Source organism: Microterricola viridarii, assembly GCF_900104895.1.
In the GTDB taxonomy this organism is placed as follows: Bacteria; Actinomycetota; Actinomycetes; order Actinomycetales; family Microbacteriaceae; genus Microterricola; species Microterricola viridarii.
On sequence record NZ_LT629742.1, the window covers coordinates 226,464 to 283,124 of the forward strand.

At 69.7% G+C, this 56,661-nt stretch carries 52 protein-coding genes and 3 tRNA genes (2 of these 55 running past the window's edge); 26 read left to right on the forward strand and 29 right to left on the reverse strand.

Translation table 11 applies throughout. The features are described from left to right. Together BLT62_RS01010 and BLT62_RS17570 are read left to right on the forward strand one after the other, a co-directional pair. Positions 1-272: the 3' portion of an FAD-binding oxidoreductase gene (locus BLT62_RS01010; RefSeq protein WP_083362386.1), read on the forward strand. Its footprint begins 1,189 nt before the window's first position; 272 of the gene's 1,461 nt are visible here — the last part of the coding sequence; its start codon lies off the left edge, out of view; the stop codon is at positions 270-272. Between the two features lie 232 nt (positions 273-504). Beyond that, positions 505-1,935: an FAD-binding oxidoreductase gene (locus tag BLT62_RS17570; protein ID WP_172829597.1), complete on the forward strand. Its 1,431-nt coding sequence runs from the start codon at positions 505-507 to the stop codon at positions 1,933-1,935. 601 nt (positions 1,936-2,536) lie between these two features. On the opposite strand, the gene BLT62_RS01020 is transcribed toward BLT62_RS17570, so the two are convergent. Next, the gene (locus tag BLT62_RS01020; RefSeq protein WP_083362387.1) at positions 2,537-4,282 is read right to left on the reverse strand and encodes an ABC transporter permease; all 1,746 of its coding nucleotides are present in this window, start codon (positions 4,280-4,282) and stop codon (positions 2,537-2,539) included. Next, positions 4,279-5,265 (reverse strand): ABC transporter ATP-binding protein, encoded by a 987-nt coding sequence (locus BLT62_RS01025; protein ID WP_172829598.1) that lies wholly within the window; start codon positions 5,263-5,265, stop codon positions 4,279-4,281. Before BLT62_RS01025 ends, BLT62_RS01020 begins: the two co-directional genes overlap by 4 nt. Positions 5,266-5,400: 135 nt before the next feature. Between BLT62_RS01025 and BLT62_RS01030 the strand changes: the two genes are divergently transcribed. Beyond that, on the forward strand, positions 5,401-6,687 hold the full coding sequence (locus BLT62_RS01030) for an MATE family efflux transporter (RefSeq protein ID WP_083362388.1): 1,287 nt from the start codon (positions 5,401-5,403) through the stop codon (positions 6,685-6,687). Positions 6,688-6,717: 30 nt separating this feature from the next. Here the strand turns inward: BLT62_RS01030 and BLT62_RS01035 are convergent, their stop codons facing one another. After that, positions 6,718-7,341: a superoxide dismutase gene (locus BLT62_RS01035; protein WP_083362389.1), complete on the reverse strand. Its 624-nt coding sequence runs from the start codon at positions 7,339-7,341 to the stop codon at positions 6,718-6,720. Between the two features lie 71 nt (positions 7,342-7,412). Beyond that, the gene (locus tag BLT62_RS01040) at positions 7,413-7,937 is read right to left on the reverse strand and encodes a flavin reductase family protein (RefSeq protein WP_331710509.1); all 525 of its coding nucleotides are present in this window, start codon (positions 7,935-7,937) and stop codon (positions 7,413-7,415) included. A gap of 79 nt (positions 7,938-8,016) precedes the next feature. Here BLT62_RS01040 and soxR point away from each other — a divergent pair, with 79 nt between their 5' ends. Both soxR and fdxA read left to right on the forward strand, forming a co-directional pair. Beyond that, positions 8,017-8,484: a redox-sensitive transcriptional activator SoxR gene (soxR, locus tag BLT62_RS01045; RefSeq protein ID WP_083362391.1), complete on the forward strand. Its 468-nt coding sequence runs from the start codon at positions 8,017-8,019 to the stop codon at positions 8,482-8,484. Between the two features lie 66 nt (positions 8,485-8,550). Beyond that, positions 8,551-8,877, forward strand: a complete 327-nt coding sequence (gene fdxA, locus BLT62_RS01050) for a ferredoxin (protein ID WP_083362392.1) — start codon at positions 8,551-8,553, stop codon at positions 8,875-8,877. A 456-nt stretch (positions 8,878-9,333) separates the two neighbouring features. Here the strand turns inward: fdxA and BLT62_RS01055 are convergent, their stop codons facing one another. Next, a complete protein-coding gene (locus BLT62_RS01055; protein ID WP_083362393.1) occupies positions 9,334-10,395 on the reverse strand; it encodes a LacI family DNA-binding transcriptional regulator in 1,062 nt (353 codons plus the stop codon). 91 nt (positions 10,396-10,486) lie between these two features. On the opposite strand from BLT62_RS01055, the gene BLT62_RS01060 reads away from it, so the two are divergent. From BLT62_RS01060 to BLT62_RS01100, 9 genes are all read left to right on the forward strand, one after another. After that, the gene (locus BLT62_RS01060) at positions 10,487-11,749 is read left to right on the forward strand and encodes an MFS transporter (RefSeq protein ID WP_083362394.1); all 1,263 of its coding nucleotides are present in this window, start codon (positions 10,487-10,489) and stop codon (positions 11,747-11,749) included. A 219-nt stretch (positions 11,750-11,968) separates the two neighbouring features. After that, on the forward strand, positions 11,969-13,321 hold the full coding sequence (locus tag BLT62_RS01065; RefSeq protein WP_172829599.1) for an MFS transporter: 1,353 nt from the start codon (positions 11,969-11,971) through the stop codon (positions 13,319-13,321). Positions 13,322-13,374: 53 nt separating this feature from the next. After that, positions 13,375-15,597 carry an arylsulfatase gene (locus BLT62_RS01070; RefSeq protein WP_083362396.1) on the forward strand — a complete coding sequence of 741 codons (2,223 nt, stop codon included), beginning with the start codon at positions 13,375-13,377 and terminating at the stop codon, positions 15,595-15,597. Further along, positions 15,594-16,571: a nucleoside hydrolase gene (locus tag BLT62_RS01075; protein ID WP_083362397.1), complete on the forward strand. Its 978-nt coding sequence runs from the start codon at positions 15,594-15,596 to the stop codon at positions 16,569-16,571. The genes BLT62_RS01070 and BLT62_RS01075 overlap by 4 nt, the downstream gene beginning before the upstream one ends. 46 nt (positions 16,572-16,617) lie before the next feature. Further along, entirely contained in the window at positions 16,618-17,694 is a 1,077-nt protein-coding gene (locus tag BLT62_RS01080) for a LacI family DNA-binding transcriptional regulator (protein WP_083362398.1), read from the forward strand. A 9-nt stretch (positions 17,695-17,703) separates the two neighbouring features. Continuing rightward, complete coding sequence (gene nucS, locus BLT62_RS01085; protein ID WP_083362399.1) at positions 17,704-18,399, forward strand: endonuclease NucS; 696 nt, start codon at positions 17,704-17,706, stop codon at positions 18,397-18,399. A gap of 49 nt (positions 18,400-18,448) precedes the next feature. After that, on the forward strand, positions 18,449-19,135 hold the full coding sequence (locus BLT62_RS01090) for an HAD hydrolase-like protein (protein WP_083362400.1): 687 nt from the start codon (positions 18,449-18,451) through the stop codon (positions 19,133-19,135). A 31-nt stretch (positions 19,136-19,166) separates the two neighbouring features. Next, positions 19,167-20,279: a DUF2804 domain-containing protein gene (locus tag BLT62_RS01095; RefSeq protein ID WP_083362401.1), complete on the forward strand. Its 1,113-nt coding sequence runs from the start codon at positions 19,167-19,169 to the stop codon at positions 20,277-20,279. A 42-nt stretch (positions 20,280-20,321) separates the two neighbouring features. Next, entirely contained in the window at positions 20,322-20,708 is a 387-nt protein-coding gene (locus BLT62_RS01100) for a DUF1304 domain-containing protein (protein ID WP_083362402.1), read from the forward strand. Positions 20,709-20,834: 126 nt separating this feature from the next. Here the strand turns inward: BLT62_RS01100 and BLT62_RS01105 are convergent, their stop codons facing one another. The 3 genes from BLT62_RS01105 to BLT62_RS01115 form a co-directional block, all read right to left on the reverse strand. Further along, entirely contained in the window at positions 20,835-21,632 is a 798-nt protein-coding gene (locus BLT62_RS01105; protein ID WP_083362403.1) for a DUF2510 domain-containing protein, read from the reverse strand. Further along, positions 21,629-22,528, reverse strand: coding sequence for a hypothetical protein (locus BLT62_RS01110; protein ID WP_083362404.1), 900 nt, complete (start codon positions 22,526-22,528; stop codon positions 21,629-21,631). Before BLT62_RS01110 ends, BLT62_RS01105 begins: the two co-directional genes overlap by 4 nt. 81 nt (positions 22,529-22,609) lie before the next feature. Beyond that, positions 22,610-23,227, reverse strand: coding sequence for an NAD(P)H-dependent oxidoreductase (locus BLT62_RS01115; protein ID WP_083362405.1), 618 nt, complete (start codon positions 23,225-23,227; stop codon positions 22,610-22,612). 116 nt (positions 23,228-23,343) lie between these two features. On the opposite strand from BLT62_RS01115, the gene BLT62_RS01120 reads away from it, so the two are divergent. Next, the gene (locus tag BLT62_RS01120) at positions 23,344-23,811 is read left to right on the forward strand and encodes a MarR family transcriptional regulator (protein WP_083362406.1); all 468 of its coding nucleotides are present in this window, start codon (positions 23,344-23,346) and stop codon (positions 23,809-23,811) included. Between the two features lie 50 nt (positions 23,812-23,861). Beyond that, on the forward strand, positions 23,862-24,593 hold the full coding sequence (locus BLT62_RS01125; RefSeq protein ID WP_083362407.1) for an esterase/lipase family protein: 732 nt from the start codon (positions 23,862-23,864) through the stop codon (positions 24,591-24,593). A gap of 84 nt (positions 24,594-24,677) precedes the next feature. Here the strand turns inward: BLT62_RS01125 and BLT62_RS01130 are convergent, their stop codons facing one another. Together BLT62_RS01130 and BLT62_RS01135 are read right to left on the reverse strand one after the other, a co-directional pair. After that, positions 24,678-24,977 carry a hypothetical protein gene (locus BLT62_RS01130; RefSeq protein ID WP_083362408.1) on the reverse strand — a complete coding sequence of 100 codons (300 nt, stop codon included), beginning with the start codon at positions 24,975-24,977 and terminating at the stop codon, positions 24,678-24,680. 130 nt (positions 24,978-25,107) lie between these two features. After that, a complete protein-coding gene (locus tag BLT62_RS01135) occupies positions 25,108-25,743 on the reverse strand; it encodes a TetR/AcrR family transcriptional regulator (protein WP_083365239.1) in 636 nt (211 codons plus the stop codon). A 257-nt stretch (positions 25,744-26,000) separates the two neighbouring features. Here BLT62_RS01135 and BLT62_RS01140 point away from each other — a divergent pair, with 257 nt between their 5' ends. Then, positions 26,001-28,190: an ABC transporter permease gene (locus tag BLT62_RS01140; protein WP_083362409.1), complete on the forward strand. Its 2,190-nt coding sequence runs from the start codon at positions 26,001-26,003 to the stop codon at positions 28,188-28,190. A gap of 98 nt (positions 28,191-28,288) precedes the next feature. On the opposite strand, the gene BLT62_RS01145 is transcribed toward BLT62_RS01140, so the two are convergent. Both BLT62_RS01145 and BLT62_RS01150 read right to left on the reverse strand, forming a co-directional pair. Then, complete coding sequence (locus BLT62_RS01145) at positions 28,289-29,470, reverse strand: cobalamin-independent methionine synthase II family protein (protein WP_083362410.1); 1,182 nt, start codon at positions 29,468-29,470, stop codon at positions 28,289-28,291. A gap of 304 nt (positions 29,471-29,774) precedes the next feature. Further along, positions 29,775-29,858 (reverse strand) — tRNA-Leu (locus tag BLT62_RS01150). Positions 29,859-30,096: 238 nt separating this feature from the next. Between BLT62_RS01150 and BLT62_RS01155 the strand changes: the two genes are divergently transcribed. The 7 genes from BLT62_RS01155 (at position 30,097) to pknB (ending at position 39,019) form a co-directional block, all read left to right on the forward strand. Next, complete coding sequence (locus BLT62_RS01155; protein WP_083362411.1) at positions 30,097-30,843, forward strand: FhaA domain-containing protein; 747 nt, start codon at positions 30,097-30,099, stop codon at positions 30,841-30,843. Beyond that, positions 30,833-31,432, forward strand: a complete 600-nt coding sequence (locus BLT62_RS01160; RefSeq protein WP_083362412.1) for an FHA domain-containing protein FhaB/FipA — start codon at positions 30,833-30,835, stop codon at positions 31,430-31,432. The genes BLT62_RS01155 and BLT62_RS01160 overlap by 11 nt, the downstream gene beginning before the upstream one ends. Positions 31,433-31,436: 4 nt before the next feature. Further along, complete coding sequence (locus BLT62_RS01165) at positions 31,437-32,672, forward strand: PP2C family protein-serine/threonine phosphatase (protein WP_083362413.1); 1,236 nt, start codon at positions 31,437-31,439, stop codon at positions 32,670-32,672. Beyond that, complete coding sequence (locus BLT62_RS01170; protein WP_083362414.1) at positions 32,650-34,041, forward strand: FtsW/RodA/SpoVE family cell cycle protein; 1,392 nt, start codon at positions 32,650-32,652, stop codon at positions 34,039-34,041. Before BLT62_RS01165 ends, BLT62_RS01170 begins: the two co-directional genes overlap by 23 nt. Next, positions 34,038-35,492 carry a peptidoglycan D,D-transpeptidase FtsI family protein gene (locus BLT62_RS01175; protein WP_083362415.1) on the forward strand — a complete coding sequence of 485 codons (1,455 nt, stop codon included), beginning with the start codon at positions 34,038-34,040 and terminating at the stop codon, positions 35,490-35,492. Before BLT62_RS01170 ends, BLT62_RS01175 begins: the two co-directional genes overlap by 4 nt. Then, positions 35,489-37,252, forward strand: a complete 1,764-nt coding sequence (locus BLT62_RS01180) for a serine/threonine protein kinase (RefSeq protein WP_083362416.1) — start codon at positions 35,489-35,491, stop codon at positions 37,250-37,252. Before BLT62_RS01175 ends, BLT62_RS01180 begins: the two co-directional genes overlap by 4 nt. A 69-nt stretch (positions 37,253-37,321) precedes the next feature. Continuing rightward, positions 37,322-39,019, forward strand: coding sequence for a Stk1 family PASTA domain-containing Ser/Thr kinase (gene pknB, locus BLT62_RS01185; protein WP_156786209.1), 1,698 nt, complete (start codon positions 37,322-37,324; stop codon positions 39,017-39,019). A 96-nt stretch (positions 39,020-39,115) separates the two neighbouring features. Here the strand turns inward: pknB and BLT62_RS01190 are convergent, their stop codons facing one another. Genes BLT62_RS01190 through BLT62_RS01195 form a run of 3 tightly spaced genes read right to left on the reverse strand, consistent with a single transcriptional unit; the run spans position 39,116 to position 40,725 of the window. Then, complete coding sequence (locus BLT62_RS01190; protein WP_083362418.1) at positions 39,116-39,754, reverse strand: anthranilate synthase component II; 639 nt, start codon at positions 39,752-39,754, stop codon at positions 39,116-39,118. Next, positions 39,751-39,909 carry a hypothetical protein gene (locus BLT62_RS17830; RefSeq protein ID WP_162842923.1) on the reverse strand — a complete coding sequence of 53 codons (159 nt, stop codon included), beginning with the start codon at positions 39,907-39,909 and terminating at the stop codon, positions 39,751-39,753. Before BLT62_RS17830 ends, BLT62_RS01190 begins: the two co-directional genes overlap by 4 nt. A gap of 3 nt (positions 39,910-39,912) precedes the next feature. Continuing rightward, positions 39,913-40,725 carry a class E sortase gene (locus tag BLT62_RS01195; RefSeq protein WP_083362419.1) on the reverse strand — a complete coding sequence of 271 codons (813 nt, stop codon included), beginning with the start codon at positions 40,723-40,725 and terminating at the stop codon, positions 39,913-39,915. 79 nt (positions 40,726-40,804) lie between these two features. Between BLT62_RS01195 and BLT62_RS01200 the strand changes: the two genes are divergently transcribed. Further along, a complete protein-coding gene (locus BLT62_RS01200) occupies positions 40,805-41,047 on the forward strand; it encodes a cell division protein CrgA (protein WP_083362420.1) in 243 nt (80 codons plus the stop codon). 246 nt (positions 41,048-41,293) lie between these two features. Here BLT62_RS01200 and BLT62_RS01205 read toward each other — a convergent pair whose 3' ends face one another. Next, complete coding sequence (locus tag BLT62_RS01205; protein WP_331710510.1) at positions 41,294-41,998, reverse strand: rhomboid family intramembrane serine protease; 705 nt, start codon at positions 41,996-41,998, stop codon at positions 41,294-41,296. A 153-nt stretch (positions 41,999-42,151) separates the two neighbouring features. Further along, positions 42,152-42,691: a peptidylprolyl isomerase gene (locus BLT62_RS01210; protein ID WP_083362422.1), complete on the reverse strand. Its 540-nt coding sequence runs from the start codon at positions 42,689-42,691 to the stop codon at positions 42,152-42,154. 147 nt (positions 42,692-42,838) lie between these two features. On the opposite strand from BLT62_RS01210, the gene BLT62_RS01215 reads away from it, so the two are divergent. Then, a complete protein-coding gene (locus tag BLT62_RS01215; RefSeq protein ID WP_083362423.1) occupies positions 42,839-43,363 on the forward strand; it encodes a hypothetical protein in 525 nt (174 codons plus the stop codon). A 91-nt stretch (positions 43,364-43,454) separates the two neighbouring features. On the opposite strand, the gene BLT62_RS01220 is transcribed toward BLT62_RS01215, so the two are convergent. The 12 genes from BLT62_RS01220 to dnaA form a co-directional block, all read right to left on the reverse strand. After that, positions 43,455-43,904 carry an NUDIX hydrolase gene (locus BLT62_RS01220; protein ID WP_083362424.1) on the reverse strand — a complete coding sequence of 150 codons (450 nt, stop codon included), beginning with the start codon at positions 43,902-43,904 and terminating at the stop codon, positions 43,455-43,457. A gap of 63 nt (positions 43,905-43,967) precedes the next feature. Beyond that, complete coding sequence (locus BLT62_RS18270; RefSeq protein ID WP_156786210.1) at positions 43,968-46,184, reverse strand: Ig-like domain-containing protein; 2,217 nt, start codon at positions 46,182-46,184, stop codon at positions 43,968-43,970. A 165-nt stretch (positions 46,185-46,349) separates the two neighbouring features. Continuing rightward, a tRNA-Ala gene (locus BLT62_RS01230) sits at positions 46,350-46,422 on the reverse strand. Positions 46,423-46,490: 68 nt separating this feature from the next. Further along, a tRNA-Ile gene (locus tag BLT62_RS01235) sits at positions 46,491-46,564 on the reverse strand. Between the two features lie 70 nt (positions 46,565-46,634). Further along, positions 46,635-47,039: a DUF3566 domain-containing protein gene (locus tag BLT62_RS01240; protein WP_083362426.1), complete on the reverse strand. Its 405-nt coding sequence runs from the start codon at positions 47,037-47,039 to the stop codon at positions 46,635-46,637. Beyond that, entirely contained in the window at positions 47,032-49,614 is a 2,583-nt protein-coding gene (gene gyrA, locus BLT62_RS01245; protein ID WP_083362427.1) for a DNA gyrase subunit A, read from the reverse strand. The genes BLT62_RS01240 and gyrA overlap by 8 nt, the downstream gene beginning before the upstream one ends. A gap of 134 nt (positions 49,615-49,748) precedes the next feature. Next, a complete protein-coding gene (gyrB, locus tag BLT62_RS01250; RefSeq protein WP_083362428.1) occupies positions 49,749-51,728 on the reverse strand; it encodes a DNA topoisomerase (ATP-hydrolyzing) subunit B in 1,980 nt (659 codons plus the stop codon). Between the two features lie 121 nt (positions 51,729-51,849). After that, entirely contained in the window at positions 51,850-52,371 is a 522-nt protein-coding gene (locus BLT62_RS01255) for a DUF721 domain-containing protein (protein WP_083362429.1), read from the reverse strand. After that, positions 52,364-53,548 (reverse strand): DNA replication/repair protein RecF, encoded by a 1,185-nt coding sequence (gene recF / locus BLT62_RS01260; RefSeq protein WP_083362430.1) that lies wholly within the window; start codon positions 53,546-53,548, stop codon positions 52,364-52,366. Before recF ends, BLT62_RS01255 begins: the two co-directional genes overlap by 8 nt. A 60-nt stretch (positions 53,549-53,608) precedes the next feature. Then, complete coding sequence (gnd, locus tag BLT62_RS01265) at positions 53,609-54,499, reverse strand: phosphogluconate dehydrogenase (NAD(+)-dependent, decarboxylating) (protein ID WP_083362431.1); 891 nt, start codon at positions 54,497-54,499, stop codon at positions 53,609-53,611. A gap of 14 nt (positions 54,500-54,513) precedes the next feature. Continuing rightward, positions 54,514-55,662 (reverse strand): DNA polymerase III subunit beta, encoded by a 1,149-nt coding sequence (gene dnaN / locus BLT62_RS01270; RefSeq protein WP_083362432.1) that lies wholly within the window; start codon positions 55,660-55,662, stop codon positions 54,514-54,516. Between the two features lie 437 nt (positions 55,663-56,099). Next, positions 56,100-56,661, reverse strand: partial view of a chromosomal replication initiator protein DnaA gene (dnaA, locus tag BLT62_RS01275; protein ID WP_083362433.1) — the 3' end only. It continues 923 nt past the right edge of the window; only the last 562 of its 1,485 coding nucleotides appear in the window; its start codon lies beyond the right edge, outside the window; the stop codon is at positions 56,100-56,102.

A 56,661-nucleotide genomic window follows, 5' to 3' on the forward strand; every position in this document is an offset into this window, starting at 1 on the left:
GCGGCGCCGTCAACCGTTTGCACGGGCGCTTCCTGTTGTTCACGGGCGGCATGAGCCCGAGCCCCGCGGATGCCGCCGTGCTGCACGCCGCGGTGGCCCAGGTGCTCGAGGCGCTGGCACCCTGGCGGGCCGCCGCGGACTACCTCAACTTCCGCGAGGTGGCCACCCCGGCCGAGCGGCTCTACCCGGTGGACACCCTGGCCCGGCTGCGCGCGGCGAAGCGCCGCTATGACCCGTCCGGCCGGATCCGCTCGGCGCACCCGCTGCGGTAGGTCCGCCCGCCGGGAACGGGACCCCGGTCCCTCGTCTCGTCGATCTAGGTCGCCAATCGGGTTCAGGGACGGCCCCGAGGCCATCGGCATCCGCCCCGCCTACCGTAGGTTCTCGGTGCGGCCAGGGCCCGCTTCCCGTTCACCCGGATCAGGGCTTTTCCACCCGTCTCCCGACTGCCACGACGTGGGTCCGGCACTCTCCGACGCACCCCATCTCGAGAAGAAGGCTTCCATGACCATTGAAGAATCCCCCTCGTCCAGCAGCGTCACCCCGCTGCCCGCCGAGGCGTTCGCCGAACTGTACGCACGCATCGACGGCGTCGTCACGACGCCCGGCGACGCCACCTGGGACGCGGCCAGGCAGGCCTGGAACCTGAGCGCAGACCAGCAGCCAGAGGCCGTCGTCGCCCCGCGAACCGCAGAAGACGTGCAGGTGGTCATCGGATTCGCCGAGGCCAACCGGCTGCGCGTCGTCGCCCAGAGCACCGGGCACCTGGCGGCTCCGCTCGGCGACCTGTCCGGCAGCATCCTTCTGCGCACCGCCGCCCTGTCCGGCATTGACGTCGACTCCGATGCCCTGACGGTGCGCGTGGGCGCCGGCGTGCTCTGGGGCGACGTCACCGCCGCCTTGGCCGAGCATGGCCTCATGGCCCTGGCCGGGTCCTCCCCCGACGTTGGCGTCGCCGGCTACCTGCTCGGCGGCGGGCTCAGCTGGTTCGCCCGCAGCAGGGGGCTGGCCACCTCGCACGTGACCGCGATCGAGGTCGTCGCGGGCGACGGACGGATGCTGCGCGCCGCCGCGGACGAGGAGAGCGAGCTGTTCTGGGCGCTCCGCGGCGGCGGCGGCAACTACGGCGTGGTCACCGCGATCACGATGCGCGTCTTCGCGGTGCGCGACGCGTACGCCGGCATGCTCCTGTTCCCACTCGAGCGCGCCGACGAGGTGCTCACCGCCTGGGAGAGCTGGGCCCGCGACGCCGACGAGGCCGCCACGACCAGCATCCGTCTGCTGCGCCTGCCGCCCCTGCCGGAGCTGCCCGAGTTCCTGCGCGGCCAGCGCTTCATCGGCATCGACGGGGCAATCGCCGTCGCGCAGGGAGCGGGCGCCGCGGCGGAGCGGGTGGCCGCGGCCGTGGCCACGCTCGCCCCACTGCGGGAACTCGGCCCGATGATCGATAGCTTCGAGCTGATGCCGGCGGGCCGGCTCGGCGAGGTGCACATGGACCCGCCCGGCCCGGTTCCGGGCGTCGGCGACGGCGCGAACCTGGACGAGCTGCCGCGCGCCGCCATCGAGCGCATCCTGGAGCTGGCCGGCCCCGACGCGGACTCGCCCCTGCTCGCGGTGGAGATCCGCCAGATCGGCGGGGCCCTCGCGGTGCCGGCGGCCGACGGCGGCGCCGTGGACTCGATGCCCGGGCGCTTCTTGCTCTACGCGGTCGGCATCGCCCCGACGCCCGAGGTCGCGGCCATGGTGAAGTCGGCGACGACCGCGGTGCTCGACGCAACCCGGGACTGGCACAGCGGCGTTGACTACATCAACTTCCGGGAGTCGCAGGTCGCGCCGGAGCGGCTCTACCCCGCCGCGACGCTCACCCGGTTGCGCGCGGCCAAGAAACAGTATGACCCGGCCGACCGGATCCGCTCGGCGCACCCCATCCTCTAGCCCGGCTCGTCGCTGACGCTCCCCCAATCCCGTTGGCATGCGGGAGCGCCAGAATCCGTTGGCTCGAGGGAGCGCCAGGATCCGTTGGCTCGAGGGAGCGCCAGCGACCGAAGCCAACCCGCGCCACTTCCTCGCCCTCCGCGCCAGCCCAAATGGCGTAGAGCGCAGAAAGTGGCGCAGAGCGCCGCCCGCCCCTCCCCGCTGGTCGAGTAGGCCCGCCAGGGCCGTATCGAGACCCGGTTTCCGGCACGAAACCGAGCCTCGTGCGAGGTCTCGATACGCTCGTTCCTCGCTACTCGACCAGCGGGGTTGTGAGGCTCCCGTCGGCTCGAGGGAGCTCCAGCGACCGAAGCCAACCCCCTCCCCGATGGTCGAGTAGGCCCGCCAGGGCCGTATCGAGACCCGGTATCCGGCACGAAACCGAGCCTCGTGCGAGGTCTCGATACGCTCGTTCCTCGCTACTCGACCAACGGGGTTGCAAGGCTCCCGTCGCCTCGCGGAGCGCGAGGATCCGTCGGCTCGCGGGAGCGCCAGAATCCGTTGGCTCGAGGGAGCGCCAGCGACCGAAGCCAACCCCGCGGGGCTGCGGGTGGGCGGGGTGCTAGCCGCCGAGGGCGACGTCGCGGCGGCGCACCAGCACGGCGGCGAGCGCCGACAGCGCCACGGCGATCAGCAGCATCACCCAGGCCGCGCTCCAGTCGACGGGACCGGCACCCACGACCGGCGTGTGCGAGAACGGGGACGCGTCGCGCACGGCATCCGGCAGCCCGAGCAGCCCGCCGAACTGGCCGATGCCGATCGCCAGGATGGGCACCACCCAGCCGAGCCAGATCGTCGCGCGCGGCAGCGCGGCGAAGACGAGCGCCACGACAGCGAGCAGCACCAGCACGGCCGGCAGCTGGGCGAGCCCGGCCTGCGCGGCGACCGCGGCCCGGTCACCGACCCCGGCAGAGCGCGTGAGCCCGACGATCGCCCCGAGCACGGCGACCGCCAACACCAGCACGGCCGTCAGCGCGCCGAGCACCAGGTAGCTGGCGAACCAGCGCAGCCGCGTGATGCGCGTCGCGAGCACCATCTCGGCGGTGCCGGCCGCCTCGTCCTGGCGGGCGCGCACCATGGCCTGCACCGCACCGACCGCGGCGATGATGCCGACCAGGCTGAACATCGCGGCGGTGAACAGGTCGATGAAGGAGCCGGCGGCTCCCGGCCCCGCGAACGATTTCAGCGTGTTACCGAGTGTGCTGCTCACCTCGTCGGCCGCGCCGTTGCCGGCCTGTACCAGATCGACCATCGTCTGGCCGAGCGCGCCGATGAGCAGCCCGAAGAGGGCGCCGGCCACCATCCAGCCGACCACGGCATTGCGCTGCAGGCGCCAGGCCAGGCCGATCGGCCCGGCCAGGCCGGCGGGGGCGTGCAGCCGGCCCGGCCGCTCGGGGATGACGCTCGAGTCGACGTCGCGGTGGGCCTGCATCCAGAGCGACACGGCGACGAGCCCACCGCCGAGCAGCACGCCCAGGGCGAGCGGCCAGGCGCGCTGGCCGTCCGGCGCGCCGGCGGAGAAGGGCGCGACGGCCTGCCCCCAGCCGATCGGGCTGAGCCAGCTCGGCCAGGACGCCGTCATGCTCACCCCGTCGGCGTGCACGGTGCCCGTCGCGTCGCCGAGGCCGCGCAGCACGTAGGAGACGGTCACGACGGCCGCGGCCAGGCCGTTCGCGCCGCGCGAGGTGCGCATGAGCTGGGCGCAGAACAGGCCGACGCCGAGGAAGGCGATGCCGGTCACGGCGAGCGCCGCACCGGCCAGCCAGCTGCCGTATGCGCCTGCCCCGCCGGCCAGGTAGCCCACGGCGGAGACCAGGCCGATCACGAGGCTGAGCGCGACGCCCTCGATCACGGTCGCGACGCTCGGCGTGCTGCGGCCGGCCGGCGTCGCCCCGACCAGCTCGGCCCGGCCGGACTCCTCCTCGGCCCGGCTGTGCCGCACAGCGAGGAAGGTCTGCATCAGGCCGATCAGCACGCCGAGGAAGGCGAACAACAGGAAGAACTGGAAGGCGTCGGCGGCGGGGCCCTGCGGGGTGCCGCGCAGCATCAGCACGGCGGGTGTCGACTGGATCAGCTTCAGCACCTCAACCCGCTGCGCCTCCGTGCCGTAGGTGCCGACGACGGCCGCGTTGCCGACGTAGGCGAGCAGCGCGAAGCCGGCCACCCAGGCGAGCAGCTGCACCCGGTCGCGGCGGAAGCGCTGCGTCACGAGCGGCAGCAGCGTGTGCGGCGGCCTCCGCCCTGCGGATGCCGGGGCAAGCGCGCCGGCCGATCCGACGCGCCCTGCCGACGCGTGCGTTGCAGTCATCGCCGCGCCTCCTCGGTGTCCCCCTCGGCAGTTGCCCCGGCATCCGCCCCGTAGTGCCGGAGGAAGAGCTCCTCCAGCGACGGCGGGTTCACCGTGACGCCGGCCACGCGCAGCTCGGCGAGCGCGCCGAGCACCCGCGGCATGTCGTCGCTGTCGGCGGTGAAGCGCACCCGCCCGCCAGCGCGCACGAGCTCGTGCGCCGCGGGGATGCGGGCCAGCTGCTCCGGCGTGACCTCGCCCGCCTCCCCCACCGCGGCGAAGGCGATCTCGGTGCGGGTGAGGTGCCGCAGCTCGGCCAGCGTGCCGCTCTCGACGGTGCGGCCGGCGCGGATGATGCTCACCCGGTCGCAGAGGTGCTCCACCTCGCTCAAGATGTGGCTGCTGAGCAGCACGCTCGCCCCGTCGCCCAGCTGCAGGGCGATCTGCTCACGGAACACCGCCTCCATCAGCGGGTCCAGCCCCGAGGTGGGCTCGTCGAAGATGTACAGCTCGGCCGGGGTGGCGAGCGCCGCGATCAGCGCGACCTTCTGCCGGTTGCCCTTCGAGTAGGTGCGGGCCTTCTTCGACGGGTCGAATTGGAAGGCGGCGACGAGTGCCTCCCGCCTCGCGGCGTATGCGCGCTTGTCGGCGTCGCCGCCCCGCAGCCGGGTCAGCAGGTCGATGGCCTCGCCGCCGGAGAGGTTCGGCCACAGGCTCACATCGCCCGGCACGTAGGCGATCCGCGCGTGCAGCGCGGCCGCATCCGCCCAAGGGTCCTGTCCGAAGACGGATGCCGAGCCGCCGGATGCCCGCATCAACCCGAGCAACACCCGGATCGTCGTGGACTTGCCGGCGCCGTTCGGCCCGAGGAAGCCATGCACCTCGCCGCGGGCGACGCTGAGGTCGAGGCCGTCGAGCGCCGCCACCCGTCCGAAATGCTTCTGCAGACCCCGCGTCTCGATCACAGGGATCTCACCGACCGGGGTGTCCGTCACCGTGCTCATATGCGTGACGCTACGCCGCTCGGCGGCCACCGGGCAGAATTCTGACGAATTCCTTACGGCCATCGCGCGCCCTAGGCTCGGAGCATCACTCTCTTCCGCCGCCGCCCCATCGATCGCGAGATCCTGCGCCTCGCCGTGCCCGCGCTCGGCGCGCTCATCGCCGAGCCGCTGTTCCTGCTCGCCGACTCCGCGATGATCGGCCACCTCGGCGCCGTGCCCCTGGCCGGCCTCGGCATCGCCAGCGCCGTGCTGCAGACGATCATCGGGCTCATGGTGTTCCTCGCCTACAGCACCACCCCGGCTGTCGCCCGCCGGCTCGGTGCCGGCGACGAGCGGGGGGCCGTGGCATCCGGCATCGACGGCCTCTGGCTCGCCAGCGGCCTCGGAATCGTGCTGGCGATCGCCGGCTGGTTCGCCACACCCTGGCTGGCCGGGCTGTTCGGCGCCGAGCAGGCCGTCACCGAACAGGCCGTGATCTACCTCGGCATCTCGATGTTCGGCCTGCCCGCCATGCTGCTGGTCTTCGCGGCGACGGGCCTGCTCCGCGGCCTGCAGGACACCCGCACCCCGCTCTACGTCGCCGGCTTCGGCTTCGCCGCCAACATCGTGCTGAACTTCGTCTTCATCTACGGGCTCGGGCTCGGCATCGCCGGCTCGGCGATCGGCACCGTCGTGGCGCAGTGGGGCATGGCGGCGGTCTACCTCGTGGTCGCCGCCCGGCACGCCCGGCGCGTGGGGGCCGGGCTCCTCCCGCACCACGCCGGCGTACTCGGCGGCGCGGCCTCCGGCGGCTGGCTGTTCCTGCGCACGGTGAGCCTGCGCGCGGCGATGCTGCTCGCGGTGTTCACCGCGACGAGCCTCGGCTCCGACGAGCTGGCCGCCTTCCAGATCGCGATGACCCTGTTCGCCACGCTCGCCTTCGCCCTGGACGCCCTCGCCATCGCCGCCCAGGCGCTCGTCGGCAAGGGCCTCGGCGCCGGCGACACCGCCAGTGTGCGCGCCGTGCTCGCCCGCTGCCTGCAGTGGGGCATCGGCGGCGGCGCCGTGTTGGGCCTGCTCGTGATCGCGGCGAGCGGGGTGCTCGGCCTGGTGTTCACCAGCGACCCGGATGTCGCCGGGCTGCTGCCGCCGGCCCTCATCGTGCTCGGGCTCTCTGTGCCCCTCGGCGGGCTCGTCTTCGTGCTGGACGGCGTGCTGATCGGCGCCGGCGACGCGCGCTATCTGGCGCTCACCGGCATCCTGAACTTCGCCGTCTTCGTGCCGCTCGCCCTGCTCGTGCAGCAGCTGGCGATCCCGGATGCCGCGGGCCTGGCCTGGCTGATGGCGGCGTTCTCGTTCGGCTACCTCGGCGCCCGCGCGATCACGCTGGGCCTGCGCGCCGCGGGATCGCGCTGGATGGTCGTCGGCATGACACGGGCCTAGCCCGGCCGCCGACGACCACCCGGGTCGCGACTACAGGCTGATGAGCCCGGCGGTGGTGCTGCGCGCGCGCTCGAAGCGGGCGGCGACGTTCTGCCAGTCGACGATGTTCCAGAACGCGCTCACGTAGCTCGCGCGCACGTTCTGGTAGTCGAGGTAGTAGGCGTGCTCCCAGACGTCGAGCATGAGCAGCGGCACGAGGCCCGCGGGGAGGTTGCCCTGCTGGTCGTAGAGCTGCACGATGATCGGCTGCTGGCCGAGGGTGTCCCAGGCGAGGATCGCCCAGCCGGAGCCCTGCACGCCGAGCGCCGTGGCCGTGAAGTGCGCCTGGAACTTCTCGAAGGAGCCGAAGGTGTCGTCGATGGCCGCGGCGAGCTCGCCGACCGGCTTGTCGCCGCCGTCCGCGGACATGTTGGTCCAGAAGATGGAGTGGTTGACGTGCCCGCCGAGGTTGAAGGCGAGGTCCTTCTGCAGCTTGTTGACGTTGGTCAGGTCACCCGAGTCGCGGGCCTCGGCCAGCTGGGCGATGGCCGTGTTGGCGCCGGTGACATAGGCCTGGTGGTGCTTGCTGTGGTGCAGCTCCATGATGCGCCCGCTGATGGCCGGCTCCAACGCCGCGTAGTCGTAGCCCAGCTCGGGGAGTGTGTAGAGAGACATCGTTTCCTTTCAATCGGGCGCGCAGGTGCGCCCGGCCTGGTGATGACGGGAGGGGTGAAGTCGGGGGGCTCTCAGCCCAGGATGCTGTGCTGCTGCAGCCCGTGGAAGTTGCGGTCGTGGTAGACCAGCGGGTTGCCCTCGATGCCCTCGTCGATCTCGAGCACCTCGGCGATGACGAGGGTGGAGGCGCCGACCGCAACCGTGTTCACGATGGCGCAGCGCATCATCACCGCGGCATCCGGCAGCAGCGGCTCGCCGGTTCCGCGTGTGGTCCAGCCCTGCTCCTCGACGAAGCGCGGGGCGCCGCTGACGGCGAAGGAGCGGGCGATCTCGACGTTCTCCGAGCGCAGCAGGTGCACGACGCAGGTGGGCGCGGCCAGAATGCTCCCGGCCGATCCGGCCGTCGTCGTGACCGAGAACACCAGCACGGGCGGTGAGGCTGAGACGGATGCGACGCTCGAGGCGGTCAGGCCGACCGGGCCGTCCGGGCCCTCAGCGGTGATCACGGCGACCCCGGCCGGGTGCCGGCGGAACGCCGCCTTGAACTGATCGACCATTGTTGCGGCGGCATCCTGGGCCATTGTGCTCCTGTTCACGCGCGGCAGCGAAGATTGTGCACCGCACATCCGTAACGCTAACATCTCAAGTGCACTTGAGATCAAGGAGAACGTAACAATGGCGGTTGACCCCGCAACATCCGACCTGCTGCCGATCGGCCAGATCGCCCGGCGCGCCGGCGTTCCGGTGTCGACGGTGCGCTACTACGAGTCGATCGGGCTGCTTCCCTCCGTGCGTTCGGCCGGCAACACCCGCCAGTTTCCGCGGCACGTGCTGCGCCGCATCGCCTTCATCCAGATCTCGGTGCGCTACGGCGTCAGCCTGAGCGAGGTCGCCGAGATTCTGGCAACGCTGCCGGAGGAGCACCCGCCGACCCGCGCGGACTGGAAGCGCATCTCCGCCCGCTGGTCAGAGCACCTGGCCCGCCAGCAGGCCATCCTCGCGAGCATGCAGGAGGAGCTGACCGGCTGCATCGGCTGCGGCTGCCTCTCGCAGACGCGGTGCGCCGTCGTGAACTCGCGCGACCGGCTCGGCGACGACGGGCCGGGGCCGCGCCGGGTGCTGGATGCCGGCCTCGGGGCGTGAGCGGGCGGCGCGCTGAGCACCCCCACCGCTTGACCTCAAGCGCACTTGAGCTCGTACGGTGAATTCATGACCTACGTGATCGCACTGCCGTGCGTCGACCTCAAAGACAAGGCGTGCATCGACGAGTGCCCCGTTGACTGCATCTACGAGGGGGCCCGCTCGCTCTACATCCACCCCGACGAGTGCGTGGACTGCGGGGCGTGCGAACCGGTCTGCCCGGTCGAGGCCATCTACTACGAGGACGACCTGCCCGCCCAGTGGCAGGACTACTACACGGCGAACGTCGAGTTCTTCTCCGAGATCGGTTCGCCGGGCGGTGCCGCCCGGAGCGGCGCCCTGTCGTTCGACCACCCGATCATCGCCGCGCTGCCCGCGCAGCAGCCGTCCGCGTAGCGCGCTCCCGCTGGCTCACGGGAGTGCCCCTCCGTTGGTCGAGTAGGCCCGCCAGGGCCGTATCGAGACCCGGTGCCCAGCGCGGACCGTTTCTCGTGCGAGGTCTCGATACGCTCGTTCCTCGCTACTCGACCAGCGGGAGCGGTCGCACGTTGGCTCGAGGGAGCGCCAGCGACCGAAGCCAACACGCCCCCTCCCCGTTGGTCGAGTAGGCCCGCCAGGGCCGTATCGAGACCCGGTGCCCAGCGCGGACTGTTTCTCGTCCGAGGTCTCGATACGCTCGTTCCTCGCTACTCGACCAGCGGGATGGGCTGCTCGACCAGCGGGTGTTACTGTCTCCCATTGACTCCCCGGCTTCGGTCGCTCGTTCCTCGCTCCCTCCAGCCGACGTGGAAGGGGAGCGGGGCCCGCTCATCCACGCTGGCTCGAGGGAGCGCCAGCGACCGAAGCCAAGGGTCAGCGGGCGGGCGGGGCCGTCGTGTTGCCGCGGTGGAAGACGCTGCTGAAGCAGGTGCCCTCCGGGTGCTCGCCGGCCAGCATCTGCACCAGCGCCTCCCCGGCCGCGCGCCCCTTCGCCGCCGACGGCTGCACCAGCGTCGTCAGGTCGTAGGGCGCGAGCCCGTCAACCCTGACACCGTCGAAGCCGAGCACGCTGACGTCGGCCGGCACCGCGAGGCCGAGCTCCTCCGCGGCACGGATCACGCCGGCGGCCAGCAGGTCGCTCTGCGCGATCACCGCCGTCGGCCGGGTCTCGGGGTCGGCCAGCAGCGCGAGGCCGGCCAGCCGCCCCTCCTCGACGTCGCTGGCGCCGGCGGTCACCCCACCGATGCCGGGGAACACGAGGCGGGCGCCGGCGATGCGCTCGCTCGTCGTCGCCGACGTGCTCTCCGCCTCGCGCTCGGGCGTGAGCGGACCGCGCGTGCGCTCGGGGTCGAGCGGCAGCGTGACGAGGGCGACCCGGCTGTGCCCGAGCTCCCGCAGGTGCTCGGCGCCGCGGCGCGTGGCATCCTCGTTGTCGATTGAGATCTCGATGATGTCGTCTCCGGCGTGGCCCTCGATGGCGACCATCGGGATGCCGCGCAGCCGGAGCTGCGCGACGGTGTGCGCGAGCCGCGGGCTGCAGCCGATCAGGGCGACCGCGTCGACGGGGGCATTGGCGACGCTGACGGCGCCCTCTCCGGTGTCGGTGAGCAGCAACAGCCCGGCGCCGAGCGGCACGATGCCCTCCGAGATGCCGTCGAGCATCTGGATCTTCACCGGGTCGAGGAAGGCGGCGCGCACGCGCTCCTCGAGCACGACGCCGACGATCCCGGAACGGCCCCGGCGCAGCGACTGCGCGCGCGGGTCAGGGCCGGCATAGTCGAGCGCCTTCGCCGCCGCGAACACGCGCTCGCGGGTCGCATCCGAGACCGGCCCGGAGCCGCTGAAGGCCAGCGATGCCGTCGAGGCCGAGACGCCGGCGCGGGCTGCCACGTCGGCGAGTGTCGGGCGAGCGTGTGCTGCAGCGGCATCCGTCATGTGGGTAGTCTAGATCGAATAAATCGAATCGATTCGATACTATGGCTATCGCGCACACCGGATGCCACCCCCACCCGAACATCGGAACGCCATGTCAGAGCCGATCTCCCCGCCCGCCATCGCCACCGCGCCGACCCAGCGGCACGGCCTGCTGGCCTGGCGCAACGCCGTCTTCGCCGTGTTCTTCCTGAGCGGCCTGAGCGTCGCCAGCTGGGTCTCGCGCATCCCCGCGGTCCGCGACGACCTGCAGATCTCGCTGGAGACCGTCGGCCTGGTGATCCTCGGCATGTCGATCGGCTCGATCATCGGGCTCACCCTGTCGGCCGCCATCCTGGCCCGCTTCGGCGCGCGCCTCGGCATGATCCTCGCCCTCTGCATCGTCGCCACCGGGCTTGTGACGGTGGGCCTCGGCAGCAGCGTGTTCACCCTGCTGCCCGTCATCGTGGTCGGCATGGCGCTGTTCGGCTTCGGCAACGGCGCCGTCGACGTGATGATGAACGTCGAGGGCGCGGCGGCCGAGCGGGAGATCGGCAAGACGCTGATGCCGCTGATGCACGCCTTCTTCAGCTTCGGCACCATGGCCGGCGCCGCGCTCGGCGCGGCCGCCTCCGCCCTGCACGTGCCCGTCGGCGCCCATCTGGCGATCATGGCGGCACTGATCGTCGCCGCCATCTTCGTCGCGGTCCGATATATTCCGATCCGCGAATCCGTCGGCGACGACCCGCACACCGCGGCGCCCCGCCTGCCCTGGGCCGCCCGGCTGCGCGAGAACCTGGCTGTCTTCGCGGACGCCCGCCTCCTGCTGATCGGCGTCATCGTGCTCGGTACCTCGTTCGCCGAGGGCTCGGCGAACGACTGGATCGCCCTCGCCGTCGTCGACGGCCACGGCTTCGACAACACGACGGGCGCCATCATCTTCGGCGTGTTCGTGACGGCGATGACGGTCGGCCGCGTCGCCGGCGGCCCGATCCTCGACCGCTTCAGCCGCGTCCCGGTGCTGCGCGCCTGCGCCGCACTCGGCATCGTCGGCCTCGGCCTGTTCCTCTTCGGCGGCGGCGGCATGCCCGTCATCATCATCGGCACGATCCTCTGGGGCCTCGGCAGCGCCCTCGGCTTCCCCGTCGGGATGTCGGCCGCGGCCGACGACGCGAAGCACGCGGCCGCCCGGGTCAGCGCCGTCGCCATCATCGGCTACGGCGCCTTCCTGGCCGGCCCGCCGCTGCTCGGCTTCCTCGGCCAGCACTTCGGCATCCTGAACGCCCTCATCGTCGTGCTCGTGCTGCTGCTCCTGGCCGGGCTCTGCGCACCGGCCGCCCGCGAGGCCTCACGCCGGGCGCCTGCCCCCACCGCCTAGCGGCGAGGGGCGGCGAGCCGCCGCCCCTCCCCTGCCCCTGTTCCCGCGCCGCTCCCGCGCGACTCCCACCCGCGGATTCGGGCCGGCTTGACGTGAACCGCCGCGCTGACATACTCTTCCCTGCGGAAATGGAATCGATTCCGGGATCGATTCCAAATGACCCGGCTTGCACACACCACCCCCACATTTTGAGCTGGTCCACTGTCAATGAGGAGAGAAATGGACACGACAATTTCGGCACAGAGCGCGCCGACGCAGCAGCAGCAGCGGCGATCGGCGACGCGCGCCGTCGCGGCCAGCACCGTCGGCTCCGTGCTGGAGTACTACGACTTCTTCGTCTTCGGCTCGCTCTCGGCCCTGGTGTTCGGCCAGGTCTTCTTCGCGGCCGATGACCCCGCCGTGGCGACGCTGCTCTCCTTGGCCACCTTCACCGTCGGCTTCATCGCCCGCCCGCTCGGCGGCATCATCCTCGGCCACTTCGGCGACCGCGTCGGCCGCAAGCGCGTGCTGCTGTTCACCTTCATGCTCACCGGCATCGTCACGGTGCTGATCGGCTTCCTGCCCACCTACGCCCAGGTCGGCGCCATCGCGCCGATCCTGCTCGTTCTGCTGCGCATCCTGCAGGGCATCGGCATCGGCGGCGAGTGGGGCGGGGCGGCCCTGCTGGCCGTCGAGCACGCCCCGGCCAACCGCCGCGGCCTCTTCGGCAGCATCGTGCAGGCCGGCGCCCCGATCGGCGTGATCCTCTCCTCCGGTGTCGTCGCGATCCTCACGGCGACCATGGGCATCGAGGGCCTTGTCGCGGGCGGCTGGCGCATCCCGTTCCTCGCCAGCGCCGCACTGCTCCTCGTCGGTCTCTTCCTCCGCTTCCGCGTCGAGGAGACGCCGGAGTTCGCCGCCGTCAAGGAGGAGAAGAACGAGGCGAAGATGCCCGTGCTCGAGGCGCTGCGCAGCTACCCGAAGGAGATCCTGGCCGCGATCTTCATCCACACCAGCGACACCACCCTGGGCCTGGTGCAGGGCGTCTTCGTGCTCGGCTACGCCTCCGGCGTGCTCGGCATGGACCCGACCATCGTGCTCCTGGCCAACATCTTCTCCTCGGTCGTGAACCTCATCATCACGCCGATCGCCGGGCACTTCGGCGACAGCTACGGGCAGAAGCGCGTGCTGAGCGTCGGCCTGGTGGCCCTCGCCCTCTGGGCGTTCCCGATGTTCTGGCTGATCGGCACCGGCACCGTTGTCGGACTGTTCACCGCGACCGGCGTCAGCGGCTTGCTCGTCGGCACGCTCTTCAGCCAGCAGGCGACGCTCTTCGCCGACATGTTCGACCCGCGCGTGCGCTACTCCGGCATGTCGATGGGCTTCCAGCTCGGCACCGTGCTCGGCGGGGGCTTCGGACCGCTCATCGCCCAGTCGCTCACCTCGGCCACCGGCGGCGCGACGTGGAGCGTCTCGACGTACATCCTGTTCATCGCGATCGTCGCCCTGTTCTTCACGATCACGGTCAAGCCGCGATTCGGGGCCCACGCGCACGCCAACGTCGGCCGTCGCGCGGCCGTGCCCACCCGCTAGCCGCCCCGCGCGTCAGCCCACTCGTGACACCGCCCAGGAAAGGCTCTTCACCCATGTCGACTTCTCCCGCAGGATTTGCCGGAATCATTGGCGAGACGGTCGCAGACTCGACGCCTTCCTGGGCGGAACCGAGCAGCGCCCGCGCCAAGCGGCCCAACGTGGTCGTGGTGATCCTCGACGACACGGGCTGGGCGGACTTCGGCTGCTTCGGCTCGGAGATCAGCACGCCCACGATCGACGCCCTCGCGGCATCCGGGGTGCGCTTCAGCAACTTCAACGTCACGCCGCTCTGCTCGCCGACCCGGGCCTCGCTGCTCAGCGGGCGCAACCACCACGCGATCGGCATGCGGTTCTTGGCCGACACCGACACCGGGTTCCCGAACTCCCGCGGGGCGATCCGGCCGGATGTCGCACTGCTGCCGCAGATCCTGCGCGAGGAGGGCTACGGCACCTACCTCGTCGGCAAGTGGCACCTCGCCCCGCTGCACGAGCTGACCCCGGCCGGCCCGTACCAGAACTGGCCGCTCGCCCGCGGCTTCGACCGCTACTACGGCTTCCTCGACGGCTGCACCGACCAGTACGAGCCGGAGCTCTACGAGGACAACCACCCGACGGCCGTGCCCGACCGGCCGAACTACCACCTGAGCGAGGACCTCGCCGACAAGGCGGCCAGCTACGTGCGCAACCACGTCGCCTACCGACCGCACGACCCGTTCTACCTCCAGCTCGCGCTCGGCGCCACGCACGCCCCGTTCCAGGCGCCGCGGGAGTTCATCGACCGCTACGTCGACACCTTCACCACGGGCTGGGACGTCACCCGGCGCGAGCGGCTGGAGCGCCAGATCGAGCTCGGCCTCTCCCCCGAGGGCACGACGCTGACCGATCGCGTCGACGGCGTCGCGGCCTGGGACGAGCTCGACGACGAGCAGCGCACCGTCTTCGCGCAGCTCCAGGCGGCCTTCGCCGGATTCCTCGAGCACGCCGACGCACAGCTGGGCCGATTCCTCGACGAGCTGAGCGCCCTCGGCGAGCGCGACAACACGATCGTGCTCGTGCTCTCCGACAACGGGGCCAGCCCAGAGGGCGGCGCAGGCGGTGACGTCGACACCAACGCGCCATACAGCGGCGTGCGCCGCAGCGCGGCCGAGCTGCTGCCCCTGCTCGACGAGCTGGGCTCCAGCACCGGCGGCGCGCACTACCCGACCGGCTGGGCGATGGCCGGCAACACCCCGTTCCGGCGCTACAAGCAGTTCGTCGACCTCGGCGGCGTGCGCTCCCCGCTCGTCGTCTCCTGGCCGGCCGGCAACGTCGAGGCCGGATCGGTGCGTCCGCAGTTCGTGCATGCCATCGACATCGCCCCGACGCTGCTCGAACTGCTCGGCGTGCAGCCGCCCGCCCCCATGGACGGCTCCAGCGTCGCGGCGGCACTCACGAGCGACAGCCCCGAGATCGGGCGCAGCACCCAGCACTGGGAGATGCTCGGCCACCGGGCGATCTGGCACGACGGCTGGCGCGCGGTGACCAGGCACGTCTGCGGTGAGCCGTACGAGAACGACGAGTGGCGCCTCTACGACGCCCGCAACGACTTCGCCGAGTCCATCGACATCGCCGCGAGCGAGCCCGAGCGGCTGAGCGAGCTGCAGGAGCTGTGGTGGAAGGCCGCGCACGCGCACGACATGTTCCCGCTCGACGACCGGCCACTGCACGAGCTCATCGGCATCCGCGGCCCCGTCGGCCTCTACGCCGAGCGCCAGTTCGTGCTGCGCCCCGGCCAGGGCCACGTGCCGCTCTCCAGCGCCGTCACCGGCTCGAACCGCTCCATCGACGTCACCGCGCACTTCCTCGCCGACGCGAGCGCCGAGGGCGGGGTGTTGCTCTCCAGCGGCAACGTGCAGGGCGGCTTCCTGCTGCGCTGCGAGGCCGGCCGCCTCGTCTTCGAGCACTCCATGCTCGGCGAGCACGTCAGCGTCAGCTCCCCCGAGCCGCTCGGCGCCGAGGTGCGGACGGCCGGGTTCCGGCTCACCGCGCACGAGGACCGCACGGGCGACGTCGAGCTCGTCGTGGGCGAGCAGGTGGTGGCATCCGTGCACCTCGGCAACACCTCGGCCCACCTCTCCTTCTGGGGCATGGATGTCGGCGAGGCGCCCGTGAGCACGTTCAGCAGCGCCCCGCTGCACCCGGTGAGCGCCGGGCTGCTCGAGCGCATCGTCGTCGACGTGCACCCGGCCGCCGACGACGCGCTGGAGCTGGCCGAGTCGATTCTGGCCAGCGAATGAGCGCGGCAGCACGCCCGGTCATCCTCGACGTCGACACCGGGATCGACGACGCGCTCGCCCTCATGCTGGCGGGCCTCAGCCCCGCGCTCGACGTGCGGGCCATCACCTGCGTCGGCGGCAACGTCCACCTCGAGCAGGTCGTGCAGAACACGCTGCAGGTGCTGGAGCTCATCGGGCGCCGCGACATCCCCGTCGCCGCCGGGGCGCGCCAGCCCCTGCTCGAGTCGCCGATCGACGCCAGCTACATCCACGGCAGCAACGGCGTCGCCGACGCCGTGCTGCCGGCCGCGAGCCGCCAGCCGGAGGGCGTCCACGCCGTCGAGCTGCTGCGCCGCACGCTGCAGGATGCCGACGCCCCCGTCACGATCATCGCGCTGGCGCCGCTGACCAACATCGCACTGTTCGTCACCATGTACCCGGAGCTGCTGCCCCGCATCGAGCGCATCGTGTTCATGGGCGGCGCCGTCGGTGCCGGGAACGCCACCGCCAGCGCCGAATTCAACGTCTGGCACGACCCGGAGGCCGCCGCCATCGTGCTGCGCAGCGGTGTCGCCACCACCATGTACGGCCTGGAGGCGTTCTACGCCGTCACCTGCTCGGCCGAGCAGATCGCCGCGCTCAGCGCTGCCGCACCCGGCTCGGTCGCCTCGACGGTCGGCACCCTGCTGGCCCACCTGGCGGTCGTGACCGAGAACGAGGAGCGGATCGCCGGAGTCGGCGCCGCGGCCATCGGCGATGCCGGAACCGTCTGCGCCGTGATCGACCCGGACGGCCTCACCCTGCGCCGCGCGCAGGTCGAGGTCGCGCTGGCGCCGGGGATCACCCGCGGCCAGACCGTCGTGGACCTGCGCACCGGCCTCGGCGCCGGCGGCTCGGAGACGCACGAGGCCGCAGGCAACGTCGATGTCGTGCTCGCGGTGCGGGGCGAATCGTTCTCCCGCCTCTTCCTCGAGACGATGACCGGGCCGTTCTGACGGCCCCGGCCCCGCCGCGGGCGCGGGCGACACTAAGATCGCAAGGATGACAGGCAGAGACGCAACAGCGGGCGCGGCGACGATTCTCGACGTCGCCCGCCTGGCCGGCGTCTCGCGCACGACCGTCTCCCGCGTGCTCAACGAGCCGGAGCGCGTCACCGCGGCAACGCTCGACAAGGTGAACGACGCCGCCGCACGGCTCAACTACCACCCGAGCGCCGCGGCACGCACGCTGCGCATCGGGCGCACCGGCACCATCGCGCTCATCGTCGGCGACATCGCCCAGCCGTTCCACGGCGCCCTCGCCCAGGTGATCGCCGCCGCGGCCGAGGCCCGCGGAATGACCGTCGCCCTGCACGACCTCGCCCACAGCCAGGGCCGCCTGGTGCGGGTGCTCGAGAAGCTGCCCAGCCAGGGCATCGACGCGGCGATCATCGCCACCGCCGACCCGATCGACTCCCCCGAGGCGCAGTCCGCCATAGCCGCGCTCGTGCGCCAGGGGATCCCCGTCCTCACCACGATGGGCACGTCGGGCGTGGAGGGCGCGCACGTCGCCGACAGCGGCCACCTGGATTCCGCAGCACGGGCCACCGACGAGCTCATCGACTCCGGGGCCCGATCGGTCGCCCTCCTCGTCGGGCGTGCCGACGGCACGCACGCCGACAAGCTCCGCCTGGGCTACGAGCGGGCCCTCCGCCGCGTTGGTGCCCCCGCGATCGAGATCGACGGCGGGTACGACTTCGAGCTGTCCCGGCAGGCCGTGACCGCCCTGCTCCGGGAGCGCCCGGCCGTCGACGCCCTCGTGGTCGGCACGCTGCCCATGGCCCTCGGCGCCCTGCGCGCCGCGGAAGACCTCGGCATCCCCGTGCCGGGAGCGCTCGCCCTGATCTCCTGCGAGGAGGTGCCGCTGGCCGCCCAGGTGCGCCCGGCCGTCAGCACCGTCTGCATCGATGTCGGCGCCAACGGAGCCCAGATCATGCGGGTCCTGGACGCCGCGCTGAGCGGCGACGCCCCCACCGGCGACCCCTCCACGCCGGTCGCCGTTTACCGCGAGACCTTCGTCGGGCCCGCCCATCCGAGGCACAGCGCCGCGGCATCCGAGAGCACAGGTCGAAGCGTCTAAACTCAGACGGTGCGCCTTGTCATTGCTACCTGTTCCGTCGACTACGCCGGCCGCCTCGCCGCCCACCTGCCGCTCGCGAAGCGCCTGCTGATGGTCAAAGCCGACGGCAGCCTGCTGGTGCACTCCGACGGCGGCAGCTACAAGCCGCTGAACTGGATGAGCCCGCCGTGCACGCTCGCCGCGAGCGAGCCGGACGAGGACCAGGCCGCGGCCGGCATCACCGAGCTCTGGACGGTCACGCACACCAAGACCGCCGACAAGCTCGTGGTCAGCATCTACGAGGTCGAGCACGACAGCGACCACCCGCTCGGAATCGACCCCGGCCTGCAGAAGGACGGCGTCGAGGCGCACCTGCAGAAGCTGCTGGCCGAGCAGATCGAGCTGCTCGGCGACGGCCACACCCTGGTGCGCCGCGAGTACATGACGGCGATCGGCCCGGTCGACATCCTGGCCAGGGATGCCGCGGGCGGCGCCGTCGCGGTCGAGCTCAAGCGCCGCGGCGACATCGACGGCGTCGAGCAGCTGACCCGCTACCTCGAGCTGATGAACCGCGACCCGCACCTCGCCCCCGTGCAGGGCGTCTTCGCGGCGCAGGAGATCAAGCCGCAGGCCCGCACGCTGGCCGAGGACCGCGGCATCCGCTGCCTCGTGCTCGACTACGACGCCATGCGCGGCCTCGACGACGGGCACCACCGCCTCTTCTAATCCGGTGTCGATAGGCCGACTCCCAGCGGCCGAACCGTAGGATGGCTCGGTGAGTACCCCCACCTTGACTACCGTGACGACCGCGACGAGCACCTGGTCCGCCATCCTGTTCGACCTCGACGGCACCATCACCGACTCGGCCCCCGGCATCACCGCCTCCCTGGCCCGCACCTTCGAGACCCTCGGCCGGCCGGTTCCGGATGCCGCCGAGCTGCTCGCCTACGTCGGCCCGCCCCTGCTCGACTCCTTCCGCGCGCGCGCCGGCATGGACGAGGAGCAGGCCTGGGAGGCCATGCGCACCTACCGCGCCGACTACAACGGCAGCGCCCTCGACACCGCCGTCTTCCCCGGGGTCGCCGGGCTGATCGAGCGCATCAAGGCGGCCGGCGTGCCGCTGGCCCTGGCCACCAGCAAGCCGGAGACCGTCGCGACGCGCATCCTCGAGGCCTTCGACCTGGCCCAGTACTTCGACGTGATCTGCGGCGCCACCGAGGACGAGAGCCGCAGCGCCAAGGCCGACATCGTGGCCGAGGCCCTGCGCCGCCTGGAGGAGCAGGGGCACGACGTCTCCCGCGCCGTCATGGTCGGCGACCGCAGCTACGACACCATCGGCGCGGCCGCCAACGGCGTGCCGACGATCCTCGTCGAGTGGGGCTACGGCTCCCCCGCCGAGGCCGCCGACGCCTACGCCACCGTGTACTCCACCGACCAGCTCGCGAAGAAGCTGCTCGGCTAAAAAACCCGCCGCCACGAACAACGGAGTTCCCATGACGCGCACCCAGACGACGACCGAACGCGAGATCACGGCGTCCGTTTCGCTCTGCCTGCCGAACGGCAGGCTGAACCCGGCCGCGGTCGGCTGGGTGCGGCATCCGCTGATCGACACCGATCGCATCGGCCGCGGCAGCTACGGCTGGGGCCGCAACAAGCGCTGGGAGTACTGGGCCGTCACCTCGCCGACCCACATCGTGAGCATCACCGTGTCGAGCCTCGACTACGCCAGCCTGCACCAGCTCTGGGTACGGGATCGGGCCACCGGCGAGGAGATCGACCTCGTCGCGATCAGCCCGCTGACCGGCAGCGCGACCCTGCCGGGAACGCTCGGCACCGGCCCGGCCCGGGCACGCTCCAAGGCGCTCACCATCGACATTGACGAGATGCATGCAGACGAGATGAATGCAGGCGAGATGAATGCAGGCGAGATGAATGCAGGCGAGCTGGATGCCGCCTCTGGCGCTCCGGCTGCCGACACGGGCGGCACCCGGCTGCGGGCAGCCTCGGCCCGGGTCAGCATCGACATCGTCGCCGAGCGGCCCGCCGGCCAGGAGGGCATGGGCGTCGTCGTGCCGTGGGGCGAGCGGCTGTTCCAGTACACCGTCAAGGACGTGGCCCGGCCAGCCCGCGGCAGCGTCACCATCGACGGCGTGCGGCACGAGCTGCCCGCCGGCGACTCCTGGGCGACCCTCGACCACGGCCGGGGCCGCTGGCCGTACTCGATGACGTGGAACTGGGGCGCGGCATCCGGCGTGGTCGACGGCAAGCGGATCGGCCTGCAGCTGGGCGGCAAGTGGACGGCCGGAACCGGGTCAACCGAGAACTCACTCGCCGTCGACGGCCGGCTCACCAAGTACGGCGACGAGCTGGTCTGGGAGTACTCGACGAGCGACTTCCTGGCCCCGTGGCGCATCCGCGGCGAGCACCTCGACCTCGTCTTCACCCCCGAGTTCGACCGCTCCTCGCAGACCAACATGCTCGTCGTCGGCTCCGAGACGCACCAGTGCTTCGGCAGCTACAGCGGCACGGCCACCGACGAGACCGGCGCCGTGCTGCGGGTCGACGGCGTCTACGGCTGGGCCGAGCACGTGCACAACCGCTGGTAGCGCCGCTTTCGGCGCGGTCGTCTGAGCGGGCAGAATTGTCTCATGCTCACATTCGCCCTGATCTTCCTCGCCCTCGCCGCGCTGATCCATGTCTACATCTTCGTGCTCGAGTCGTTGCGCTGGACGGCTCCGTCGACCCGCAAGACCTTCGGCACGAGCGAGGCGGATGCCGCCACCACCCGGCAGCTCGCCTACAACCAGGGCTTCTACAACCTGTTCCTCGCCATCACCGTGGCGGTCGGCATCGGCTTCGCGGCCGCCGGCGCGCTGGCTCCGGGCGCCGCGCTGCTCTTCGCCGGGGCCGGATCGATGGTGGCGGCGGGCCTGGTGCTTCTCACCTCCGACCGCCGGAAGCTCCGCGCCGCCCTCATGCAGCTGACCCCGCCGCTGATCGGCCTGGTGTTGCTGCTGATCGCGCTGCTCGGCTAGGCCCGCGAGCGCCTCAGCACGCGCGCGCCCAGGACCGCGCCGCTGCGCCCCTTTCTGCGCTGCGCGCCGGCAGAGGTGGCGCGGGGCGCAGAAAGTGGCGCACGGCGGATGCCGGCACCCGAGGGTCTAGGAGGCGATGCCCGGTACGAATCCCGGGGTCGAGCTGATGAACATGTCGATGATGGAGAAGACCCACACGATCGCCGCGACGGCGGTGATGACGTTGACGGCGAGCGCGACCCAGATCGGGGCGAGGCCACGCCCGGCCTGGCGCTTGACCACGATGGAGCGGCCGATCACGTAGACGAAGCTGCTCAGGATGGCCCACGCCCAGTGGAAGCGGCGCGGGTAGCCCTGCTGGCCGAGCCAGCGCCAGTCCAGCACGGCGAACACGATCAGGGCGGCGGCGAGCGCCCAGCTGCCGAGCGTCATCAGCGCGTAGCCGGGGTTCATCAGCAGCGTCGCCTCTGAAACGTCCGGGTTCTCCAGCACCAGCTGCAGGAACGACCGGAAGTCCCAGGTGAACAGGAGCAGCAGCGAGACGAGGGGCATCAGCACGATGGCCCAGATCTGCCACCCCGTCGTCGGCGCGCCCTGCCCGAGGCCCGGCTGTGCAGCCGACATCGAGTAGGGCTGCGAGCCGTACGGCTGGGCCAAGTACGGCTGCGCAGAATAGGGCTGCGCGGAAGAGGGGTGTGCGGCCGTGGCCCGCCCGCCGTACGCAGGCGCCCCCTGTGCCTGGGCGGCCGGGCTCACGTACTCACCGTAGGCCGGTGCGACGCGCGCAGGGGCGGTCGGCTGCGGCGCCGGGGAGGTGTGCGTGCTCCACTGGGAGCCGTCCCACCAGCGCAGTTGCGCGGCGTCCTGCGGGTCTGCGTACCAGCCGGCGGCCGGCAGCGTGGCGTTCGGGGAGCTCAAGGTCATCGCACATCTCCATCCTGGGCGGCCGTGCCGCGCACCATTTCAACCCAGCGGGCGAGGAAAGCCGCCCCCGCCTCGTCGTGAATCAGATTCCCGGCGGTCAGCACGGGGTAGGGCTTCTCCGGCACGCCATCGGCGGGCCGCACATCCACGTGCGCCACCGTGTAGCCCTGCTCGTTCAGCCAGTCGGCCATGGCGTAGTCGGTGCGTGAGTCACCGACGGTGCGCCACTGCAGCGGCAGCGGCCCGTTCGGTCGCAGCATCTCGAGCGCGCGCATCGCGCCGAGGTCCTTGCCGAGCTGGACCGATTCAATGTCCGTGGAGATGATCGTCGTGTCGACCCGGTAGGCCACCTCGCCGTCGGATGCCGCGGCGCTCACCCCGTCGTGCTCGACGCCGAAGTCGTGGCGCCCCATCTCGGCGAAGGCCGCGGCGTCGAACGCCGCCTGTTGCGCCCGGTAGTCGGCGCTCTCGACGTGCTTGTGCTGCTCCACCGAGACCATGGCGCGCTTGGTCTGGTCGAAGAACATGTGCTCGGAGAAGCGCTCCGCGACGAGCTGCTCGATCGCTGCGCCGTAGGCGGCCGGAACGGCCAGCTCACTGGACACGTGAATCTCGCCTGCACCCTCCGGGGTGATCGCGAACCAGACGGCGCCCTTCTCGCAGACCGCGAAGACGCGGGCGTGCTCCGGCAGGCCGGCCGCGACGAGCGGGGCGACGACCTCCTCGCGCAGGAAGGCGTCGGAGCGCCCCGTGTTGAACACGATGGGGATTCCGGCATCCGCCAGCGTCACCAGGTCGCTGATGATCGATTCGATCGCGATCGTGCGCGTCACGGGACTGGCGATCGGGCCGTCGACGTCCAGGAGCAGGCCGAGCGGTGGTACGGAAACACTCATACTCCGACGCTACCGGGCGCGGCGGCCACTCCGTGACAGCGCCCCGGCGCAACTTGCGCTTTCCGTCGTGGCCCCGCCGGCTCAGAGCGCGGCGAAGCGCCGCCGCACACCGGCGAGTGCCCGCGCCCGGCTGGCCGCGCCGCGCTGGGTGGAGCGGCCGATCGAGATGTGCCGGAAGCGGCGGATGCCGATCAGGCGGAAGGTGCCGCGGCCCAGGATGGCGGCGGCCGGCCGGCCGAACCACCAGCGGTAGAGCGTGTCATCCGTCGTCATCACCGAGACGACGCTCACCCCGCGCAGCCGCGGCAGCCTGCTGCGCAGGGCGCCGCCGATCCGCGGCTCGTCGAAGGCGAAGCCCTTGGCCAGCACCCGGTCGAGGAACCCCTTCGTGCCGGCCGGCATCGCCATCCACCAGACGGGGAACACGAAGACCAGGTGGTCGGCCGCGGAGAGCCGGCGCTGCAGGGCGCCGGCATCCTCCCGCATCGGCCCTCCGGTGCGCCAGGCGCGCAACTCGGCCGCGCTCATCACCGGGTCGAACCCCTCCGCGGCGAGGTCGGCGATGTCGACGCTGTGCCCGGCGGCCGCGAGCCCGCCCCGCACCGCGTCCAGCGCTGCGGCGGCCAGGCTGCGGTTGTGCGGCACGTTCTCGTGCGCCTCCGCACCGTAGGGGTGGTCGAAAACGACGAGAACATGCATGACGGCCTCTCACTCGGGTGGACGGACGCCGAGCCGGTGCCGGGCGGCCGGATGCCACGCGTAACAGTTTCACCTGAAACAGTTGCTTGCGCAACCGTGTTGGCTAGACTGGGGCCATGGCAGACACCCCCGGCGCCGCCGGCAGACCCCCGGCCCCCCTCGACGCGGAGGAGCAGCTCATCGCGCTCTGGCTGCAGGCCCGGCACACGGCGGCGGCGATGGAAGCGGCGCTCGACGCACGACTGCAGCGCGAGCTCGGCGTGCCGCTGGCCCGCTACGCACTGCTCTGCACGCTCGACGACCCCGACTGCGCGCTCAATCAGCAGGTGATCGCGGCGCTGCTCGGCATGAACAAGAGCAGCGTCAGCCGGCACGTCGACGCCGCAGCGCAAGCCGGGCTCGTCGCGGCCGCGGTGTCGGCGGAGTCCCGGCGCGACAAGACGGTGCGCCTGACGGAATCCGGCCGCAGCCTGCTCGAGCGGGGGCGTGCGATCGTCGCGGGCTACGCGCCGCAGCTGCCGCAGCAGCAGCTCGACCAGGCCATCGCGACGCTGGCCCATTTCACCCCGCCGGCCGCGGCATAACCACACAATCTCCGGGAGCGGCAGGGCGCCGGGGGGCGCACAATAGGCAGATGACCATTCGGCGGTGGGAGCGGCCATTCTGGTGGTGGCTCGACTACGTCTATGCGGGCTGGCAGCAGGCCAGGTCGCTGCTCAAGCGGCGCCGACCGGGCTCCTTCGCCGAGGGCAGCCCCGAGCTGCCCGCCGTCATCCTGCTGCCCGGCGTCTACGAGACGTGGCTGTTCCTGGAACCGCTCGCCCAGCGGCTGAACGCCAGGGGGCATCGCGTGTTCGCCGTGCCGGAGCTCGGCCTGAACCGGATGCCGATCACCCGCTCAGCCGAGGTGGTGGCGGTCGCCCTCGCCCGCCTGCGCGCGGAGCACGGCCTCGACCGCGTCATCCTGCTCGCCCACAGCAAGGGCGGGCTGATCGGCAAGCAGCTGATGGCGACGGATGACGCCGCCCCACTCGGGCTCGGGATCGTCGGCATGGTCGCGGTCTCCACGCCGTTCTCCGGCTCCAGCTATGCCCGTTTCCTGCCCACGTCGACGCTGCGCGCCTTCTCGCCGCAGGACGAGGTGCTGCAGTGGCTCGCCGGTCAGCGCAACCCGAACGGCAAGATCGTCTCGGTGTACGCCGAGTTCGACCCGCACATCCCCGACAAGAGCGCCCTCGACGGGGCCCTGAACATCGAGATGCCGATCGCCGGCCACTTCCTCCCGCTCGGCAACAGGCTGCTCGGCGAGACCGTGGAGCGCGCCGTGGGCGGCCTGCTGCGCGCACCGCAGCCGCCGGTGCCCTGAGACAGGCCCGCCGAGACCGACGCGGGCCGAGGCCGACCCTGGCCGAGACCGACTCTGTCCGAGACCGGTCCCGCCCGAGGCCGCCTATGCCCTGAGTGCGCTGAGGGCGGCCAGCAGGAACGGCAGCAGCAGGAGCAGCGCGCCGAAAGCCAGCACGGTCGCGCCGAGCAGGAATCCGGCGAGCGAGATCCGGGAGCCGCGCACGGCCTCGTTGCGCCGGAGTTCCCGGCGCGCGAGCAGCCCGCTCACCACGGCCACGGCGCCCAGCGGGGCACCGATCAGCGGCAGCGCGACGAAGCACAGCGCCGCGAGCCCGACCACGAGTGCGCCGACCGCGCTGCCCAACACGGGCCGCACGCCGACGGGATCCGTCTGCGCGTCCATCCACCCCCTTGGTCGTGGGCCCGAGTGTAGCGAGGGTGCCCCGCGCGGGCAACGGATGCCGCGGCACCCACCCGGGCCCTCGCCTCGGGCCGAGCGCCCGGCCCGTGCACTCGACCCGAGCGCCCGGCCCCTATGCGGAGGTCATCCCGGAGGTGTCCGGTGCGCTGACCAGGCCGGCGGCGGCATCCGTCAGGAAGCGGCCGGTTGCCGACCAGTCCGCCTGCTCCGGGTGCTCGCTGATGCGCTCCTCGTAGGTGGCGCAGGCCGCGGTGATCATGTGCGCCATCAGCGTGAAGCGGCCGTTGATGACGTCCGGGTGGATGTGGCTGAGGCGGGTGTGCAGGATCCGCGCAACCCGGCGCAGGCTCGGGGCGAGCAGCGGGTCCTCGTCGAACAGGTGCCCGATCGCGGGATCGGCCAGCGCCTGCCGGATGAAGCGCGCGCGCCAGCTCGGCTGCGGCAGCGCACCGAGCGATTCCGTCATCGGCAGCACGGTCGCCCGCACGTAGTCGATGATCTCGCCGTCGTCGCCGAGGGCATCGATCATGGCGGCCCGCCGGGGCTCCAGCTCGGAGACCTGGCGCTCGACCATCTGCTGCAGCAGGCCCTCGCGGCTGCCGAAGTGGTAGGCGACGGCCGAGTGGTTCGTGTTGCCGGCCTCCTCGGCGATCCGGCGGCTGGACACCTGCGCGATGCCGTGCTGGGCGATCAGCCGCTCGGCCGCGTTCATCAGGGCGTCCTTGGCAGGCGCGCTGGGTCTGGCCACGTTCTCCACCGATCATCACTCGTCGACATCTCGCCCGTCGGACGGGCCGAGGCCCGGGGCGATCACCCCGATTCTACCCGCCAATTTCCCTTTATAAGTCACATGACTTATATTGGTTTATCCGGGTCCCCATCGCCGCCCCCTGGAAACGCACCGGCGCGTCGTCCGGGTCTGCGTCGAATCCAGGAGGCCACACCCCTCCGCGCCGCACCGACGGCGCGCACTCGATCGCGGCCGCGTGCCGGCCAGGAAGACAGATGCCTCAGAAACCCTCCCCCGTCCATCTCGACGGCCAGCCCGACCTCGACGCGACCGCCGCGCTTGCCGCGAAGAAGGAGCGCAAGACCGCCATCGCCACGGTGATTGGATCGCTCGTCTTCGCCTTCCTCATGGTGATCATGACCACGAGCGTGTACCTCGCCACCATGCACGCTCCCTCCCCGCACGACATGCCGGTCGCCGTCATCGGCAGCGGTGAGCTCGCACAGGACGTCGTCTTCGGGCTGGAGCGCGCCGAGAACTCCCCCGCCTCCATCCGCATCGTCGACACCACCGACGAGGCGCTCCAGCTGCTGCACGACCGCGAGATCGCCGGCGCCATCGAGCTGCCGGGCAACGACTCGGCCGACACCACGGCCGTGATCCACACGGCATCCGCGGCCGGCGCCTCGCAGGCCTCCGTCGTGCAGCAGATCCTCGCGCCCGTCGCGATCGATGCCGGGATGGACATCCAGGTCGACGAGCTCACCCCGCTGCCGGCCGGAGACAGCGCCGGAATCGCGGCGATGTTCATGGCGATGGCGCTCATGCTGGCCGGCTACATGCCCATCGGCCTCGTGCTCACGGGCGCCCCAGAACTCCTCAAGCTGCGCCGCTTCGTGCCCGTCTGGGTCGGCTGGTCCGCGCTCATCAGCGCGCTCGTCTGGTTCATCGCCGGCCCCGTGATCGGCTCGTTCAGCGGTCACACGGCGGCGATCCTCGGCATCGGCTGGCTCACCGTCTTCAGCATCGGCCTCGTCCAGCTCTTCCTCTCCCGCATCCTTGGCGCGGCAGCGGTGCTCGTCGGCATGCTGCTGGTGGTGGTGCTCGGCATGCCCGCGTCGAACCTGGCCATGTCGGTGCACACCATGCCCGGCTTCTTCGGCTGGCTGCACGGGATCCTGCCGCTGCCGGGAGCGGGCGAGGCGCTGCGCTCCGTGCTGTACTTCGGCGGCGCCGGTGCGCTCGGCTACCTGGTCCGGTTCGTCGTCGCGATCGTGCTCGCGCTGCTCGCCACGGCCGGCGTCGACGCCCTCCGCCGGCGCAAGCAGGCCAAGGCGCTGCTCGCCGCGGCATCCGAGACCACGGACGACGCCGGGAACACGGCGATCACGGGCCAGGCGGATGCCGCAGCGCCCGTCGCTGCCTCCGCTGCCGTCGCCGCGGCGTCGCCGCGCGCCGCGCGCCTCGTGCCGCTGGCTGGCGGCAAGCCGCGCTCCCGGCCGGTGCGCTACCTGATGCTCGCCGCGTTCCCCTTCTCCATGGTCGCGCTCATGCTCGGCCTCATGCTCACCGCGATGCACAGCCCGACCCCGGTCGGGCTCCCGGTCGCGATCGTGAGCAGCACAGAGGGAGCGGCGCAGCAGTTCGCCGACGGACTGGCCGGGGGCACCGGCGACATGCTCGCCCTCAGCACGCAGGACTCGGCACAGGCGGCCAGCGACCTCGTCTACAGCGGCGAGCTCGTCGGGGCCCTCGTGCTGCCGGATGCCGCCCACCCGAGCGCCACGCTGTACTCCGCCGGCGCAGCGGGCACCGGCCAGCAGATGGTGCTGCAGCGCGTCTTCCAGCAGGCGGCGCAGCAGGCCGGCGTTGAGCTCGAGCAGGTCGACGTCGCGCCGCTGACCGCGAGCGACACCGGCGGCTCCGTCAGCCTGTACATCAGCATGGGCTGGGTGATGGCCGGGTTCCTCGGGATCACGGTGCTGACCGGCGGCGCCCCGTGGGCGCTGCGCCTGCGCAAGCAGCTGCCGACGCTGCTCGGCTGGTCGGCGTTCATGTCAGTGACCATCTGGCTGATCGCCGGGCCCCTGGTCGGCGCCTATCACGGGCCCGTCTGGTCGCTGCTCGGCATCGGCGTGCTGACGATCGCCAGCCTCGGGCTGGTCACGGCGGCGATCTCGCGGGTGATGGGCCTGCTCGCGGTCGTGCCGGTCGTGACGGTGTTCATGTTCGTCGGGGTGCCGGCATCCGGCGGCGGCCTCTCCACTTATATGCAGCCCGGTTTGTTCCAGACGCTGCACGACGTGCTGCCGCTGCCGGCTGCCCTGGACGCCGTCCGCGGGATCACCTACTACGGCGGCGCGGGCGTCGGCCCGGCCCTGCTGACCCTCGTGGCCTGGGGCATGTGCGGCCTGGCCGCGAACCTCGTGATCAGCGCCGTGCAGAAGCGGCGCGCTCAGCGGTGAGGCCGCCCGCTCTGCGCCACTTTCGCGCCCTCTGCGCCACCTGAAATGGCGTAGAGGGCACGAAGTGGCGCGGAGCGGATGCCGCGCCAGCCGGTGGGTCAGGCGCGCCGCGCGCCCTCGCCCAGAGCGGCGAGCTTTGCCCAGGCGAGGTCGGGGTGGATCCGGCCACCGAGACCGCAGTCGGTCGAGGCGATCACACGGTCCGCGCCGACGATGCCGGCGAAGCGGCGGATGCGCTGGGCGACGAGCTCCGGGTGCTCCACGACGTTGGTGGCGTGGCCGACGACGCCGGGGACGAGCACGAGGTCGTCGGGCACGGCGGCATCCGCCCACACGCCGAACTCGTGCTCGTGGCGGGCGTTGGCCGCCTCGAACGAGATCGAGCCGACGTTCGCCTTGAGGATGACCGGGAGGATGTCCTGCAGCTCGATGTCGGTCGTGTGCGGCCCATGCCAGGAGCCCCAGCACAGGTGCAGCCGGATCTGCTCCTTGGGGAGCCCGTCGATCGCGTGGTTGAGGGCCTCGACACGCAGACGCGTGAACGCCTGGTACTCCGCGACGGTGGGCGCGGGGTTGATCTGGTCCCAGTTCTCCGCCAGCGACGGATCGTCGAGCTGCAGGATGAGTCCGGCGTCGACGATGGCACGGTACTCCTCGCGGAGCGCGTCAGCCCACGCGAAGAGGTGCTCCTCATCGGTGGCGTAGTGCTCGTTGCGCACCCGCGAGGCGGAGCCGGGGGCGATCGCGGTGAGGAAGCCCTGTTCGCCGTCGGCGAGTGCGGACTTCAGGTTGCGGATGTCGGATGCCACGGCATCCTGACCGCGGTAGGCCAGCGGCCCGGTGGTGGTGGGAAAGGCGGTGGCGTTGCGGCCGACCTCCACGGCTTCCGCGTAGACGGCGGGGAACAGCTGGCGGTCGCGGCGGTCGAGGAAGCTCGTCAGCCGGACGGCGCCCGGCTCCGAGCGGACCGGGGCCTCGTTGAACGCGTTGACCTCGGTCAGCGAGAGCCCGCTGACGCGCTGGAAGGAGTATGACCACCAGGCGCCGTAGTCGACGGGGTTCGACATGGCCTTTCCGAACTCGCCGTCGCCGACGAGCGTGATCCCGGCCGCCCGCTGCTTCTCGACGACATCCGAGACTGCGCGTGCGGTCAGCTCATCGAGTTCGGTCGTGCTCTGCAGGCTGAAGCCGTCGTCCGCGAGCGCGCGGGCGGCGTTCGCCTCGATGAGGGCCTGCGTGCGCGGCAGGCTTCCGGAAGTGGTGGTGGCGATGTTCGACATGATGCTCCTCGGGGAGTGGCTGATCGGCGGACTTCGCGCGCCGATCGCCAGGGGTGGCCAAGGCTCTTGCAGGCCTCAACGACGAGGCCGCTCAAGGCGGAGGCTTCCGGTTTCCGAGCCGCTTTCCACGCTAGCGAACCGCGGGTCTGGTGACGGTGGAGTGTGTCTCTGCGTGACGGCCCCGCGGTCGCTCCCGGCAGCGGCCCCACCTGCGCGGGCGGCATCCGCGCGTTAAAAGCAGAAGGCCCCCGATTCCTCGGGGGCCTTCTGTCTGAGCTGTTTGGCATCCAAACTCATATTCGCGTGCGCGAGGGGGGACTTGAACCCCCACGCCCTTTCGAGCACTGGCACCTGAAGCCAGCGCGTCTGCCAATTCCGCCACTCGCGCGAACTCGTTGAGATTATCACGCCAGCAAGCCGAGCACCATTTGAGGGGTTCGCCCGGAGTGTCGCGACTTCCGGAAAAGATGCGCCCGGCCCCAAGACCTGTCATCCTCAAGGGCGAGTTTTGCGGGGGAAGCCCTCCGAATCACCCGGACAACAAGCGGGAAAGTGCGCCACAAAGGCGGGTTCCCAGCGTGCCCGACTAACATTTGATAGTCATCAGAACTGGAAGCAGGTGAGCTGTGGGCTTACTGGACAACTTCGAGAAAGGTCTCGAGCGCGCCGTGAACGGCGCCTTTGCGAAGACGTTTCGCTCGGGGCTGCAGCCGGTTGAGATCACCGCCGCCCTCCGCAGGGAACTCGACACGCAGGCCGCCGTGGTCTCCCGCGACCGCGTGCTCGTGCCCAACAGGCTCGCCGTGCGCATGAGCGCCGACGACTACGAGCGCATGCGCTCCCTCGGCCCGGCACTGACCGACGAGCTTTCCCAACTCGTGCAGCGGCACGCCGCGAGCCAGGGGTTCCAGTTCGCCGGCCCCCTCGAGATCACCCTGCAGAGCGACCCGGGGCTCAGCCTCGGCATGGTGCAGGTCGACTCGAGCAACGTCAAGGGCGAGGTCTCCTGGGCGCCCGTCGTCGACATCAACGGCCAGCGGCACCCGCTCACCAAGGCGCGCACCGTGATCGGCCGCGGCAGCGACGCCGACATCACCGTCGAAGACACCGGCACCAGCCGGCGCCACGTCGAGATCGTGTGGGACGGGCGGCGAGCCAAGGTGCGCGACCTCGGCTCCACCAACGGCTCCAAGCTCAACGGCTCCCCCGTCACGGAGGCCGTGCTCGAGCCCGACTCGGTCATCACCATCGGCCGCACGAACATCACCTTCCGTGTGCTGGCCCAGGCCGCGCCCGTCCGCCCGGCCGACGGCCCCGGCGACGCCACCCAGCGCAACAACATGGACGGTTTCTGGGGGCCCCGTGACCAGTGAGCTCACCCTGCTGGTGCTGCGGCTCGGATTCCTGCTGCTGCTCTGGCTCTTCGTCTTCGCCATCGTCTACGCGCTGCGCTCCGATCTGTTCGGCCAGCGCGTGCGCAAGTTGCAGCCGACGGATGCCGTCGCAACGGCCCCGCCGGCCGGCAACGGCCACAGCTCCCCGCCGAAGCCCGCCGCCGCGGCCCCCGTCTTCGCCTCCCCGGCCCCGGCCGGGCCCGTCTCGGCCAGTGCGGCCGCCGTCGCCGAACCCGTTCTGACACCCGCCTTCGGGAGGGACGTCGCCAGCGCGCAGACGGCGCACCGGCTCGTCATCACCTCCGGCGCCAAAGCCGGCGCCGAGTTCCCCCTCGGGCGCGACGAGATCACGATTGGCCGCTCCAGCGACTCGGCCATCGTCATCCGCGACGACTACACCTCCACCCACCACGCGCGCCTCATGCTGTGGAACGACCAGTGGATGCTGCAAGACCTCGACTCCACCAACGGAACCTTCCTCGACGGGGCCAGGGTCACCGTCCCCACCCCGGTCCCACTGAACGCCACGGTGAAGATCGGCTCAACGACCTTCGAGCTGCGACGGTAGGCGCATGGCGAAGGTCTCTGACAGCGCGGCGGTCTCACACGTCGGGCGCATCCGTTCGAACAACCAGGACTCCGGCCTCGCCGGGACCGGGCTGTTCGTGGTCGCAGACGGCATGGGCGGCCACGCCGGCGGAGATGTGGCATCCGCGATCGCCATCACCCGCATCGCCGAGGCCGACCAGGTCTACACCACCCCACAAGAGGCCGAGTTCGCGCTGCAGGCCTCCCTCATCGGGGCCAACGCGCTGCTCGCCGAGACGGTGTTCGAGCACACCGAGCTCACCGGAATGGGCACGACGGTCAGCGCCCTCGCGGTGCTCGGCGACGAGGTGGCGATCGCCCACATCGGCGACTCCCGCATCTACCTCTTCCGCGACGGCGACGTCTCGCAGATCACCGTCGACCACACCTTCGTGCAGCGCCTCGTCGACAGCGGGCGCATCACCGAGGAGGAGGCGGCCGTCCACCCGCGGCGCAGCGTGCTCATGCGCGTGCTCGGCGACGTCGACTCCGCGCCGGAGATCGACACCTCGATCCTGGCCACCCGCACCGGCGACCGCTGGCTGATCTGCTCCGACGGCTTGAGCGGCGTGGTCTCGCTGGACCAGATCCGCGCCGAGTTCACCCAGGGCGGCCGCGCCCACGACCTCGCCCAGCGCCTGGTCAAGGACGCACTGGATGCCGGGGCGCCCGACAACGTCACCGTCGTGATCGTCGACATCGGCGAGACCTCGCCGCTCCGCACCGACCCGCTGGTCGTCGGCTCCGCCGCCTCCCCACTCAGCTTCGCGTCGCCGGAGCCGGTTCGCGCCCGCACCATGCGCCTGCCCCCGTTCCGCCTGCACCCCGTGCGCGAGAGCCACTTCGAGCCGGACTCGCAGGACTACCTGGACGAGCTCATCGAGGAGGACCGCCGCCGCGTGCGCCGCCGCCGCGCCGTCTGGCTCGGCTCGATCATCGCGATCGCCGCGGCCATCGTGGTCGCCGGCGTGCTCGCCTACCAGTGGACCCAGACCCGCTATTTCGTCGGCAGCTCCAGCGGCACCGTCGCCATCTACCGCGGCGTGCAGCAGAGCCTCGGCCCGATCGACCTCAACGAGCTGTACGTGAAGACCGACATCGCCCTGGCCGACCTGAAGCCATACGACCAGAAGATCGTCGAGGCCACCATCAGCGCCGGATCGCTCACAGAGGCCCGAGAAATCGTGGCCAGATTGGATGCCAGCCGTGTCCCGGAGTAGCGCGCAGACGGCATCGAACCCCGTGCGCCGCATCCGCATCCCCCAGAAGTTCCGCAACCTCGAGCTGCTGCTGCTCATCGCCGCCTGCGCGATCAACGCCATCGCCATCGTGCTGGTGCAGCTCGGCGCGCTCGGTCACATCGACACCACGCTCATCGTGCTCGGCGCCGGCCTCTCGCTCCTCGTCTTCGGCATGCATGTGGCGATGCGCTTCGTCGCCCGCGACGCCGACCCGTTCATCCTGCCGATCGCCACCGTGCTGAACGGCATCGGCATCGCCATGATCTACCGCATCGACCTCGCCTACGGCGACGTCGGCTGGGCGAGCGCCGCCGTGCGCCAGATCGTGTGGAGCGCGATGGCGATCATCGCGGCGATCGTCGTCATCATCGTCATCCGCAACCACCGGGTGCTGTTCCGCTACACCTACGTCGCCGGCTTCATCGCACTCGCCCTGCTGCTGCTGCCGCTCGTGCCGGGCCTCGGCCGCGAGGTCAACGGCGCCCGCGTCTGGATCGGCATCGGCGAGTTCGCCACCTTCCAGCCCGGTGAGATCGCCAAGATCGCCCTCGCCGTGTTCTTCGCCGGCTACCTCGTGCGCAACCGCGACAGTCTCTCCATGGTCGGCACCAAGTTCCTCGGCATGCGGATGCCGCGCATGCGCGACCTCGGCCCGCTGCTCGTGGTCTGGGCCTTCTCGATGGCCGTCATCGTGTTCCAGCGCGACCTCGGAACCGCACTGCTCTACTTCGGCCTCTTCATGGTCATGCTCTACGTCGCCACCGGCCGGCTCAGTTGGGTGCTGCTCGGCTTCAGCCTGTTCCTCGGTGGCGCCCTCGTGGCCAGCCAGACCCTCGACTACGTCAACGGGCGCTTCACGAACTGGCTCGACGCCTTCAACCCGGCCGTCTACGACGCGCCGGGCGGCAGCTACCAGCTCGTCCAGGGCATCTTCGGCCTGGCCAACGGCGGGCTGCTCGGCACTGGCCTCGGCCAGGGCCGCCCCGACCTGACCCCCGTGCCGCAGAGCGACTACATCATCGCCAGCCTCGGCGAGGAGCTCGGCCTGGCCGGGCTGTTCGCGATCTTCGCGCTCTACCTGCTCTTCATCGCCCGCGGGTTCCGCATCGGCTTCGCCGGCCAGGACGACTTCGGCAAGCTGCTCGGCGTCGGGCTCGCCTTCGTCGTGGCGCTCCAGTGCTTCATCGTGATCGGCGGCGTCACCCGCGTGATCCCGCTCACCGGCCTGACCACACCGTTCCTGGCGGCCGGCGGCTCCTCGCTCGTGGCGAACTGGATCGTCGCAGCCCTCCTCCTGCGCCTCTCCGACACGGTGCGCAATCAGCCCCGTCTGGTGGTGAACGAATGAACCGCGAACTCAAGCGTGTGAGCGTCGTCGTCTTCCTGATGTTCCTGACCCTGTTCAGCTCGGCCACGGTCATCCAGGTGTTGCAGTCCGACAACCTCCGCAACGACGCGCGCAACCAGCGCACGCTCTACGACAGCTACAAGGTGGAGCGCGGCCCGATCCTGGTCGGCGGCTCCCCGGTGGCGGAGTCGGTGCCGTCCGACGACAACTACATGTTCCAGCGCCTCTACAGCAACGGAACGCTGTACGCCCCGATCACGGGCTTCTTCCCTGTCAACGGCGAGCCGACCGGCCTGGAGGGCGCGCTCAACAGCTACCTGAGCGGCACCGCCAACTCGCAGTTCCTGGACTCGCTGGAGCGCCTGTTCACCGGACAGGAGCGCAAGGGCGCCGCGGTGAGCACGACCATCGACCCTGTCGCCCAGCAGGCCGCCTGGGACGCCCTCGGCGACTACACCGGCGCCGTCGTCGTGACCCAGCCGAAGACGGGCCGCGTCCTCGCCATGGTCTCCAAGCCCGACTTCGACCCCAACGCACTCGCCGTGCACGACGGAGAGATCGTCGACGAGACCTATGCCGCGCTGCTCGCCGACCCCGGCGACCCCCTCATCAACCGCGCCATCGGCGGCGACATGAACCCTCCCGGGTCCGTCTTCAAGCTCGTCGTGGTGGCCGCGGCCCTCGAGTCGGGCAAGTACACGCCGGACAGCGAGTTCCCGAACCCGCTGACCTTCCAGCTCCCCGGCACCGACACCGTCATCCGCAACAGCGGCGGCGACGACTGCGGCGGCGGCGAGACCGTCACCATCGCGACCGCTCTGCGCCTGAGCTGCAACGTGCCGATGGCCGAGCTCGGCATCGCGCTCGGCGACACCGCCATCCGCGAGCAGGCCGAGCGCTTCGGCTTCAACACCGAGTTCGACATCCCGCTCGCGGTCGAGGCCAGCACCTACCCGCGCGGGCTCGATGACGCCCAGACGGCGATGAGCGCATACGGCCAGTTCGATGTCCGCGCGACCCCCATGCAGATGGCGATGGTCTCCGCCGCGATCGCCAATGGCGGCATGGTGATGAACCCGAATCTCGTCGAGCTGATCACCGCTCCGAACCTCAGCCCGCTGCAGACCTTCGAGGCCAGCGAGTTCCAGCGCGCGATCAGCCCGGAAACCGCCGCGACGATGACCGAAATGATGGTCAACGGAGTCGAGAACGGGGCCGCGAGTAATGCAAGAATAGACGGGGTTAGTGTCGCCGGTAAAACAGGCACAGCAGAGAACGGCGGAGACCTTCCGTACACTCTCTGGTTTACCGGTTTCGCTCCCGCAAATGATCCAGAGTTTGCGATAACCGTCCTCATCGAGGACGGCGGGGGATTGGGCCAAACGGGGTACGGCAACCTTCTTGCCGCACCGGTCGCACAACAGGTACTAGAGGCGGTGCTGAATAAATGAGACCTACAACAGGGCTCACCTTCGGGGGACGATACGAGCTCCTTTCGCGGATCGCGATCGGCGGCATGGGCGAGGTGTGGCAGGCCACAGACCTCGTCATCGGCCGCCAGGTTGCCATCAAGATCCTGAAGGACGAATATCTCGGCGACCCGGGGTTCCTCGAGCGCTTCCGTGCCGAGGCCCGCCACGCCGCACTGGTCAACCACGAGGGCATCGCCAACGTCTTCGACTACGGCGAGGAAGAAGGCAGCGCCTTCCTCGTGATGGAGCTCGTGCCCGGTGAGGCGCTCTCCACGATCCTCGAGCGCGAACACGTGCTTCCCACCGACAAGGTGCTCGACATCGTCGCGCAGACCGCGTCTGCCCTGCACGCCGCGCACGCGGCCGGCCTGGTGCACCGCGACATCAAGCCGGGCAACCTCCTCATCACGCCCGACGGCCGCGTCAAGATCACCGACTTCGGCATCGCCCGCATCGCCGACCAGGTGCCGCTGACCGCCACCGGCCAGGTCATGGGAACGGTGCAGTACCTCTCCCCCGAGCAGGCCTCCGGCCACCCGGCCTCCCCCACGACCGACATCTACTCCCTGGGCATCGTCGCCTACGAGGCCCTCGCCGGCCGACGGCCGTTCACGGGCGAGTCGCAGGTCGCCATCGCGATGGCCCAGATCAACGAGGCCCCGCCGGAGCTGCCGCTCACCGTCTCCGAGCCGGTGCGCAACCTCGTCTTCGCCTGCATCGCCAAGAACCCGGCCGAACGGCCCGCCTCCGCCGCGCACCTCGCGCGGGCGGCGACGGCGCTGCGCCGCGGCGACGTGCAGGCGGCCGCCGCCTCCGTGCCGGCCATCGCCGGGCTCACCGCGGCGGGCGACGACCTCACCGCGCTCTTCCCGACCCAGCAGGGCGCGCCGACGGCCGCCACGACGATCCTGCCCGCCACGAGCGGAATCGCCGGCTCGATGACGGCGGCCGACACCACCGTCACCGAGAAGCCGAAGAAGAAGCGCAGCCCGTGGACCTGGCCGCTCATCGCGCTGATCGCGCTCCTCGCGATCGTGCTGATCGGCGCCATCGTGGCCCTCGCGACGCAGAACAACGAACCGAAGACGCCGCCCACCACTCCGTCGACCGTGGCCTCGACCCCGCCGACGACCCCGTCGGTCAAGCCGAGTACGCCTCCTCCGGCCCCGACCACGGCCGCGATCGTCGAGTCCGACTTCATCGGCCTCACCGCCGACGAGGCCCGCGGCAAGCTCGGCGAGCTCGGCATGACGGCCGACGTCAAGACCGGCAACGCCGCGACCTCGCAGGACGACGTGAACCGGGTCTACGCGGTCAACCCCACCGGCAAGAACGTCGCCATCGGCACGACCATCACGGTCACCGTCTGGGGCGATGTGGTCATGCCGAGCGCCCCGAGCTCCGCGCCCTCGTTGGCCGGAGGCTCCGAGCCGTTCGAACCGGGCAGCGACGTCACCATCTCGTGGCCGGCGCAGAGCTGCCCCAGCGGCCAGGAGCTGAGCGGATACGGCGTCAGCGTGTCCGGCGGCGACGCAACCGTCAAGGTGCAGGACCAGAGCCCCGGCGGATCGCGCACCGCGGTCATCACCGCGGGCAACGAACCGTTCTCGGTCACCTTCACGTACTTCTGCGGCCCGTTCGAATCGCCGAGCTCGCCGGCGCTGACCGTCGACGTTTCCGAGGCCACGCCCGAGGCAGTGGCACCAACGCCGACCCCGGGATCGAGCACGAAGCCCTAGTAGCACCGGCACGACACCCATCCGAGGGTAATATCACGTAAGTGCGCCGAGCTATGAGGGAGATTTGTTTTGTCTGAGGAAGGTCGCCTGATCGCTGGGCGCTACCGTGTGGGCGAGCTCATTGGGCGCGGCGGGATGTCGGATGTGCACCGCGGCACCGACTCGCGTCTGGGGCGCACAGTGGCCATCAAGCTGCTGAAGCCGTCGCTGGCCAGCGACCCGGCCTTCCGTACCCGCTTCCGCCAGGAAGCCCAGGCGGCCGCTCGCATGGCGCACCCCACGATCGTGCGCGTCTTCGACGCCGGCGAGGAGACGGTCACCGACCCCAGCGGGCACGAGACCCAGCTCCCCTTCATCGTGATGGAATACGTCGACGGCACACTGCTGAAGGACATCATCCGGCAGGGCCCGCTCGACTCAACGGAGGCCGTGCGCATCCTCGAGGGCGTGCTCACCGCTCTCGAGTACTCCCACCGAGCCGGCGTCGTGCACCGCGACATCAAGCCGGGCAACATCATGATCACCCGCAACGGCCAGGTCAAGGTCATGGACTTCGGCATCGCCCGCGCGATCTCGGACTCCTCGACCACGGTCGCGCAGACCACCGCCATCCTCGGCACCGCCTCCTACTTCTCGCCGGAGCAGGCCAAGGGCGAGATCGTCGATGCCCGCACCGACCTCTACTCGACCGGTGTCGTGCTGTTCGAGATGCTCACCGCGCGTCCCCCCTTCCGCGGCGACACCCCGGTGGCCGTCGCCTACCAGCACGTCTCGGAGGCTGCCCCCAAGCCGAGCAGCTTCAACCCGAAGGTCTCCCCCGCGCTCGACGCCGTTGTCGCCCGCGCGATGACGAAGGACAGGGATCAGCGCTACCAGAGCGCCGCGGAGTTCCGCTCGGAGCTGGAGATGGCCGCCGCCGGCCACGTGCCGATCCACCCGGCACCCGAGTCCGCGGCAACCGCGCTGTTCAGCCAGAACCCGAACGCCGTTTCCGCGTCAGAACTGGCGCTCAAACAGCTCTCCGAAGACACCAACATGGTGCGCACCCAGCGCCGCCCACCCGCTCTCTGGATCTGGGCCGGCGTGATGAGCGTCATCGTCATCGTCATCACGGTGATGCTCTGGGCGATGAACCTGAGCCCCAGCACCGAGCTGCCGCCCTCCTCCCGCGAGGTGCCTGCCCTCACCGGGCAGAGCTTCGCCCAGGCGCAGGAGGCCCTGGCCGCGCAGGAGCTGCAGGCCACCGAGATGCGCGAGGCCAGTTCCACGGTGCCCGCCGACCAGGTGGTTCGCACCGATCCCGTCGCCGGAACCATCGTCACCCCCAACACGACGATCAAGGTCTACGTGTCCACCGGCAAGACGGCGGTCGCCATCCCGGATGTCAGCAACATCAGCCTCGCCGACGCCGAGGCGAAGCTCACGGCTGCCGGCTTCCAGCTCGGCCTCACGACCAAGCAGAACTCGCCGACCATCGCCGCGGACACCGTGCTCAGCACCATGCCCGCAGCCGGCACGGAGGGCCACGAGGGCGACACCGTCGACGTGACGATCTCCAGCGGGCTCGTGGCGCTGCCCGACCTGACGGGCCAGACGCTCAGCGCGGCGACGTCCATCCTGCAGGGCCCCGACCTGCAGCTCACCGCGACACCGGTTCCCGACGACAGCTGCGACGCACAGCCGAACGACCCGATCGTGCGCCAGTCGCTCGCGCCCGGCGACGTGCCGCAGCGCTCAGAGGTCAAGCTCAGCTACTGCGCCGACTGACCCGGCGCCGACTGACCCGCGCCGATCGACCCTGGACCGGTGCGCCCGCCCGTCCCGCCCGCTGGGCAGGGGCGGCCAAGGGCCCTGCGACCGGGCTCAGCCCAGTCGCACCAGCGGGTTGAGGTCGAGCGCGCGCGCCGCGGCCCCGGCCAGCCCGGCGCCCTCCAGCCAGTTTCCGAGCATCCGGTACCCGCCCTCCGTCAACACGGACTCCGGGTGGAACTGCACACCGTAGAGCGGCGCTGAGGCGTGCCTGAGGCCCATGATGACCCCACCCTGCGTGCGCGAGGTGATCACCAGCTCGGCCGGGACCGTCTCCTCGACGACGGCGAGCGAGTGGTAGCGGGTGGCCGTGAACGGCTGCGGCACGCCGGCGTAGAACGCGCTGTCGTCGTGGGCGACCAACGAGGTCTTTCCGTGCATGAGCTCCTCGGCGTTGGTCACGGTGGCGCCGAACGCCTCCGCGATGGCCTGGTGGCCCAGGCAGACGCCGAGCAGCGGCTGGCCGGCGGCGTAGGCGGCACGCACCGTCGCGATCGAGACGCCAGCGTCGGCGGGCTTGCCCGGGCCGGGCGAGACCAGCACAGCGTCGTACTCGGCCGCGCGGGTCGCGGCATCCGCCACCGGGTAGTCGTCGTTGCGCACGACGGTGGTCTCGGCGCCGAGCTCCTGCAGGTAGCCGTTCAGCGTGTAGACGAAGCTGTCATAGTTGTCGATGACGAGTACGCGAGTCATGTGCCGACCGTCGCTTCCTGGTTGTTGATGAGCGTCTCCACCCAGGGGAAGACCCAGGTGGCAAGTGAGTAGATAGCCGCGGTCAGGAGCACCAGCAGCAGCAGGATGCGCAGCCAGACCGGGCCCGGGAGGACCCGCCATAAAGCACCGTACATCGATCAGCCTTCCTGCACCTGAGCGGCGACTTGAGCGGCGATCTCCGCCGGCGGGCCTGCACTGAGCGGCTGCCAGCTCTCGAACACGCCATACGAGATGATGCGCTCGTCGGTCGAATACAGCGGGTTGCAGGTGGTGAGCGTGATGATCGCCTCGACCGGGGCGGCCTCCGGCAGGCGCGGGACCGGCGCGAGAACGTCGCCCGCGCTCGGCTGCACGTACTCGTGGTTGCGGAAGCGGTAGGTGTAGTAGCCGTCGGCGGTCTGCACGTAGATGGCGTCGCCGAGCTGCAGCTCGTTCACGAGGTGCATGCCGCCGCCCCAGGCGCTGCGGTGGGCGGCCACCGCAAAGTTGCCCGGCTCGCCCGGCATCTGGGTGTTGTCGTAGCGGCCGACGCCGAGGTACATGCTGTTCAGGACGTCCAGCGTGGTGCCCTCTGCGATGTTGCGGGCATACTCCGGGCCGAAGCGGGGAACGTAGAGAACGCCGAGGATCTGGCCGTGCTCCGGGGCCTCGGCAACCGGCGTCGGTCCGAAGTCGACAGGCACCGCGGGGTCGGCGGCGTCCGGCTGCGGCGTGAGCGGCGCACCGGCCTTGGCGATCCATTCCTGGCTTTGGGATGCCGCGGAGCTCTTCTGCTGGTTTGCCATGATGGCGTCGTTCCACCACAGCTGCCAGGCGAGGAACAACAGCACCAGCACGCCGGCGGTGACCAGCAGCTCGCCGAGCACTCCCACGACGCTGACCCGGGGGCGAGCGCGGCCTCGATCCCGGCCCGGGCGCCGAGTCCTGGGCGTCTCGGCGGCCTCACTCATGCTGCAATCCTATGGGAGCTGGGCGACCGGCCAAGGCGGTGCTCGGTATCCCCATGGTGTTCAGGATAGAATCGCACGCATGGCACGCACGAAATCATCGAAGCCCGCACCAGTGGTCGAGAACCGCTCTGGTGAAGACGCCCCGAACGCGGTGTGGTTCAAGCCCGTCATGTTCGGCTTCATGCTGCTCGGACTGGTGTGGATCATCGTGTTCTACGTGAGCCAGGGAGCCTGGCCCGTCGCCGCGCTCGGCTCGTGGAACATCCTCGTCGGGTTCGGAATCGCCTTCATCGGCTTCCTCATGACCACCCGCTGGCGCTGACTCAGCGCTCCGCGTGATTCGGCCGTCACCCTCGGGTGGCGGCCTTTTTCATGCCCGCTGCGCCCGCCGGTCTGCGCCCGCCGGTCTGCGACCGGCGTCCACAGCCCGTGCTGTAACCCCATAAGAAAGTTATCCACAGGGGTTTACCCGTGTGGAAAGTTACATCCGTGTAATTATCCCCAGTGTTAATAACCCTGTGGATAGATTCTGGGGATAACTCTGTGGAGAGTCCGGGATGCCGTCGGCTCAGACCAGTGGGAAGAACACGTAGCGCAGGCTGAGCAGCAGCAACACCAGCGTGAGGGCGCTGAGCAGCACGATCTGGAGGGCCTTCTGGTCCCGCTTGCGGGTCTCCATGTAGATCAGCCCGACGAGCGCGCCGCCGACCAGGCCGCCGAGGTGGGCCTGCCAGGCGATGTTCAGGTTGGGGATGAACCCGATCACGAGGTTGATGCCGAGCAGCACGAGCAGCTGTCTGGCGTCGCCGCCCATCCGGCGTTGGATCACCAGGAAGGCACCCATCAGTCCGAAGATGGCGCCCGAGGCGCCGACGACCTGCGTCGTCGGCGAGCTGAGCAGCACGACCCCGGCCGAGCCGGCCAGCGCGCTGATCAGGTAGAGGGCGAGAAAGCGGGCGCGGCCGAGCATCCGCTCGAGCAGCTGCCCGAAGATCCACAGCGTGTACATGTTCAGCGCCACGTGGAGGATGAAGCCGGTGGAGTGCACGAGCGCAGCGGTGAGCAGACGCCACGGCTCGAAGATGTGCGTCGACACCGCGATCGGTGTGAAGAACAGCGCGTTCGTCACTCCGAGCCCGGGGATCCACTGCAAGACGAAGACGAGCAGGGTGAGCCCGATGATGCTGTACGTCACCACGGGGGCGCCCTGCCCCGTCATCCGGGTCAGGATGGCGGGTTTGGTGCGCGGCGCGGATGCCCGCTGCTCGCGCATGCACTCAGGGCAGGTAACACCAACTGCCCCGACTGTCTGGCAGTCGGGGCAGATGGTACGGCCACAACGCTGGCAGAGGATGTAGCTCCGCCGCGAGGGGTGCCGGTAGCAAAAGTCTGCCGCCGAGTCCGGCACCGAGGTCATAGATGCAGCCTAGAGCTGCTCGATGGTGATGCTCTCGATGACGACGTCGTCGAGCGGGCGGTCGCGGCCGTCGGTCGGGACCGAGCCGAGCTTGTCGACGATGGCGCGGGAATCCGCGTCCTCGACGGCACCGAAGATCGAGTGCTTGCCCTGCAGCCACGTGGTCGGGGCGGTGGTGATGAAGAACTGCGAACCGTTGGTTCCGCGGCCACCCTGGATGCCGGCGTTGGCCATGGCCAGCATGTACGGCTCGGTGAAGTCGAGGTCGGGGCTGATCTCGTCGTCGAACTGGTAGCCGGGGCCGCCGATGCCCTGGCCAAGGGGGTCGCCGCCCTGGATCATGAATCCGGGGATGATGCGGTGGAACACGACGCCGTTGTACAACGGGGTGTTGCTCTTCACGCCGGTGGCCGGGTGGGTCCATTCCTGCTCACCGGTGGCGAGCCCGACAAAGTTGCGGACGGTCTTCGGGGCATGGTTGCCGAACAGGTTCACCTTGATCGGGCCGTAGTTGGTGTTGAGCGTTGCGACAGCGGTGTGCTTGGACATAGCAACATTCTCTCACAGGCATTTGTGGCGTCCGGCGTTGTTCGCGCGCAACGAAATACACAGGGCGATCTGCAAACTCTCGCCCCGCACTCAGCCAATTCGGTGGCAAGATGGTAGCTGTTCGCCAGAGACACGATGGAGGGTCCGATGAGCCTGTCACGAAAGCGTCGCAAAGAACTCGATCACCTGCGCAGCAGCGCCGAGGAATTGTGGGAACAGCAGCAGGCGGTGTTGAACCACGCCAACGATGTCGCTCGGGAGGCCAGCCGCCAGCTCAGCCACCTCACCCGCGAGGAGGTCGCGCCACGCGTGCGTGACAGCTACGCGCAGTACGTCCGTCCCGGCGTCGACCAGGCGCGTGAGCTTGCACGGGGAACGGGCGCGACCATCGAGCGCACCGTCGTTCCCGCACTGGGCAGCGCCATCGGCACCGTGCTGAGCGTCGGTGATGTGGCCAGGGACGCCCGCGTGCGCGCCGCGTTCAACCGCGCCATCCCGCAGAAGACCGTGGTTCCCGAGAAGAAGAGCTCCGGCATCGGCGGCACCATCGCCCTCGCCGCGGCCGTTCTGGTGGCCGCCGGCGTCGCCTATGCCGTCTGGCAGACCTTCCGCGCCGACGACGAGCTCTGGGTCGCCGACGACGAGTCCCCTCTGGACGGCACCCGTCCGTAAGGCTCCCCCGCACGAGTAAAGGCCGCCATCCCTCGGGATGGCGGCCTTTTCTGTGCGCCCTGGCTCTGTGTGCTCTGGCGCGCGGCGGCGATCAGCGCTCGATCAAGATGCCGTTGGCCGGCTGCGCCTCGTTCAACGCGAGCCCGGTGCGCACCAGCTCGACGGTCTTCAACCCCGCCAGCTCGGCGAGCGGCACCCACCGCGCCTCATCGCTGGAGCCGCCCCGCTCGTGGGCGAGCTCGCCCGAGATGATGTGCGCCCGGTAGACGATGCGGATCGTGTTCAGCGGGCGCGCGACGGCGCCGGGCAGCCGGCTGTGCGAGCCGATGATGTGATTGTCGATGCCGAGCAGCACGTCGAGTGCGGCGTGGTACCCGGTCTCCTCGAAGATCTCGCGGATGGCGGTCTGAGCCGGGTTCTCGTCGCCCTCGAGCCCGCCCCCCGGCAATGCCCAGGCGTTGCGCCCGTGCTCGTTCCAGTGCGAGAGCAGGATGTGCCCATCCCTGATGATCACCCCGTAGGCAGCAACCCTGATGTCCATTCCGCAACACTACGCCGGAATGCTCGGAGGGCCGCGGCGGACCGGCCCTCCGAGCGTGCGTGTCTAGCGGTGCGCGCTGCGTCGGCGTGCCACCAGAACAATGCCGACCGCGGCCACCAACAGGGCCGCGAGGGCGGCGCCACTCGCTGACCCCGCGTCGAATCCGGTCGCGGGCAGCGCGGCGGTGGGTGCCGGGGTGTGGGCGGGAGAGGGCGTCTGAGTCGGCTCGGGAGTGGACTCGGGGCTCGGCTCCGGCGTGGGCTCCGGCGTGGGCTCAGGCTGTGGCGCCGCCGCAACCGTCAGGGTGCCGCCGACCGCCAGCTCGGCGGCCCGAATGCTGTCCCCGTCCGGGGTGAAGCGGGCACCGACGGTGCGTGATCCGGCAGAACCGGTCGGCACGGTGAGCGACGCCCGCCCGTCGACGAGTGCGACCGGGTCGCCGGCGGGGTCGCCATCGATCAGCAGCACGACGGTCCCCGTTGCGAGCGGCGCGCCCGCGCCTGCGGCTGCGCCCAGCGCGGTGGAGCGGCCAGCGGCGCCGACGGAGACAGCGACGTCAAACCGCACAGCGTCGCCGATGAACGCGTTCCCGCTGCTGAGCGAGCCGTTGAGCACCGTCGCCCACGGTGTGACGCTCAGCGCTTCGGAACCGGTGAGCGCCGCAGCGGAGTCGGCGAACGGTCCACTCGCGCGGAAGTGCGCAGTGATCTCATGCGCGCCGACGCCACCGGCCGTCACGGTGGTCTCGAAGCCCAGGCAGGTTCCCCTGGCCGTCGCGTGGGCGGTGGCCAGCGAGGAATCGACGCTGGCCACGATGTCACCGGCCAGCAGGAGGTCGAGCGTGCCGGTGAGCGGCTCCCCGGCCGTCGACGCGGCACAGACCGTCGCCTGCAGCACCACGCCCTGCCCCGGGTGCACCTGTGCGGGCGCGGGCACGAGCTCGGTCGTGGTCGGCAGCGCGGTGACGTCGACCGCTGCGGCCGGCGCCGGCGAGGGTGCGGAGGTGGCGTCACCGGAGAACGTCGCGGTCACGGTGTGGCCGCCGACGCTCACGCCGGTCATCGTGACCGTCGCAGAGCCACTCACGACCGGGTGTGACCCCATGCTCCGCCCGTCCAGGAAGAACTCGACCGATCCCGAGTCGGGGGTCTCGGCGCCGGTGACGTTTGCTGTGGCGATGAGGTCAGTGCCGAACGGCACCGCGGCCGGCACGGTGAGCTCTGTCGCGGTCGCGTGCGCCTGCCAATCCAGCGTGATCGCCCCGGGCTCGACGCTGATCGGAGGCAGGAAACCCACTGGGCGGTAGGCGAAGTCCAACTCGTCGAGCCCCATCGTGCCGGGCCATGCCACGTCGATCGTCGCGGCAAGGCCGGCCGGGGTCGCCGCGATCAACGCCGTGCCAACGGTCGTTCCCGCGCGCGCGATGTCGAAGCTGCCTCCGATCGCCTGGGTGGGGGTGTCCGGCCCCAACACCAGCGTGACGGGCACGCGCTGCCCCGCGGTCGGCGACGCCGTGTAGTCGAGTGTGACCGCGGCCGGGTATGGGCCCACGTTCAGCTGCTTGATATCCGACGTCGACGAGAAGATCGGCTGAGCCGGGGTCGGGTCGAACTTCGCGCTCACCATCATGGGCAGGATGCTTGGCGCCCCCGTGGGCAGGGTGAGTTCGGCGACACCGTTCGCATCTGTGTAGGCGGTTCCCAACGGGTTGCTTCCCGGAGGAAAGATTCGCACGCTCAGGAAGCGCACCGGAATCCCCGCGACGGCCGGTGTCACCGTCGCGGTGTACGTGGTCGGCGTGTGCGCCCACATCGTCGCGCCGTCGGTGAGCGGTGAGACGTCCAGCGTGGTCGTGGAGACGATGTTCGTGACCACAGTGGCAGCACTCGTCTGGAATGTCGATGAAATGCCCGCTGGCTCGAAGAGAATGATCAGCCCGAGCGTCATCGAGTCGACGAACCTCCCCGGGATCGTGAACGCCTGGGAAACGCCGTTCACGAAGGTTTCATTCGACTGCAGGATTGTCCGCCCTGTGGTGGAGTCATAAATGCTGACGACCCCGGTCACCGTTGCGCCCGTGCCACCGTCGTTGGAGACCTCGGCCGTCACCTCAAAGTCGGTGTAACCCGGCGTGGATGGCGGGGGCGTGAGGAACAGCCCCGTCACTGTGACGGGCGCCGCGGATGCCGCGAGCGGAGCGGCCCCCATGCTGAGAGCGGAGAGCGCGACGATGGCGAGGGTGGCCAGGCCCGCGCGCAGGCGGGAACGGGTGCGAGACAATCGGGAAATTGTGGACTCCATCCTGGCCACGACAGGGCGGACCAGCATCGAGAGTACAAATAGGGCCGCGCGAGCACATCCGTATTAACTACTGAATTCACTCTGGATGGGCCGCGAGCCGGCATGCGGAAAACAAAAAATCCCCGGCGAACCGGGGATTATCTGTGGAGCCTGGGAGAATCGAACTCCCGACATCCTGCTTGCAAAGCAGGCGCTCTACCAACTGAGCTAAGGCCCCTCGAGAGGCGATCTGCGAAGGCTTCTCGAGATGAATGGCTGGGTCGATTTCTCGATCCGGCCTATTCGTGGGGATACCAGGACTTGAACCTGGGACCTCTTCGTTATCAGCGAAGCGCTCTAACCGCCTGAGCTATATCCCCGGAATGGGCAGGTATGACACTACCTGACCAAAACCGAAATGGCGAAATCGGGCGTGAAGCCCGCGCGCGTCTAATTGTTGGTGAAGCCGACGAGGATGCCGCCGGTGACCTTCACGCTGAAGTTGTACAGCACCGCCATGATCGCCCCGAGCGCCGTGACGACGACGAGGTCGAGCAGCGCGACGACCGTGGTGAATCCCATCACCTGCGGCAGCGAGATGAAGCTGGTGAGCGTTGCAGAGCCGCCGGTGACATCCTTGAACAGCCTGTCAGCCTCGTCGAAGATCTGGGTCTGGTCCAGCACCGTGTAGATCAGGAAGGTTCCCACGATCGTGACGATCGCGAGGCAGACCGCGATGAGGAACGACAGCTTGACGGCCGACCAGAAGTCGACGTAGACCAGCTTGAGGCGCACCTGCTTGGCCGCCGGGCGACGGTTCGCCTTCTTCGCGAATTTGTCTGCGGTACTAGTCATTTACGGAATCTTCCTTCCCGGGTTCGCCCTCCGTGGCGGCCGACTCCTCGTCAGCCTGCTCCAGATTGCGCTCGGTGTTCTTCGCGATCGCGATAATGCGGTCATCATCCGCAAACTTCGCGAAGACGACGCCCATGGTGTCGCGCCCCTTGGCAGGGACTTCGGCGACGTCAGAGCGTACCACCTTGCCGCTGGCAAGAACCACAAGGACCTCGTCCTGCTCCTCGACGATGATCGCACCGGCCAGGTCGCCCCGATCCTCGCTCAGCTTGGCCACCTTGATGCCCAAACCGTTGCGGTTCTGCAGGCGGTACTGGTCCACCGAGGTGCGCTTGGCGTAGCCGCCCTCCGTCACGACGAAGACGAAGCCCTCGTCGCTGACCACGGATGCGTCCAGCAACTCGTCGTCGCCACGGAAGTGCATTCCGCCGACGCCGGAGGTGCTGCGGCCCATCGGGCGCAGTGCCTCGTCGCTGGCGCGGAAGCGGATCGACATGCCCTTGCGCGAGACGAGCAGCACGTCGTCGTCCTCGTTCAGCAGCATGGCCGAGACGAGCTCGTCGCCTTCGCGCAGCTTGATCGCGATGATGCCGCGCGAGCGGTTGGTGTCGTACTCCGAGAGCGCCGTCTTCTTGATCAGGCCCTCACGGGTGGCCAGCACCAGGTATTTGGCGACCTCGTAGTCGCGGATGTCGAGGATCTGCGTGATCTCCTCGTCCGGCTGCATCTCGAGCAGGTTCGCGACGTGCTGGCCCTTCGCGTCGCGGCCGGCCTCCTGGATCTCGTACGCCTTGGCGCGGTAGACCCGTCCGGCGTTCGTGAAGAACAGCAGCCAGTGGTGCGTGGTGGTGACGAAGAAGTGCTCGACGACGTCATCCGCGCGCAGCTGGGCGCCCTTGACGCCCTTGCCGCCGCGGTGCTGGCTGCGGTAGTTGTCGCTGCGGGTGCGCTTGACGTAGCCGCCGCGGGTCACCGTGACGACCATCTCCTCCTCCGGGATCAGGTCTTCGACGCTCATGTCGCCGTCGTAGCCGTACATGATCTCGGTGCGGCGGTCATCGCCGAACTTTGCCGTGACCTCGGCGAGTTCCTCGATGATGATCTCGCGCTGGCGCACCTCGGAGGCGAGGATCGCGTGGAACTCTGCGATCGCCAGTTCCAGCTCGTTCAGGCGGTCGATGATCTTCTGGCGCTCGAGGGCGGCCAGGCGGCGCAGCTGCATGGCGAGGATCGCGTCGGCCTGCAACTGGTCGACGCCGAGCAGCTCCATCAGGCCGGTGCGCGCCTTCTCGACGTCCGGCGAGCGGCGGATCAGGGCGATGACCTCGTCGAGGGCGTCGAGGGCCAGGACGTAGCCGCGCTGGATGTGCGCCTCCGCCTCGGCCTTCTTCAGGCGGAACTGGGTGCGGCGCACGATGACCTCGACCTGGTGCATCACCCAGGCGTGGATGAAGCCGTCGATCGAGAGCGTGCGCGGCACGCCGTCGACGATCGCGAGCATGTTCGCGCCGAAGTTCTCCTGCAGCTGCGTGTGCTTGTACAGGTTGTTCAGCACGACCTTGGCGACGGCATCGCGCTTGAGCACGATGACGAGGCGCTGGCCGGTGCGGCCGGAGGTCTCGTCGCGGATGTCGGCGATGCCGGTGACCTTGCCGTCCTTGACCAGGTCGGCGATCTTGATCGCCAGGTTGTCCGGGTTGACCTGGTAGGGCAGCTCGGTGACGACGAGGCAGGTGCGGCCCTGGATCTCCTCGACCGAGACGACGGCGCGCATCGTGATGGAGCCGCGTCCGGTGCGCTGGGCGTCGTGGATGCCCTTGGTGCCCAGGATCTGGGCACCGGTCGGGAAGTCCGGTCCCTTGATGCGCTGCATGAGCGCTTCCTGCAGCTCTTCGCGGGTCGCGTCGGGGTTCTCCAGGTACCAGGTGGCGCCGGCGGCGACCTCGCGCAGGTTGTGCGGCGGGATGTTCGTGGCCATGCCGACCGCGATGCCGACCGAGCCGTTGACGAGCAGGTTCGGGAAGCGCGCCGGGAGAACGGAGGGCTCCTGGGTGCGGCCGTCGTAGTTGTCCTGGAAGTCGACGGTGTCCTCGTCGATGTCGCGCACCATTTCGAGGGCGAGCGGGGCCATCTTGGTCTCGGTGTATCGCGGGGCGGCTGCGCCGTCGTTGCCCGGGGAGCCGAAGTTGCCCTGGCCGAGCGCGAGCGGGTAGCGCAGGCTCCAGGGCTGGACCAGGCGCACGAGGGCGTCGTAGATCGAGCTGTCACCGTGCGGGTGGAACTGGCCCATGACGTCGCCGACAACGCGCGAGCACTTGGAGAAGGCCTTGTCCGGGCGGTATCCGCCGTCGAACATGGCGTAGATCACGCGGCGGTGCACGGGCTTCAGCCCGTCGCGCACGTCGGGCAGCGCGCGCCCGACGATCACGCTCATGGCGTAGTCGAGGTAGGAGCGCTGCATCTCGAGCTGCAGGTCGACCTGGTCGATCTTGCCGTGTGCCGCGAAGTGGGCAGCGCTCTGCTGCTCGTCGGCGCTCAGCTGCTCGCCACCGGTGGTGTTGTCTTCGTCTGCCATTTGCCTTCTCGTCTACTTCTACTACTCAAGTTTTCCGTGCGTTCCACAGGCCTGCCCTGAGGGCTTCGCCAACCGGCCGGAGGGGCCGGTTGGCGCGGGCCGTGATCGAGGTGCCGCCTGCGCGGCAGCGTCGATCAGATGTCCAGGAAGCGCACGTCTTTCGCGTTCTGCTGGATGAAGTTGCGCCGGCTCTCGACGTCCTCGCCCATCAGCGTGGAGAAGATCTCGTCGGCCGCGGCCGCGTCGTCCAGGGTGACCTGCAGCAGCGTGCGGGACTCGGGGTTCATCGTGGTCTCCCACAGCTCCGAGTAGTCCATCTCGCCGAGACCCTTGTAGCGCTGGATGCCGTTGTCCTTCGGGATCCGCTTGCCCGCGGCCTGGCCCTCGACCAGCAGCGCGTCGCGCTCCCGGTCTGAGTAGACGTACTCGTGGGCCGAGTTCGACCACTTGAGCCGGTACAGCGGGGGCTGCGCCAGGTAGACGTAGCCGAGGTCGATGAGCGGGCGCATGTACCGGAACAGCAGCGTCAGCAGCAGCGTGGTGATGTGCTGGCCGTCGACGTCGGCATCCGCCATCAAGACGATCTTGTGGTAGCGGACCTTCTCGGTGTTGAAGTCCTCGCCGATGCCCGCGCCGAAGGCGGTGATCATGGCCTGCACCTCGGCGTTGCCGAGTGCGCGGTCCAGGCGCGCCTTCTCCACGTTGAGGATCTTGCCGCGCAGCGGCAGGATGGCCTGCGTCTCCGGGTTGCGACCCTGCACGGCGGAACCGCCGGCCGAGTCACCCTCGACGATGAAGATCTCCGAGATCGACGGATCCTTCGACTGGCAGTCCTTCAGCTTGCCCGGCATGCCGCCCGACTCGAGCAGCCCCTTGCGGCGGGCACCCTCGCGCGCCTTGCGCGCGGCCAGGCGGGCGGTCGCCGCCTGCAGTGACTTGCGGATGATGTCTTTGGCCTGGTTCGGGTTGCGGTCGAACCAGTCGGCCAGCTCGACGCCGACGACGCGCTGCACGAATGCCTTCGCCTCGGTGTTGCCGAGCTTGGTCTTGGTCTGACCCTCGAACTGCGGCTCGGCCAATTTGATCGAGATGACGGCGGTGAGGCCCTCGCGCACGTCGTCGCCGGAGAGGTTCTCGTCCTTCTCCTTGAGGATGCCCTTCTCGCGGGCGTACTTGTTGACCAGCGTGGTGAGCGCGGCGCGGAAGCCCTCTTCGTGGGTTCCGCCCTCGTGCGTGTTGATCGTGTTCGCGTAGGTGTGCACGCTCTCGGTGTACGCCGTGGTCCACTGCATGGCCACCTCGAGCGCGATCTTCTTGTCGGCGCCCTCCGACTCGAAGGAGATGATCTCGTCGTGGACGATCTCGGCCTTCTTGGCGTTGTTGAGGTACTCGACGTAGTCCTTGAGGCCCTGCTCGTAGAGGTACGAGTTGTGGCGGGGCTTGCCCTCCTCGTCACGGCTCGACTCGCGCTCGTCGGTGAGGTTGATGCGCAGGCCCTTGTTTAGGAACGTCATCTGCTGGAAGCGTGCCCGCAGCGTCTCGTAGTCGAACTCGACGGTCTCGAAGGTGTCAGGGCTCGGCCAGAAGGTGATCCGGGTGCCGGTCTCCTCTGACGGCTCGCCCATGGCGAGCGGCGCGTCGGGGACACCGTGCTTGAAAGACTGACGCCAGACGTGGCCCTGCCGGCGCACCTCGACCTCGAGGCGGCTGGAGAGCGCGTTCACGACGGAGGAGCCCACGCCGTGCAGGCCGCCGGAGACGGCGTACCCGCCGCCGCCGAACTTTCCACCGGCGTGCAGAACGGTGAGGACGACCTCGACGGTGGAGATCCCGAGGCCCTGGTTCAGGTCGACGGGGATGCCGCGGCCGTTGTCGTCGACGCGGACGGCGCCGTCGGCCAGAATCGTCACGTCAATGGTGTCGCAGTAGCCGGCGAGAGCCTCATCGACGGAGTTGTCGACGATCTCGTAGACCAGGTGGTGCAGACCGCGGGGACCGGTGGAACCGATGTACATACCCGGGCGCTTCCGCACCGCTTCGAGGCCTTCAAGAACCTGGATCTCGTTTGCGCCGTACTCGGGCACTGGATCGCTCGTGTTCGGTTCCGATGTCATATGAAATTGGGCTCCTGACCGTCGTTTGGGCGACTCTCAATGCTATCAAAGAGGGCGCTCAAGCCGGGGAGATTTCGCGATCTGACGGCCTCAATTTGCGCAGGTGACCTAATTTGTTTGCTTAGCCGTAGGTATCGCGCGGACCGCGCCCTGGAATCGATCTGGGGCCCTTTTTCCACGACGGGGCGTTCGGCCCCTGAAAGCGGATCGAAACGACGCCCGCTTCCTTGAACTCGGTGATGATGCGCGTCATGATCTCGACCCGCATCAACCGCAATTGTGTTGCCCAGGCCGTCGATTCGCACTGAACGGTGAGTACACCCTCGTCGATGCCGAGCGGCGTCGAGTGTTTCGCGGTCTCCGCGCCGGCGATCGCCGCCCACGAATTCAGCAGTTCGGCCTGGGTGAGCGGTGCGCGCCAGCCGAGCTGGTTCGTCAGCATCTCGAGGGACGCGCCGAGCCCCTTCGGGTCGCGGCCGACGCCGAAGGCCTGACTCTCGGTCGGGTCGTGGCGCTTCTTGCGTTTGAGGCGCGGCCCGCGCGGCATCCCGCCGAACACGTCCTTGAGGTGCAGATAGACGCGGCTGGCCTCGGTCTCGCCTGCCTCGTTCCGCTCGTTCGTCCCGATCGGCTGGTCAACCATCGACGACCTCCCCGGCGCGGATGTGGATGGTGTGGGCGGTCAGCGCGGGGGGAATGTCCTCGAGCACCGCTGCCGTGATGAGCACCTGCTCGTAGCCGGTCACCGCCTCGGCCAACCGGCTGCGGCGCTGTTGGTCCAGCTCGGCGAAGACATCGTCCAGGATCAGCACGGGGTCGCCGGATGCCGACTCGTGGCGCAGGATCTCTGCGGCGGCCAGCTTGAGGGCGAGCGCGAACGACCACGACTCGCCGTGGCTGGCGTAACCCTTGGTCGGGAGCGCGTTCAGCATGAACACGAGGTCGTCGCGATGCGGCCCGATCAGCGTGATCGCACGGTCGAGCTCCTTGCCGCGCACCTCGCGAAGCGAGTCGCGAAATTTTTCTGCGGTGCTCTCGCCGTCGGTCCACCCGTCGCCGCTGACTGAGCCCGTCGAACCCGGCCCTCCGAAGCCCTCGTCCTCGGCGTCGGCGGCCGCACCGCCGTAAATACTGAGCAGCGGGCGGAGTTCTGGCCCGTGGTCGTCGCCGGCGACGGAGTGGTAGGCGCGGCTCAGCGGATCCCGCAGAGCGCGGGTCAGCTGCATCCGCTCGTCGATGATCTCGGAGCCGAGCGCGACGAGGCGCTCGTCCCAGATGTCGAGGGTGGAGAGCGCGTCGCCGCGCACGCCGCGGGCCCTGGCCGATTTCAGCAGGGTGTTGCGTTGTTTCAGCACGCGGTCGTAGTCGGCCAGCACCCCGGCCAGGCGCGGGGAGCGCAGCACCAGGAGCTGGTCGAGGAAGCGCCGGCGCCCGGACGGGTCACCGCGCACGAGCGAGAGGTCCTCCGGTGCGAAGAGGACACTGGAGAAATAGCGCGGCAGCTCCCGCGGCTTGATCGCCGAGCGGTTGATCTGCGCGCGATTGGCGCTGGCCCGGTTCAGCTGGACCTCGGCCAGGATCGAGCGCTGTGCGTGTTCGAGCCGGGCCCGGATGATCGCGGCATCTTGGCCGGCGCGGATCATGGCCTGGTCGCTGGACACCCGGTGCGAGCCGAGGGTGCTGAGGTAGCCCAACGCCTCGACGAGATTCGTCTTGCCCTGGCCGTTGCGGCCGACGATCAGATTCGGCCCCGGGCGCAGTTCGACCTCGGCGACCGCGTAATTGCGGAAGTCGGCGAGGCTCAGATGGGAAACGAACACGGCCTCAACCCTAGCCGGGGCCCTCTGACAGAGTGCTCTGCACTCCGCTTCGCTGGCCCGCTAACCGTCGGCTTTCTTCACCTCGTGGCCGCCGAACTGGTTCCGGAGCGCCGCGACGGCCTTCATCGCGGGCGAGTCCTCCTGGCGGGAGACGAAGCGGGCGAAGATGGAAGCGCTGATCGTGGGGACGGGTACGGCGTTGGCGATGGCCTCCTCGACGGTCCACCGGCCCTCGCCGGAATCGTCGACGTATCCCTCGATGTCGCTGAGGTCGGCGTCCTCGTCGAGGGCCCGCACGAGCAGCTCGAGCAGCCAGGACCGCACGACGGTTCCGCGCTGCCACGCCTTGAACGTTCCGGGAACGTCCTTGATCAGGTCGGTGCGCGCGTCGAGCAGTTCATAGCCCTCGGCGTATGCCTGCATCAGCGCATATTCGATGCCGTTGTGCACCATCTTGGCGTAATGCCCGGCGCCGACCTCGCCCACGTGCACGAAGCCCTCCTCGCGCGGGCCCTCCGGGCGCAGCGCATCGAAGACGGGCATGACCCGCTCCACCTGCGCAGCGCTGCCACCGACCATCAGGCCGTAGCCGTTCTCCCGGCCCCACACCCCGCCGGAGACGCCGGCGTCGATGTAGTCGATGCCGTGCGCTCCGAGCAGTTCTGCGTGCTTGAAGTCCTCGGTGAAGCGCGAGTTCCCGCCATCGATCACCAGGTCGCCGGCCTCCAACAAGCCGTCCAGCTCCTCGATCACCGCGTCGGTGATGGATCCGGCCGGAACCATGACCCAGACGGTGCGCGGCGCCGGCAGCGCGGCGACCAGATCGGCCATGCTCGCGACATCCGTGACCGCCGGGTTGCGGTCGAACCCGGTGACCTCGATGCCGTTGGCGCGCAAGCGGGCACGCATGTTGTCGCCCATTTTGCCGAGGCCGACGAGACCGATGTGCATGGGGAACTCCTTTGTCAGCGGAGGAGCAGGTTCGGCTGCAGCAGGTACTTGTAGCTGTCGGCGCCCGGCTGCTCCTTCGAGCTCTGGCTGGTGATCAGCACCGGACCCGGCTTGTTCGGGTTCTCGGTGCGGGTGAACGAGATGCGCACGAACTCGGAGTGCACGGCGCCCAGTCCGTCGAGAAGGAACTGGGGCTTCAGCGACACAACGATCTCGTCTCCGGTAAGCACGGCGTCGATGGTCTCGGAGGCCTGAGCCTGCTCGGAGCCAATCGCCTCCAGCGTGAGCCCGTCGGGCGAGAAGCTGTAGCGCAGCGCGGCTTCGCGCTCCAGGACGAGTGCGACGCGGCGGGTCGCCTCGATGAGCTCGGCGGTGTTCATCACCGCGTAGTTCTCGATCGTGTCGGGGAACAGGCGGCGGACCGGCGGGAAGTTGCCCTTGATGAGCAGGCTGGTGACCGTCTTCTTGTTCGCGGTGAACGCGATCAGTTCGCGGTCATCCGTGTTCGTGATGGCGACGGAGATGTTGCCGGCGTTGCCGAACGTCTTGCCGACCTCCTGCAGGGTGCGGGCCGGAACCAGCGCGGTGATGGGCTCGGAGCTGGTGTTGCTGCCGCCGTCCCAGTTGATCTCGCGCACCGCGACGCGGTAGCGGTCGGTGGCGACGAGGCCGAGGCTGTTCTCGCTCACCTCAAGCTGGACGCCCGTGATGACGGGGGTGACATCGTCGCGGGAGGCGGCGACGGCGACCTGGGCCACAGCTGCGGCGAATTCCTCGGCGGGGACGAGCCCCGACTCGGAGCTGATCTGCGGGATGCTCGGGTATTCCTCGACCGGCATGGAGAGCAGGGTGAAGCTGGCGGAGCCGCTGCTGACGACAATGCGGCTTTCCTCCGTGCTGAAGCGCACGGGAGCGTTCGGGAGTCGGCTGGCGATCTCGGCCAGGAGGCGGCCGGAGACCAGGACGGTCCCCGTCTCCTCGACGTCGGCCGCAATCTCGGTCTGGGCCGACACCTCGTAGTCGAACGAGGACAGGATCAGCCCGGTCTCGGTGGCCTGAATGAGCACGCCGCTCAGGATGGGCAGCGTTGTGCGCTGCGGGAGGAGTTTGACGGCGAAGGAAACCGCCTCGCTGAACACATCCCGGTTGGCCTGAAACTTCACGAAGGCGCTCCTGTTCGCTGCTGGTCGTCTACGTCTGACAGCGGGGCTGTCGGACTGGGCTCCATGCTAACCCCTGCCATTACGGCGTGGGTTTCTTGTCATTCGTTTGGACACCTGGGCGGCCTGTCCGTCCACAAGGTTGTCGCATCAGAGATCTCTTTAAGAATTCTTTAACGGTCTTAACGGCTGTGGAAACTGTGGATAACTATGTTAATTCGATGTATACACAGCGAACTAGGCGGGTCCCGCCTGTTGAACTTGTGTGAGCGTTAACGACCTTGTGGATGCTCTGCGCCGAGTGCCACGAGGCCCAAACCCACAAGAACACGGCATTCTTCAACAGCTTCTCGGGAGTTGCTCATTAACTATCCACAAGTTATCCCCAACATGTGAGTAGTGGAATATTCTGGCGGCCCGGGCGTGGCGAGCGCAAGACCCTACTTGTAGCGGTGGTTCTGCTTGATTCGGTTGGTGAGCTCGGTGACCTGGTTGTAGATCGAGCGACGCTCCTTCATGAGCTCGCTGATCTTCTTGTTCGCGTACATCACCGTGGTGTGGTCGCGGTTGCCGAAGAGCTGGCCGATCTTGGGCAGGGAGAGGTTCGTCAGCTCACGGCAGAGGTACATGGCGATCTGCCGGGCCGTGGCGACGGCCTGTGAGCGGCTCGAGCCGTAGAGGTCGTCGACGGTGAGCTTGAAGTAGTCGGCCGTGTTCGTGATGATGTCGGCCGGCGCGATGACGTTGTCCTCGTCGAGCGTGATCAGGTCCTTGAGCACCGTCTGCACCAGGTTCATGTCGACGGGCGTGCGGTTGAGGCTGGCGAACGCGGTCACGCGGATCAGCGTTCCCTCCAGCTCACGGATGTTCGAGGAGACCTTGGTCGCGATGAACTCGAGGATGTCGTCGGGCGCCTGCATCCGCTCGGACTGCGCCTTCTTGCGCAGAATGGCGATGCGCGTCTCCAGGTCGGGCACCTGGACGTCGGTGATGAGGCCCCAC

Bases quoted from the DNA above. Each gene is read 5' to 3' on its own strand.
- BLT62_RS01025 (WP_172829598.1), bottom strand. From the start codon at position 5,265: ATGAGCACGGTGACGGACACCCCGGTCGGTGAGATCCCTGTGATCGAG.
- gyrA (WP_083362427.1), bottom strand. From the start codon at position 49,614: ATGGCAGACGAAGACAACACCACCGGTGGCGAGCAGCTGAGCGCCGAC.
- BLT62_RS17570 (WP_172829597.1), top strand. From the start codon at position 505: ATGACCATTGAAGAATCCCCCTCGTCCAGCAGCGTCACCCCGCTGCCC.
- fdxA (WP_083362392.1), top strand. From the start codon at position 8,551: ATGACCTACGTGATCGCACTGCCGTGCGTCGACCTCAAAGACAAGGCG.
- BLT62_RS01170 (WP_083362414.1), top strand. From the start codon at position 32,650: ATGCCAGCCGTGTCCCGGAGTAGCGCGCAGACGGCATCGAACCCCGTG.
- BLT62_RS01240 (WP_083362426.1), bottom strand. From the start codon at position 47,039: ATGACTAGTACCGCAGACAAATTCGCGAAGAAGGCGAACCGTCGCCCG.
- gyrB (WP_083362428.1), bottom strand. From the start codon at position 51,728: ATGACATCGGAACCGAACACGAGCGATCCAGTGCCCGAGTACGGCGCA.
- BLT62_RS01055 (WP_083362393.1), bottom strand. From the start codon at position 10,395: ATGACGGATGCCGCTGCAGCACACGCTCGCCCGACACTCGCCGACGTG.
- BLT62_RS01035 (WP_083362389.1), bottom strand. From the start codon at position 7,341: ATGTCTCTCTACACACTCCCCGAGCTGGGCTACGACTACGCGGCGTTG.
- BLT62_RS01100 (WP_083362402.1), top strand. From the start codon at position 20,322: ATGCTCACATTCGCCCTGATCTTCCTCGCCCTCGCCGCGCTGATCCAT.
- BLT62_RS01205 (WP_331710510.1), bottom strand. From the start codon at position 41,998: ATGCGCGAGCAGCGGGCATCCGCGCCGCGCACCAAACCCGCCATCCTG.
- BLT62_RS01125 (WP_083362407.1), top strand. From the start codon at position 23,862: ATGACCATTCGGCGGTGGGAGCGGCCATTCTGGTGGTGGCTCGACTAC.
- BLT62_RS01215 (WP_083362423.1), top strand. From the start codon at position 42,839: ATGAGCCTGTCACGAAAGCGTCGCAAAGAACTCGATCACCTGCGCAGC.
- BLT62_RS01075 (WP_083362397.1), top strand. From the start codon at position 15,594: ATGAGCGCGGCAGCACGCCCGGTCATCCTCGACGTCGACACCGGGATC.
- BLT62_RS01130 (WP_083362408.1), bottom strand. From the start codon at position 24,977: ATGGACGCGCAGACGGATCCCGTCGGCGTGCGGCCCGTGTTGGGCAGC.
- soxR (WP_083362391.1), top strand. From the start codon at position 8,017: ATGGCGGTTGACCCCGCAACATCCGACCTGCTGCCGATCGGCCAGATC.
- BLT62_RS01070 (WP_083362396.1), top strand. From the start codon at position 13,375: ATGTCGACTTCTCCCGCAGGATTTGCCGGAATCATTGGCGAGACGGTC.
- BLT62_RS01175 (WP_083362415.1), top strand. From the start codon at position 34,038: ATGAACCGCGAACTCAAGCGTGTGAGCGTCGTCGTCTTCCTGATGTTC.
- BLT62_RS01195 (WP_083362419.1), bottom strand. From the start codon at position 40,725: ATGAGTGAGGCCGCCGAGACGCCCAGGACTCGGCGCCCGGGCCGGGAT.
- BLT62_RS01060 (WP_083362394.1), top strand. From the start codon at position 10,487: ATGTCAGAGCCGATCTCCCCGCCCGCCATCGCCACCGCGCCGACCCAG.
- BLT62_RS01255 (WP_083362429.1), bottom strand. From the start codon at position 52,371: ATGGTTGACCAGCCGATCGGGACGAACGAGCGGAACGAGGCAGGCGAG.
- BLT62_RS01110 (WP_083362404.1), bottom strand. From the start codon at position 22,528: ATGAGTGTTTCCGTACCACCGCTCGGCCTGCTCCTGGACGTCGACGGC.
- BLT62_RS01190 (WP_083362418.1), bottom strand. From the start codon at position 39,754: ATGACTCGCGTACTCGTCATCGACAACTATGACAGCTTCGTCTACACG.
- BLT62_RS01220 (WP_083362424.1), bottom strand. From the start codon at position 43,904: ATGGACATCAGGGTTGCTGCCTACGGGGTGATCATCAGGGATGGGCAC.
- BLT62_RS01165 (WP_083362413.1), top strand. From the start codon at position 31,437: ATGGCGAAGGTCTCTGACAGCGCGGCGGTCTCACACGTCGGGCGCATC.
- BLT62_RS17830 (WP_162842923.1), bottom strand. From the start codon at position 39,909: ATGTACGGTGCTTTATGGCGGGTCCTCCCGGGCCCGGTCTGGCTGCGC.
- BLT62_RS01105 (WP_083362403.1), bottom strand. From the start codon at position 21,632: ATGACCTTGAGCTCCCCGAACGCCACGCTGCCGGCCGCCGGCTGGTAC.
- BLT62_RS01210 (WP_083362422.1), bottom strand. From the start codon at position 42,691: ATGTCCAAGCACACCGCTGTCGCAACGCTCAACACCAACTACGGCCCG.
- BLT62_RS01140 (WP_083362409.1), top strand. From the start codon at position 26,001: ATGCCTCAGAAACCCTCCCCCGTCCATCTCGACGGCCAGCCCGACCTC.
- BLT62_RS01115 (WP_083362405.1), bottom strand. From the start codon at position 23,227: ATGCATGTTCTCGTCGTTTTCGACCACCCCTACGGTGCGGAGGCGCAC.
- gnd (WP_083362431.1), bottom strand. From the start codon at position 54,499: ATGCACATCGGTCTCGTCGGCCTCGGCAAAATGGGCGACAACATGCGT.
- BLT62_RS01180 (WP_083362416.1), top strand. From the start codon at position 35,489: ATGAGACCTACAACAGGGCTCACCTTCGGGGGACGATACGAGCTCCTT.
- BLT62_RS01145 (WP_083362410.1), bottom strand. From the start codon at position 29,470: ATGTCGAACATCGCCACCACCACTTCCGGAAGCCTGCCGCGCACGCAG.
- BLT62_RS01080 (WP_083362398.1), top strand. From the start codon at position 16,618: ATGACAGGCAGAGACGCAACAGCGGGCGCGGCGACGATTCTCGACGTC.
- BLT62_RS01200 (WP_083362420.1), top strand. From the start codon at position 40,805: ATGGCACGCACGAAATCATCGAAGCCCGCACCAGTGGTCGAGAACCGC.
- BLT62_RS01120 (WP_083362406.1), top strand. From the start codon at position 23,344: ATGGCAGACACCCCCGGCGCCGCCGGCAGACCCCCGGCCCCCCTCGAC.
- BLT62_RS01095 (WP_083362401.1), top strand. From the start codon at position 19,167: ATGACGCGCACCCAGACGACGACCGAACGCGAGATCACGGCGTCCGTT.
- BLT62_RS01065 (WP_172829599.1), top strand. From the start codon at position 11,969: ATGGACACGACAATTTCGGCACAGAGCGCGCCGACGCAGCAGCAGCAG.
- BLT62_RS01020 (WP_083362387.1), bottom strand. From the start codon at position 4,282: ATGACTGCAACGCACGCGTCGGCAGGGCGCGTCGGATCGGCCGGCGCG.